Source organism: Dielma fastidiosa (assembly GCF_000313565.1).
In the GTDB taxonomy this organism is placed as follows: Bacteria; Bacillota_I; Bacilli_A; order Erysipelotrichales; family Erysipelotrichaceae; genus Dielma; species Dielma fastidiosa.
In genome coordinates, this window is record NZ_HE578932.1 from 58,516 (window position 1) to 116,186 (window position 57,671).

Annotated in this window: 58 protein-coding genes, 2 riboswitches and 1 other annotated feature (1 of these 61 running past the window's edge); of the genes, 49 read left to right on the forward strand and 9 right to left on the reverse strand. The window is 42.7% G+C overall.

Going from position 1 to position 57,671, the window contains the following annotated elements:
- A partial coding sequence (locus DAHG_RS21475; RefSeq protein WP_034457495.1) for a hypothetical protein occupies positions 1–185 on the forward strand: 185 nt, incomplete at its 5' end.
- 30 nt (positions 186–215) lie between these two features.
- Here DAHG_RS21475 and DAHG_RS16775 read toward each other — a convergent pair.
- A complete protein-coding gene (locus tag DAHG_RS16775) occupies positions 216–1,580 on the reverse strand; it encodes an MATE family efflux transporter (protein ID WP_022939503.1) in 1,365 nt (454 codons plus the stop codon).
- A gap of 241 nt (positions 1,581–1,821) precedes the next feature.
- Between DAHG_RS16775 and DAHG_RS16780 the strand changes: the two genes are divergently transcribed.
- The 24 genes from DAHG_RS16780 (at position 1,822) to leuS (ending at position 26,176) form a co-directional block, all read left to right on the forward strand.
- A complete protein-coding gene (locus DAHG_RS16780) occupies positions 1,822–3,330 on the forward strand; it encodes a DUF1538 domain-containing protein (protein ID WP_022939504.1) in 1,509 nt (502 codons plus the stop codon).
- Positions 3,327–3,989: a hypothetical protein gene (locus DAHG_RS16785; RefSeq protein WP_022939505.1), complete on the forward strand. Its 663-nt coding sequence runs from the start codon at positions 3,327–3,329 to the stop codon at positions 3,987–3,989. The genes DAHG_RS16780 and DAHG_RS16785 overlap by 4 nt, the downstream gene beginning before the upstream one ends.
- Before the next feature lie 33 nt (positions 3,990–4,022).
- Positions 4,023–4,094, forward strand: a riboswitch (Fluoride riboswitch).
- Between the two features lie 42 nt (positions 4,095–4,136).
- Positions 4,137–5,315: a cation:proton antiporter gene (locus DAHG_RS16790; protein ID WP_022939506.1), complete on the forward strand. Its 1,179-nt coding sequence runs from the start codon at positions 4,137–4,139 to the stop codon at positions 5,313–5,315.
- A 66-nt stretch (positions 5,316–5,381) separates the two neighbouring features.
- The gene (locus tag DAHG_RS20140) at positions 5,382–6,251 is read left to right on the forward strand and encodes a Cof-type HAD-IIB family hydrolase (protein ID WP_022939507.1); all 870 of its coding nucleotides are present in this window, start codon (positions 5,382–5,384) and stop codon (positions 6,249–6,251) included.
- 132 nt (positions 6,252–6,383) lie between these two features.
- Entirely contained in the window at positions 6,384–7,001 is a 618-nt protein-coding gene (locus DAHG_RS16800; protein ID WP_022939508.1) for a helix-turn-helix domain-containing protein, read from the forward strand.
- A 225-nt stretch (positions 7,002–7,226) separates the two neighbouring features.
- Positions 7,227–9,125 carry a BglG family transcription antiterminator gene (locus tag DAHG_RS16805; protein WP_161650565.1) on the forward strand — a complete coding sequence of 633 codons (1,899 nt, stop codon included), beginning with the start codon at positions 7,227–7,229 and terminating at the stop codon, positions 9,123–9,125.
- A 3-nt stretch (positions 9,126–9,128) separates the two neighbouring features.
- Positions 9,129–10,265, forward strand: coding sequence for an amidohydrolase/deacetylase family metallohydrolase (locus DAHG_RS16810; RefSeq protein WP_022939510.1), 1,137 nt, complete (start codon positions 9,129–9,131; stop codon positions 10,263–10,265).
- Entirely contained in the window at positions 10,234–10,611 is a 378-nt protein-coding gene (locus DAHG_RS16815) for a PRD domain-containing protein (protein ID WP_161650567.1), read from the forward strand. Before DAHG_RS16810 ends, DAHG_RS16815 begins: the two co-directional genes overlap by 32 nt.
- Complete coding sequence (locus DAHG_RS16820) at positions 10,604–10,969, forward strand: SFCGS family glycine-rich protein (protein WP_022939512.1); 366 nt, start codon at positions 10,604–10,606, stop codon at positions 10,967–10,969. Before DAHG_RS16815 ends, DAHG_RS16820 begins: the two co-directional genes overlap by 8 nt.
- A 2-nt stretch (positions 10,970–10,971) precedes the next feature.
- Entirely contained in the window at positions 10,972–11,271 is a 300-nt protein-coding gene (locus DAHG_RS16825) for a DUF4312 family protein (protein ID WP_022939513.1), read from the forward strand.
- Entirely contained in the window at positions 11,272–11,991 is a 720-nt protein-coding gene (locus tag DAHG_RS16830; RefSeq protein WP_022939514.1) for a DUF4311 domain-containing protein, read from the forward strand.
- A 12-nt stretch (positions 11,992–12,003) separates the two neighbouring features.
- Complete coding sequence (locus tag DAHG_RS16835; protein ID WP_022939515.1) at positions 12,004–12,651, forward strand: DUF4310 family protein; 648 nt, start codon at positions 12,004–12,006, stop codon at positions 12,649–12,651.
- A gap of 11 nt (positions 12,652–12,662) precedes the next feature.
- Entirely contained in the window at positions 12,663–13,769 is a 1,107-nt protein-coding gene (locus tag DAHG_RS16840; protein WP_022939516.1) for a DgaE family pyridoxal phosphate-dependent ammonia lyase, read from the forward strand.
- A 1-nt stretch (position 13,770) separates the two neighbouring features.
- Positions 13,771–14,505 (forward strand): 2-dehydro-3-deoxy-phosphogluconate aldolase, encoded by a 735-nt coding sequence (gene dagF, locus DAHG_RS16845; protein ID WP_022939517.1) that lies wholly within the window; start codon positions 13,771–13,773, stop codon positions 14,503–14,505.
- Positions 14,506–14,559: 54 nt separating this feature from the next.
- Complete coding sequence (locus DAHG_RS16850) at positions 14,560–15,672, forward strand: DgaE family pyridoxal phosphate-dependent ammonia lyase (protein ID WP_022939518.1); 1,113 nt, start codon at positions 14,560–14,562, stop codon at positions 15,670–15,672.
- A gap of 57 nt (positions 15,673–15,729) precedes the next feature.
- Positions 15,730–16,908 (forward strand): iron-containing alcohol dehydrogenase, encoded by a 1,179-nt coding sequence (locus tag DAHG_RS16855; protein WP_022939519.1) that lies wholly within the window; start codon positions 15,730–15,732, stop codon positions 16,906–16,908.
- A 213-nt stretch (positions 16,909–17,121) separates the two neighbouring features.
- Positions 17,122–18,144 (forward strand): aldose epimerase family protein, encoded by a 1,023-nt coding sequence (locus DAHG_RS16860; protein WP_022939520.1) that lies wholly within the window; start codon positions 17,122–17,124, stop codon positions 18,142–18,144.
- Positions 18,145–19,431 (forward strand): galactokinase, encoded by a 1,287-nt coding sequence (locus DAHG_RS16865; RefSeq protein WP_022939521.1) that lies wholly within the window; start codon positions 18,145–18,147, stop codon positions 19,429–19,431.
- Positions 19,432–19,513: 82 nt separating this feature from the next.
- Entirely contained in the window at positions 19,514–20,488 is a 975-nt protein-coding gene (locus DAHG_RS16870; protein WP_022939522.1) for a substrate-binding domain-containing protein, read from the forward strand.
- A 98-nt stretch (positions 20,489–20,586) separates the two neighbouring features.
- Positions 20,587–20,889: a YciI family protein gene (locus tag DAHG_RS16875; RefSeq protein WP_022939523.1), complete on the forward strand. Its 303-nt coding sequence runs from the start codon at positions 20,587–20,589 to the stop codon at positions 20,887–20,889.
- A gap of 229 nt (positions 20,890–21,118) precedes the next feature.
- Positions 21,119–21,712 carry an MFS transporter gene (locus DAHG_RS21925; protein ID WP_022939524.1) on the forward strand — a complete coding sequence of 198 codons (594 nt, stop codon included), beginning with the start codon at positions 21,119–21,121 and terminating at the stop codon, positions 21,710–21,712.
- A complete protein-coding gene (locus DAHG_RS21930) occupies positions 21,675–22,403 on the forward strand; it encodes an MFS transporter (protein ID WP_022939525.1) in 729 nt (242 codons plus the stop codon). Before DAHG_RS21925 ends, DAHG_RS21930 begins: the two co-directional genes overlap by 38 nt.
- Positions 22,404–22,427: 24 nt before the next feature.
- Complete coding sequence (locus DAHG_RS16885; RefSeq protein ID WP_022939526.1) at positions 22,428–23,477, forward strand: GNAT family N-acetyltransferase; 1,050 nt, start codon at positions 22,428–22,430, stop codon at positions 23,475–23,477.
- Between the two features lie 83 nt (positions 23,478–23,560).
- Positions 23,561–23,745: a binding site (T-box leader), on the forward strand.
- A 37-nt stretch (positions 23,746–23,782) separates the two neighbouring features.
- Complete coding sequence (leuS, locus tag DAHG_RS16890; RefSeq protein ID WP_022939527.1) at positions 23,783–26,176, forward strand: leucine--tRNA ligase; 2,394 nt, start codon at positions 23,783–23,785, stop codon at positions 26,174–26,176.
- Between the two features lie 52 nt (positions 26,177–26,228).
- Here leuS and DAHG_RS16895 read toward each other — a convergent pair whose 3' ends face one another.
- Positions 26,229–27,083: a metallophosphoesterase gene (locus tag DAHG_RS16895; RefSeq protein WP_161650569.1), complete on the reverse strand. Its 855-nt coding sequence runs from the start codon at positions 27,081–27,083 to the stop codon at positions 26,229–26,231.
- Positions 27,084–27,191: 108 nt separating this feature from the next.
- Between DAHG_RS16895 and DAHG_RS16900 the strand changes: the two genes are divergently transcribed.
- Both DAHG_RS16900 and DAHG_RS16905 read left to right on the forward strand, forming a co-directional pair.
- Positions 27,192–27,710 carry a transcription repressor NadR gene (locus DAHG_RS16900; RefSeq protein ID WP_022939529.1) on the forward strand — a complete coding sequence of 173 codons (519 nt, stop codon included), beginning with the start codon at positions 27,192–27,194 and terminating at the stop codon, positions 27,708–27,710.
- Between the two features lie 84 nt (positions 27,711–27,794).
- The gene (locus DAHG_RS16905; protein WP_022939530.1) at positions 27,795–28,799 is read left to right on the forward strand and encodes a PTS transporter subunit IIC; all 1,005 of its coding nucleotides are present in this window, start codon (positions 27,795–27,797) and stop codon (positions 28,797–28,799) included.
- Positions 28,800–28,872: 73 nt separating this feature from the next.
- Here the strand turns inward: DAHG_RS16905 and DAHG_RS16910 are convergent, their stop codons facing one another.
- Positions 28,873–29,703 carry a class I SAM-dependent DNA methyltransferase gene (locus DAHG_RS16910; protein ID WP_022939531.1) on the reverse strand — a complete coding sequence of 277 codons (831 nt, stop codon included), beginning with the start codon at positions 29,701–29,703 and terminating at the stop codon, positions 28,873–28,875.
- A 478-nt stretch (positions 29,704–30,181) separates the two neighbouring features.
- Here DAHG_RS16910 and DAHG_RS16915 point away from each other — a divergent pair, with 478 nt between their 5' ends.
- Positions 30,182–34,690, forward strand: coding sequence for a hypothetical protein (locus DAHG_RS16915; protein WP_022939532.1), 4,509 nt, complete (start codon positions 30,182–30,184; stop codon positions 34,688–34,690).
- A gap of 66 nt (positions 34,691–34,756) precedes the next feature.
- Here DAHG_RS16915 and rnjA read toward each other — a convergent pair whose 3' ends face one another.
- Complete coding sequence (rnjA, locus tag DAHG_RS20150; protein ID WP_022939533.1) at positions 34,757–36,589, reverse strand: ribonuclease J1; 1,833 nt, start codon at positions 36,587–36,589, stop codon at positions 34,757–34,759.
- 125 nt (positions 36,590–36,714) lie between these two features.
- Positions 36,715–37,272: a peptide deformylase gene (def, locus tag DAHG_RS16925; RefSeq protein ID WP_022939534.1), complete on the reverse strand. Its 558-nt coding sequence runs from the start codon at positions 37,270–37,272 to the stop codon at positions 36,715–36,717.
- Between the two features lie 196 nt (positions 37,273–37,468).
- Here def and DAHG_RS20155 point away from each other — a divergent pair, with 196 nt between their 5' ends.
- From DAHG_RS20155 to DAHG_RS16945, 4 genes are all read left to right on the forward strand, one after another.
- Entirely contained in the window at positions 37,469–38,653 is a 1,185-nt protein-coding gene (locus DAHG_RS20155; protein ID WP_034457516.1) for an FtsW/RodA/SpoVE family cell cycle protein, read from the forward strand.
- A 73-nt stretch (positions 38,654–38,726) separates the two neighbouring features.
- On the forward strand, positions 38,727–39,287 hold the full coding sequence (gene rsmD / locus DAHG_RS16935) for a 16S rRNA (guanine(966)-N(2))-methyltransferase RsmD (protein WP_022939536.1): 561 nt from the start codon (positions 38,727–38,729) through the stop codon (positions 39,285–39,287).
- Complete coding sequence (gene coaD / locus DAHG_RS16940; protein ID WP_022939537.1) at positions 39,284–39,763, forward strand: pantetheine-phosphate adenylyltransferase; 480 nt, start codon at positions 39,284–39,286, stop codon at positions 39,761–39,763. The genes rsmD and coaD overlap by 4 nt, the downstream gene beginning before the upstream one ends.
- 8 nt (positions 39,764–39,771) lie before the next feature.
- Entirely contained in the window at positions 39,772–40,455 is a 684-nt protein-coding gene (locus tag DAHG_RS16945; RefSeq protein WP_022939538.1) for a YjjG family noncanonical pyrimidine nucleotidase, read from the forward strand.
- 71 nt (positions 40,456–40,526) lie between these two features.
- On the opposite strand, the gene DAHG_RS16950 is transcribed toward DAHG_RS16945, so the two are convergent.
- Positions 40,527–41,027 carry an HD domain-containing protein gene (locus DAHG_RS16950; protein WP_022939539.1) on the reverse strand — a complete coding sequence of 167 codons (501 nt, stop codon included), beginning with the start codon at positions 41,025–41,027 and terminating at the stop codon, positions 40,527–40,529.
- Positions 41,028–41,157: 130 nt separating this feature from the next.
- On the opposite strand from DAHG_RS16950, the gene yfcE reads away from it, so the two are divergent.
- The 5 genes from yfcE to DAHG_RS16975 all read left to right on the forward strand — a co-directional run bounded on the left by yfcE (position 41,158) and on the right by DAHG_RS16975 (position 44,962).
- Positions 41,158–41,703 (forward strand): phosphodiesterase, encoded by a 546-nt coding sequence (yfcE, locus tag DAHG_RS16955; protein ID WP_022939540.1) that lies wholly within the window; start codon positions 41,158–41,160, stop codon positions 41,701–41,703.
- A 53-nt stretch (positions 41,704–41,756) separates the two neighbouring features.
- Entirely contained in the window at positions 41,757–42,122 is a 366-nt protein-coding gene (locus DAHG_RS16960; protein ID WP_022939541.1) for a CvfD/Ygs/GSP13 family RNA-binding post-transcriptional regulator, read from the forward strand.
- The gene (locus tag DAHG_RS16965) at positions 42,122–43,396 is read left to right on the forward strand and encodes a glucose-6-phosphate isomerase (protein ID WP_022939542.1); all 1,275 of its coding nucleotides are present in this window, start codon (positions 42,122–42,124) and stop codon (positions 43,394–43,396) included. Before DAHG_RS16960 ends, DAHG_RS16965 begins: the two co-directional genes overlap by 1 nt.
- Positions 43,397–43,503: 107 nt before the next feature.
- Positions 43,504–44,235, forward strand: a complete 732-nt coding sequence (locus DAHG_RS16970) for a hypothetical protein (protein ID WP_022939543.1) — start codon at positions 43,504–43,506, stop codon at positions 44,233–44,235.
- Between the two features lie 256 nt (positions 44,236–44,491).
- Positions 44,492–44,962 carry a helix-turn-helix domain-containing protein gene (locus DAHG_RS16975; protein ID WP_022939544.1) on the forward strand — a complete coding sequence of 157 codons (471 nt, stop codon included), beginning with the start codon at positions 44,492–44,494 and terminating at the stop codon, positions 44,960–44,962.
- Between the two features lie 97 nt (positions 44,963–45,059).
- On the opposite strand, the gene tatC is transcribed toward DAHG_RS16975, so the two are convergent.
- Together tatC and tatA are read right to left on the reverse strand one after the other, a co-directional pair.
- A complete protein-coding gene (tatC, locus tag DAHG_RS16980; protein ID WP_022939545.1) occupies positions 45,060–45,800 on the reverse strand; it encodes a twin-arginine translocase subunit TatC in 741 nt (246 codons plus the stop codon).
- Between the two features lie 25 nt (positions 45,801–45,825).
- On the reverse strand, positions 45,826–46,014 hold the full coding sequence (gene tatA / locus DAHG_RS16985; protein ID WP_022939546.1) for a twin-arginine translocase TatA/TatE family subunit: 189 nt from the start codon (positions 46,012–46,014) through the stop codon (positions 45,826–45,828).
- A gap of 336 nt (positions 46,015–46,350) precedes the next feature.
- Between tatA and DAHG_RS16990 the strand changes: the two genes are divergently transcribed.
- The 12 genes from DAHG_RS16990 to DAHG_RS17045 all read left to right on the forward strand — a co-directional run bounded on the left by DAHG_RS16990 (position 46,351) and on the right by DAHG_RS17045 (position 57,286).
- Positions 46,351–47,010 carry a ferredoxin-like protein gene (locus DAHG_RS16990; RefSeq protein ID WP_022939547.1) on the forward strand — a complete coding sequence of 220 codons (660 nt, stop codon included), beginning with the start codon at positions 46,351–46,353 and terminating at the stop codon, positions 47,008–47,010.
- A 17-nt stretch (positions 47,011–47,027) separates the two neighbouring features.
- On the forward strand, positions 47,028–49,151 hold the full coding sequence (locus DAHG_RS16995; RefSeq protein WP_022939548.1) for an aldehyde ferredoxin oxidoreductase: 2,124 nt from the start codon (positions 47,028–47,030) through the stop codon (positions 49,149–49,151).
- Positions 49,152–49,175: 24 nt separating this feature from the next.
- Positions 49,176–49,916, forward strand: a complete 741-nt coding sequence (locus DAHG_RS17000; RefSeq protein ID WP_022939549.1) for a hypothetical protein — start codon at positions 49,176–49,178, stop codon at positions 49,914–49,916.
- 9 nt (positions 49,917–49,925) lie between these two features.
- Positions 49,926–50,055: riboswitch (molybdenum cofactor riboswitch) on the forward strand.
- A 122-nt stretch (positions 50,056–50,177) separates the two neighbouring features.
- Positions 50,178–51,194, forward strand: a complete 1,017-nt coding sequence (locus tag DAHG_RS17005; protein ID WP_022939550.1) for a molybdopterin-binding protein — start codon at positions 50,178–50,180, stop codon at positions 51,192–51,194.
- A 1-nt stretch (position 51,195) separates the two neighbouring features.
- The gene (locus DAHG_RS17010; protein ID WP_022939551.1) at positions 51,196–52,404 is read left to right on the forward strand and encodes a molybdopterin molybdotransferase MoeA; all 1,209 of its coding nucleotides are present in this window, start codon (positions 51,196–51,198) and stop codon (positions 52,402–52,404) included.
- Positions 52,397–52,900 carry a cyclic pyranopterin monophosphate synthase MoaC gene (gene moaC, locus DAHG_RS17015; protein WP_022939552.1) on the forward strand — a complete coding sequence of 168 codons (504 nt, stop codon included), beginning with the start codon at positions 52,397–52,399 and terminating at the stop codon, positions 52,898–52,900. Before DAHG_RS17010 ends, moaC begins: the two co-directional genes overlap by 8 nt.
- Entirely contained in the window at positions 52,893–53,870 is a 978-nt protein-coding gene (gene moaA / locus DAHG_RS17020) for a GTP 3',8-cyclase MoaA (protein WP_022939553.1), read from the forward strand. Before moaC ends, moaA begins: the two co-directional genes overlap by 8 nt.
- A gap of 11 nt (positions 53,871–53,881) precedes the next feature.
- Positions 53,882–54,319 carry an MOSC domain-containing protein gene (locus tag DAHG_RS17025; protein WP_022939554.1) on the forward strand — a complete coding sequence of 146 codons (438 nt, stop codon included), beginning with the start codon at positions 53,882–53,884 and terminating at the stop codon, positions 54,317–54,319.
- On the forward strand, positions 54,301–54,795 hold the full coding sequence (locus tag DAHG_RS17030) for a MogA/MoaB family molybdenum cofactor biosynthesis protein (RefSeq protein ID WP_022939555.1): 495 nt from the start codon (positions 54,301–54,303) through the stop codon (positions 54,793–54,795). The genes DAHG_RS17025 and DAHG_RS17030 overlap by 19 nt, the downstream gene beginning before the upstream one ends.
- 3 nt (positions 54,796–54,798) lie before the next feature.
- Complete coding sequence (modA, locus tag DAHG_RS17035) at positions 54,799–55,593, forward strand: molybdate ABC transporter substrate-binding protein (RefSeq protein ID WP_026881051.1); 795 nt, start codon at positions 54,799–54,801, stop codon at positions 55,591–55,593.
- Positions 55,593–56,267 carry a molybdate ABC transporter permease subunit gene (modB, locus tag DAHG_RS17040; protein ID WP_022939557.1) on the forward strand — a complete coding sequence of 225 codons (675 nt, stop codon included), beginning with the start codon at positions 55,593–55,595 and terminating at the stop codon, positions 56,265–56,267. Before modA ends, modB begins: the two co-directional genes overlap by 1 nt.
- Positions 56,264–57,286 carry a sulfate/molybdate ABC transporter ATP-binding protein gene (locus DAHG_RS17045; protein WP_022939558.1) on the forward strand — a complete coding sequence of 341 codons (1,023 nt, stop codon included), beginning with the start codon at positions 56,264–56,266 and terminating at the stop codon, positions 57,284–57,286. Before modB ends, DAHG_RS17045 begins: the two co-directional genes overlap by 4 nt.
- A gap of 65 nt (positions 57,287–57,351) precedes the next feature.
- Here the strand turns inward: DAHG_RS17045 and DAHG_RS17050 are convergent, their stop codons facing one another.
- On the reverse strand, positions 57,352–57,671 hold the end of the coding sequence (locus tag DAHG_RS17050; RefSeq protein WP_022939559.1) for an FAD:protein FMN transferase. Its footprint extends 802 nt past the window's final position; the window shows 320 of its 1,122 coding nt (coding positions 803–1,122); the start codon falls outside the window, past its right edge — the gene reads right to left on this strand; its stop codon occupies positions 57,352–57,354.

Sequence of the window (57,671 nt, forward strand, 5' to 3'; positions counted from 1 at the left end):
CTAACGCTTCCAAGGATGAAGACGTAAAGAAATATGAAGCGTTAAGTCAGGAAGAAAAGGATATGCTTGCCGATGTGACATCTTCTGCGACAATGAGTCTGCAGGATGGTCATGGCGATATCTTAAAAGCGATCCGCAAGAGCTTGGAAAATAAACATGCGATTGATTTAAAGATTGGACAATAGTAAAAGAAGGACCCTTGATGGGTCCTTTGCTTATTCAATGATACCAGCTTTTAATTTACGGCGTTTCAGCCAGCCGCCCTGCAGATAATAGAGGATAAAGAAAATAGAAGTCACGATCCAGGTTATAGGATAACATTGCAGAATCTTATCCAGTAATACGTTTTGCGGCATATAATATGCTATCCAAGCAATTCTTAAGCCGCAGATACCCAAGGCAGTCATCACCATCGGTACAAAGGATTCACCGCAGCCGCGCATGGCGCCTGAAAGCAGCTCAATGCATACATAACAGACATAGAAGGGGCCTAAAATCCATAGTATCTGCATACCGATTTCAATGACCTGAGCATCATTGGTAAAGAGGCGATAGATGAATTGACCGGTACTTAAGAAGAGGCATGAAATCGCGATGGCGGTTATCGAGGCCATAAGTATCGATATTTTTACACTCTTATGCACACGATCAAGCTTGCGGGCGCCAAAGTTTTGACCGACAAAGGTAGTGATAGCTACGCCAAAAGCACCCATTACCATCCAGAATAAGCCGTCAATTTTGCCATAAGCGGTCCAAGCGGCAATCGAATTTGTACCATAAGCATTAATGCTTGACTGTATAATAACATTGGAAATCGCGTACATGACCGACTGCAGACCTGCCGGCAGACCGATAATGATAATTTCTTTTAAAATGGTTGGGTTTAAGCGGATTTCGCGCGGATGCAGCTGATAAAGCGTATCGGAACGGATCAGCGTATAGGAGACAAGGATTGCGCTCACCAGCTGAGAAAGAATGGTCGCGACGGCAACCCCCATGACTTCCCAGCGAAAGATTACAACGAATAATAAATCCAGAACGATATTGACACCGCAGGCAGCAATCAGATAATACAACGGCCGTTTGGCATCACCGACAGCCCGTAAAAGCCCGGAACCCATATTATAGATCATCTGCGGAATGACACCGATAAAATATATCCGCAGATAGGTTAAGGAATAAGCCATGATTTCCTCAGGCGTCTGCATCATCCGCATGGCACTTTCCGCCCCGAAGATGCCGATAACCATCAATATAGCACCGCCCAATATTCCCAACGCGATAGAAGTATGAACAGAGCGATGAATGTTTTCACGATCCTGAGCGCCGAAGTATTGCGCTAAAACAACACCGGCACCCGAGGAGAGACCAACGAAAAAGCCAACCGTTAGGTTAATCAGTGTACCGGTCGTACCGCCCACAGACGCAAGGGCTTCCTTGCCGACAAAGTTACCGACGATAATCGCATCGACCGTATTGTAAAGCTGTTGGAAAAAGGTACCTAAGACGATAGGAAAAAAGAAAATCAGCAGCTGTTTCCAAATGACCCCTTCCGTAATCCCATTAACGGTATTTTTCATAAACATCCCTCCTAAAAATATAAAATGTACCCATAAAACTATGAGTACATGTTCACCCTGAACAAGTAAGATTTATTCTAAAAACCTTCATGCAGATAAGTTTACATGAAGCAGATTTGCCTGTCAATATTTGTTGCTTACTTTATCATTAAGAATGACATTTTTAATCATTATTTACAGAAAGAAATGAAAAATATGTTATAATTAACTTAAACTAACATAGTATGGAAAGAGGTGACGAATGAGAAAGTTAAAACAGAAAATTAATGAAGCATTGGCTTCGGTAATTCCGATTACCCTGATTGTTTTTATATTAAGTATTACCATCGCACCGCTGCCGCTTGGCATGATGCTGATGTTTTTGGCAGGGGCTTTGCTGCTGGTTGCCGGCATGGGCTTCTTTGCGCTGGGCGCAGAGCTGTCAATGATGCCGATTGGTGAAGGGGCAGGCAGTGAACTGGTAAAAAGCCGGCGCTTGCCGATCATGATTCTAGTAACCTTTGCGATGGGTGTGATTATTACGGCGGCGGAACCAGACTTAACGGTATTAGCGCATCAAGTGCCGGCCGTTCCGGATCGTATTTTGATTTGGACTGTGGCCGCAGGTGTAGGCATTTTTCTCATTTTGGCATTGCTGAGAACCATCTTTAAGCTCAAACTGAAATATATGCTGCTGATTTTATATGCGGCAGTCTTCATTTTGGCTTATTTTACGCCTGACAGCTTTTTAGCTGTTGCTTTTGACAGCGGCGGTGTGACTACCGGCCCAATTACCGTACCCTTTATCATGGCGTTGGGTATCGGTCTGGCTCGCTTCAATGATGAAGCCCATTCACAGGAAGAAAGCTTTGGTTTAGTCGCGCTGTGTTCCATCGGTCCTATTTTGGCGGTGCTGATATTAGGCATTCTTTATCATCCTGAGGGGGTCAGCTATACGCCCTTTGAGATGGTTCATGTTGAGACGACACAGGATGTCTTTAAAACCTTTATGGCAGAAATACCGCATACAATTTTTGAGGTAGGTAAAGCGCTGGGGCCGATTTTAATCTTCTTCTGCCTGTTTCAGTGCGTGACCCGCTGTTTCTTAAAACGTCAGTTAATAAAAATTATCATTGGTACAATTTATACATTTATTGGTCTTGTTTTATTTCTATGCGGCGTAAATGTCGGTTTTATGCCGGCGGGCAGTTATCTGGGTGCCCAAATTGTCACGCTGCCTTATGCATGGATTTTAATACCGATTGGTATGATCATCGGCTATTTTATCGTAAAGGCTGAACCGGCGGTTCATGTGCTCAAGGAACAGGTGGCTGAAATTTCAGCGGGAACGATCTCGGCACGGGCGATGGAGCTTTCTCTGTCAATTGGCGTAGCTTTATCCTTAGGCATTGCGATGCTGAGAATTTTAAGCGGGATCAATATCATGTTTTTTCTGCTCCCCGGCTATGCGCTGTCTTTGCTTTTGAGTTTTTATGTACCGGAAATTTTTACGGCTATTGCTTTTGACAGCGGCGGTGTTGCCAGCGGTCCAATGACGGCGACATTTTTGCTGCCTTTTGCGATGGGAGCCTGTGAAGCGATTGGCGGTAATGTTTTAACCGATGCGTTTGGTATCGTTGCCCTTGTAGCGATGACACCGCTGCTGACGATTCAGCTTTTGGGATTGATTATGAAGCTGAAACAGCGTGAGCTTAAGCTTGATTTAGAGGGTGATGATCAGATTATTAATTTTGAGGAGGCTGAACTATGAGCAAAGCGACAGTAAAATGTATGGTACTGATCGTTAATCGTGATCAGGGCAATCGAATCGGCAGTATCTGCCATCAGCATCAGCTGTACTTCTCTTATGCGTGTATGGCATCAGGCACCGCCAGCAGTGAGTATTTGAATTATCTCGGTCTGGGAGAAACGGAAAAAGAGCTGGTATTTACTTTTGCGCCTGCTCATGTTCTTGCATCACTTCAAAAGGCAATCGCGGCGGCAATTCATATTGAAAAACCAAACAGCGGGATTATTTTTACCATGCCGCTGAGCAGTATCAGCAGTTTATTTTTAAAAAATATCATGCTTAATCATGGCGAGGAGACAGTGTCTATGGAAGAAGGTAAATATGCTTTAATTTGTGCAGTTGTAAACAAGGGCTGTCAGGAGTTAGTAATGGCAGAAGCTAGAAAGGCCGGGGCTAAGGGCGGCACCTTGCTGCATGCTCGCTCATTAGACAGTGAAGCCAGTCAGTCATTCATGGGACTGACGGTTCAAGCGGAAAAGGATGTGATTTTGATTCTGAGTACGGCGGATAAGAAGCAGGCTATTATGGAAGCAGTCAATCAGACCTGCGGCTTGAAGAGTGAGGCCGGCGGCTGTTTGTTTGCGCTGCCGGTTGATAGTGTGCTGGGCTGTAACTGCTGATAAGGCTTGCTTGATTTAGCTGCTTATGCTATGATAATAACAGGGAATGAAGTTCTCCCTCGGAATAAACCGAAACCGCGTAAAGCTGATGACTTCTGCAACTTTTTTGTTGTGGATCATCAGCTTTTTTTTGAAAGGGGATTAATTATGTTAACAAGCTTAGCCTTACTATTTATTGTGGGATTATTTGCAGGCTCAGCAGCTGAAAAGCTGCATCTGCCTCCGTTATTTGGCATGCTGCTGGCAGGAATTTTGTTGGGGCCCTTTGGCCTGCGTCTGCTCAGTGATTCACTGCTGTCCATCTCTGCTGATTTAAGACAGCTCGCATTGGTAATCATTTTGCTGAGAGCGGGTCTGTCATTAGATATTAATGATTTAAAAAGGGTGGGCCGGCCGGCGTTTCTGATGTGTTTTCTGCCTGCCTGCTTTGAAATTGCCGCCATGGTGCTGATCGCGCCGCGTATCTTCAATATTACGGTCATTGAAGCAGCCTTGCTGGGCAGTGTTATCGGCGCTGTTTCACCCGCTGTCATTGTGCCTAAAATGCTGAAGCTTATGGAAAGCGGTTATGGCAGTGAGAAGAGTATTCCGCAGCTGATTTTGGCTGGTGCTTCGGTTGATGATGTGTTTGTGATCGTATTGTTTTCCATTTTCACATCCTTAGCGGCTGGCGGTACCGTGACGCTGCTCAGCTTTGCCGATATTCCCGTCTCTATTCTTTTAGGCGCGCTGATCGGCTGTCTGAGCGGCTGGCTGCTGCAGCGGCTTTTAAAATGGGTGAAGTCTGAGCCCTATCAAGTCTTGCTTGTCCTGAGCGCGGCATTGCTGCTGTGTGGATTGGAAAATAGCTTAAAAGGCCGGGTGGCGCTTTCGGGCTTATTAGCGGTGATGAGTATGGGAATCACTCTTCAAAAATGCTCGCCGATTCATGCCAAAACACTGCGGCCCATCTTCTCAACATTATGGAAAGGCGGAGAAATCATGCTGTTTGTCTTAGTCGGTGCTGCTGTAAATATCAATTATGCGGCAGCGGCTGGCTTACCTGCCGTCTTCCTGATATTCTGTGTGCTGGCAATTCGCATGCTGGGCGTGGCCTGCTGTCTGTTTAAGAGTGATCTAAGCGGCCGTGAGCGTCTTTTCTGTATGATTGCCTACACGCCAAAAGCTACTGTTCAGGCAGCGATTGGCTCAATTCCGCTGGCGATGGGTTTGCCATGCGGAGAGCTGATTCTGACTATCGCGGTATTATCGATTCTGATTACAGCTCCTTTAGGCGCCTTTATGATTGATTTAACTTATCCTAAATTGCTTCAGCATACTTCCTGATCTGGATAAATTATTTGCATGTCCCTTTACTTTGCTGATACAATAAGGACTGAAGGGCGTGATTAAATGATTAAATGGATCGTAACCGATATGGATGGAACCTTACTGAACAGTCAGGATCAAATCAGCAGCCGCAATAAAGCGGTATTAATGAAATGTCAGCAGCAGGGAATCAAGCTGATTCTGGCCAGCGGCCGCAGTCAGTACCGGCTTTATCCTTATGCGCAAGCTTTGGATATGAAAAAATATGATGGCTATTTTATTGAGGTCAACGGGATGGCATACCGTCATCTGCAAAGCAATGAACGGGTTTTATTTAAGCGATTAAATCATGAACAGATCGTTGCTGTTTTTAATGAACTGAAAAAATATGGCGGTGAGATTCAGTGTTATCTTGATGATACGATCTATATGGCAATGACGCCTTGGGTCTTTGCGCAAAAGCAGAAGGAACGGAAAGAACTGCAGCTGCCGGATGATTATCCATGGACGGGCGGCGCCTGGGGCTGGCTAGGCGATACCCGTAACGGTTATCCATATATTCATTGGGTTTATTCAGCAGCCCAGCTGCCAAGGGAATTAAATAAAATAACTTTTATGCGTGAGCCAGAATATGTCACTTCTATCATGGCAGAGCTGAGTAAGCGCTTTGCGGATTGTGAATTAGTGCGCCCGGTTCCCAGAGCCATCGAATTTTCACCAAAGGGAATTACGAAAGGCAGCTGTCTTGAAAAACTGATGAAGGATGAAAACATCGGTGTTGATGAAGTGCTGGTAATAGGTGATGGTGAAAATGATATCGATATGTTTTCTAAAGTAAAATATTCAGTAGCCATGGGTAACGCGGAAGCTTATGTTAAAGAGCGGGCGTATGATCTGACCTTAAGCAATGATGAGGATGGTGTAGCGGCAGCTATTGAAAAATACTGCTTTTAAATAGCTGATTTTAACGAAATAAGGCTTTTGGCAGGCATTCGCAACCACTGGTTGACAACTTTCAAGACGCGGTTGGTGTTCATGACAGCAGCATTCTTGATAAGATGAGCTTGTCAGGAAAGGAGTTTTATTATGAATCTATCAGATCGAATTCAGCAGTTAAGAAAGCAGCGGGGCATCTCACAGGAGGGCTTGGCGGATCAGCTCGGCGTTTCAAGGCAGGCAGTATCAAAATGGGAAAGTGAACAGAGCATTCCCGATTTAGATAAGATTATCCTGCTGAGTGAATATTTTGGAGTTACGACAGATTATCTACTCAAGGGTATCGAGGAAGCTGACAATGGTAAGCAGCTGCCCAATGCCAATATCTTTGTGATCACAGCCACAGTTTTTAATTTTATCGGCTTGATTATGTCGGCGGCGGTTTGGTATGAAGAACAGCTTGCGACCTCAATTGTCATTGGTTTAGTTATTATGGCGGTTGGCTGTATGGTTTATGGAATTGGCATGTTTACCGCTTCAGAAGCTACGAAGGCTGGTGCCAGCTGCAATTTCTGGATGATCAATATCTGGCTGCTGACGCTGATTCCATTTTCATTTATCTATAATATACTCTTGGTTGGCTATGCCGCCCCGTATCCGCAACTTGTACAGCCATTGATCGCATATCCGCTTTTTTGGTTTGTCTACATCGCGGTAGGGTTATGTGTCACGATGGTTATGGTAAAAAGACGCCGTGCAAGTAAATGAAAGATCATTGAAAAGCTATGCATTAAATCTATAAATTGCAACGATCAATGATGATCCGACATCTCACTGTCGGATTTTTTCTTTCATCAGATTATTTCTGCAATTTTAAACAATTCAAAATTGCAGTTACTTTACATGTTTTTGCAATTTGTTAGAATTAAAACAAAATAAATCCCTGTTAAAATGAAAATGTAACAGGAGCAATTGAAAGAAGGGATGACTGACGTGAAGCTTCAATTAAATAACCGCCAGATCGAAATATTAAAAAATCTGATTGCTGCTGGCACACCGATGGATATAACGGTATTGATGAATCGCTTTGGCAAAAGTGAGCGAACGATTCGCTATGATTTGAATGAGATTCGTGAAGCACTTGAAAAGCAGGGGATTGATGTACGGACGAAGGCTAAAAAGGGGTTTTATATCCCCGCTGAACAAAAGCCCAAGGCCAGCCGTGTCATTGCTGAGAATGGTCAGCAGGAGGAGCCGTCATTGCTGGATGATTCCGATGAAACAAGGAATAATTCAATGCTGCTTTATCTGATGCTGCAAAGCAAGCCGATCAGCGCTGATGAGATTGCCGATACCTTCTATATCTCACGTTCAACTGCAATCCGTATTCTGAATAACTTAGAAGCGGCTTTCAGCGGTATCCGCGTCAATTCACAAAAGGCCTATGGCTATCAGTTAGAGGCCGAGGAATTCATGCTGCGCAAGATTGTGACACAGCTATTGGTAAGCGCATTTAAAGGCAGCTATACACCGGAAGATTGGTATTTGCTGCTGCCGCGTATCCTTAAGGAAGAGATTTCAATGCTGACCATCAGCGATGTCTCACAGGCAATCAAAAAGGTGAACACACATTATAATGTCTGGCTCTCCAATACGGCTTTTATCAATCTGCTGAGCTATTGTCTGATCCGCGATCTGCGGCTGCGCAAGGGTTTTACACAAAATAACCAAAAGGCAGCGGGCAGTGATTATACAATGGCGCTGCTTCAGGAGCTTGGCAACCGCGGTATCAATACGCTGGAAGTTCAATGGATGAATACGATTTTAAATTCTAACGGTATCTTTGTAAATCAAAGCTGTTTGGATCTGAATGAATTGGATCACGCGCTTGATGAGATGCTTGAGCTGCTGAAAGCAGATAAGCATCATCTGCCTTATGTCTTTGATACGATTACCTTATATGATGATCTGTATGAGCATCTTCAGCATACGATCAATAAAGAATATCTGCATCTTGAAAATGATGAGAATCCTTTAATTGATGAATTGAAAGAAAATTACGCAGATTTTTATTTATTAGCTAATGATTTTGCAGACATCTTTGAAAAGCATTTTCTGATGAAGCTCTCTGAGAATGAAATCAGCTATCTGGCAATTTATCTTTATAAGAATCTGATCAATCAGACAGCAAGCAACAAAAAGGTTTTGGTTGTCTGTGCGACCGGCAAGGGTTTAAGCAATCTGCTGACAACGCGTATCCGCAATGTGTTCCAGAATCTGACAATTGTCGGTTCGGTATCGCCTTATCAGCTTGACAACATCAATTTGTGGAAGGATATCGATTTTGTGATATCAACGATTCCAATCGCGCATTCAGCTTATCCGGTCATTAAGATTTCCCGAATCTTATCGATGGAAGATATTCAGCGGATACAGGAATTTCTGCATTATGGGAAATTCATTGATTCTATTCCGATGGATCACAGTAATTCAGCTTCCTTTAATGCTAAGAATGATCCCTTTGATTTATACAAGGATGAGCTAGATCCCAGCAAGACTGATTTGGCAGCGGCTTCAACCTTATACAGTAAGCTGCAGCTGACCTTGCTTGAATATATCAGCAAGCTGCCGCCTGAGGTTTCAATGGGTCAGGACGCGGTACTCGGTATGCTGATTCATATGAGTATGGCAGTGCCTCGCTGGTTTTCTCAGCAGAATGAAGAAGATGAGGAAGAAATTATTGAGGCTTATTATAAATACCGCGATGAACAGAGTAATGTGTTTGATTTAATGGAAAAATTCTTCGCTCTTGTTGAGGAAAGCTTATTGATTACAATTCCGATTCATGAGCGGTACGCGTTTTTCCTCTATATATTCAACAAGGAGGTTTGACACATGTTGGAACTACTTATTAAGAATGGCAGTCTGCTGAGTCCGGTCAATGGTTATCATCAGGAAGTGATGGATATCCTGCTGAAAAATGGCCGGATTGAAAAAATCGCACCGCACATTGAAGCGGCAAACGCAGAGGTGATTGATGCTTCCGGCTGTTTAGTAACACCGGGTCTGATTGATATTCATGTGCATTGTTTCCCGCAATGTTCACTGGGGATTGAACCGGATGTATTGGGTATCAAACGCGGGGCAACGACGATCTTTGATGCCGGCAGCAGCGGCGCTTTGAATTATGAGACTTTCCGCAGTGAGTATATTGACCAAAGCAAAACAAAGGTCTTCACCTTACTGAATGTCTCTAAGCTGGGGCTGGCAGAACCGCATGAGCTTGATGATCTGAATAAAATTGATCGGCAAGCGCTGAAGGCGGCGGTTGCTAAGTATCCGGATAACATTGTGGGTTTGAAGGCCAGAGCCAGTGCCAGTGTGGTTGGCGCCATGGGGTTTGAACCGATTCGTCTGGCAGCTGAAATCGCTCATGAGGTTAAGCTGCCGCTGATGGTTCATGTCGGCAATTACCCGCCGGCTTTAAAAGATGTGCTGAATGTACTTGAAGCCGGTGATATCGTGACTCATGCTTATCATGGCAAAAAGGGCGGTATCTTAAATGCTGACGGTACTATTATTGAGGAAGCGCTGAACGCGCGCAAACGCGGGGTTCTCTTCGATATTGGACATGGGGTGGCAAGCTTCAGCTTTAAAACCTTTAAACAGGCGATGACGCAGGACTTTGACTGTGATTTGATTTCAACCGATCTGCATGTGGAGAATTATCAAGGCCCGGTATACAATCTGGCGGCGGTACTTTCAAAACTGCTGAATTGCGGTGAATCGCTTGAAGATGTTATCAGTAAGGCAACCAGTGTTCCGGCTAGACATTATCAGCTGAAGGGACTGGGAGAATTGAAAGAAGGCTTTATCGGTGATCTATCCGTGATGAAGCTGAGTGACTGTGATGAAGCGGTTGTGGATTCGATTGGTGATTCATTAACGCTGAAGCAGCGGCTGACTTTAGTCAATACGATTTATAGCAGGGGGGATGAAATTGAAGTATTTAGACACGATACTGAACAATAGTGATGTCAGTGCGGAAGTAAGCGAAGAAATCGTACGCTGCATGAAGCAGGTCGATGAGAAGCTTAAGCAGTTAAAGATTGAATTCAGTGATGAGAATGCGGAAATGGTGTTTACGAATCATTTAGTAGCACTTACGAAACGTATTTTGAGTAAGGAATTTATTCCGGATCTTGATGATTCACTGATGGAAGGAGTTTCTTTACAGGCGATGCAGCTTTCAGAAGAATTGGTAAAGGATTTGTTTGAAAGCCATGGCTGTGAAGTAAATAAATCAGAGTTATTTTTAGTAGCTACTCATATTCAATTATATCTCGAAAACAGAAAGGATGGGAAAAACAATGAGTAAGGAAATTTTAGTAGTAATCGGTCATCGTATGGGTAAAGGTCAGGCGGTAGCCAGAGGTGTTGAAAAGGCAGGCGGTAAGGCAATCGTTATTCCAGGCATGGCAGCGGATATGAAATTAGGCGATGTGATGCATGAAAATAATGCCGATTTAGGGATCAGCTTCTGCGGCAGCGGCGGTGCCGGCGCATTGACAGCTCAAAATAAATATGGCTATAAGGCTAAATCTGAGCTGCGTTCAATTGAAGCAGCCTGTACAGCTGTTGAAGATGGCTGTAAGGTAGTTGGACTGGGCTTCATGGATGTGGAAGACTTAGGTCAAAGACTTGTGGAAACATACCGTAAAGTACACGGAGAGTAGTCATGAGCGAGCAGCTGCTGAAGGAGATGGATCATACTGTTACGGTGACAATGAGCGGTGACGGTATGGTTGATACGGTGGGGAAGATTTTTAATATGATGCGCAAGCAAGTATTCCAGGATATCAACAAGCCGATCATCCAGATGGATACTCAGGAAGTCTATTTTGACAAGGTGGATGTCACAGAAAAGAAGGAAGCTTTCCTGTTTATCTTCATGCCAAGAGTACGCCGTTATTACACGGTAACTGCCCGCATTGTATTAAAGGTTAAATATTTAGATGTCCAAGAGGAGGATAAGTAAATGAATGTCGAGGTTATACTTTATTCAGTAATTATTGGTGTTATCGGCGGCGGCTGTATCGCGGCCGGTGCTGCCAGAATGTTCCATGCACCTGAGATTCAGGCGATGGGCGCATTCAGAACATTGGGAGAATTTAACGCATGTAACGGTGACCCGGTTGCCCATTTCTCATTCGGGTTAGGGTTCTTCTTCTCAGCAGCGGCTTCTGCGTTAGGTGCCGGTGCTTTATCAGGGGATGTATTCCATCGTATTGTACCAAACTGGGCGGCTGCATCATTGTTGGTTAAAAACCGTAATGTTGAAGAAACAATCCAGAATCCGCGCAAAATGATGATGGCTGGTTCAGTAATCGGCGCCTTAATCGTTACCTTCCTTAATACGATGGCGACAATTATTCCAGAAAAGCTTTCTTTGATTGCGAATAACGTATTGACACCAGCTACCGGTTGGATGCTGAATCCGGTCATGCCTGCTATTTTCTGGCTGGCAGCGATTGACGCCGGCCGTTACACAGGTATGTGGGGTACGATTTTAGGCGGTATTTCCGCATTAGTATCAGGCAATGCGGTGCCAGGTATCGTATTAGGTATCCTGATTGGTAAATCAGCTGAAGAAAATGGTTATAAGAGCGGCATCGTTAAGGTTCTGATTGCAATTGTTGTGGTAATGTTCATTGCCATCGCATACTTCAGAGGCTTCTTTGCTAAGCTTGGTCTGTAGGAGGAACAATCAATGGAAAAGAAAACATTTGCACAAAAGGTTGATGCCTTTTTAATGAAAGATGAAACGTTTATTTTATTGATTATGGGAGCTGCGGCGGCAATCTTCGCAGGTACCTTTATGTATATTAAATTCGGCACGGGTGCATTTAATGATATCGCGATTGTACAAATGCTCAGAGATGGTCTTGACGGCGGTGATTTCGCGGCAGCGGCAGGCTTTGCGGCAGGCTTCTTGATTGCCCGTGTACTGGAAGGACCATTAGTAGGTATTCTTGATATCGGCGGTTCTTTGATGACAGGTGTTGGTATCGGTATTCCGGCATTATTATTATCGATGGGTGTTACAATGCCATTTGACAATATTCTGTTCGCATTAGTAACCGGCGCCGTGATCGGCCTTGTCTTAGGTGCGGTAATCATCGGTATTCGTAAGCTGGTTCCGGATGGTGTTGCGGTTGGCGGTACTAGTATCATGATGGGTGCTGGTAATGCGACCGGCCGTTATTTGGGCCCAATGATTATTGTAGCTGCTTGTCAGTATAATGTTTGGGCTGGTATCGGTTCAATTATCGGCGGTGCGATTTTCTACAAATTAGGTAAAGAAATGACCGGCGGCGCGATCCTTGGCGCTATGATTCTCGGCGCATTCTTCCTATAGGATCAATTGCTATGAGCATTTATTCAACGATCGGACTGCCAAGAGTGATTAATGCGGCCGGCCGAATGACAGCACTTGGTGTTTCTACTCTCAGTGATGAGGTTGCCAGGGCGGTTGTCGAAGGCGGTCAGTCTTATGTGGTTATCGATGAATTAATGGATAAAGCCGGCGAAATTATCGCTGCCTATACAAAAGCAGAAGCCAGTCTGGTAACATCCAGTGCTTCAGCGGGAATCTGCATGAGTGTGGCCGGTGTTATTTCTAAAGGCAAGAAATCAATTATTGAACGGCTTCCGGATGCGGGCGGCTTGGCGAATGAGATTTTGCTGATGAAGGGGCATGTCGTTCAGTTCGGCGCGCCGATTACCTCACTGATCCGCCTGGGCGGCGGTCAGCCTGTTGAGGTTGGCATGGCTAATGATGTCAGTGAAACCGATATGATTGAGGCAATCAGCGATAAAACAGCGGCATTGCTTTATGTCAAAAGTCATCACTGTATTCAGAAGGGAATGCTCAGTCTTGAGAAAATGATTGAAATTGCGCATGCTCATAATCTGCCGCTGATTGTTGACGCGGCAGCCGAAGAGGATATGTGCAAATATGTTGCAATGGGTGCTGATCTTGTTATTTACAGCGGTGCTAAAGCACTTGAAGCGCCGACTTCCGGTTTTGTAACCGGCAAAAAGCAGTATATAAATTATGCCAGAAAGCAGTATAATGGTATTGCCAGACCGATGAAAATCGGTAAGGAAGGCATCATGGGACTGTTAAAGGCAATGGAGCTTTATTTTAATAAAGATCATGCTGCCGAGGTTAAGCTGAATCTTGAAAGTGTTGCTTATCTGAATGAGCAGATCAATCAGATCAAAGGCTTAACGGCTATACAGGTTCAGGATGAGGCCGGCCGTGAGATTTATCGTTCTCAGGTCAGTGTTGATGAATCACTGACTCATAAGTCAGCTTTAACCATCGATGCTGAGCTGCGTTCAGGGAATCCGGCGATTCACTGCCGCAAGCATTTGCTGAGTATGGGAATCTTATCCTTTGATACCCGGCCTTTGGGTAAGGGTGATAAGGAAATCATCGCTGCGCGTCTAAAAGAAATTGTGGAGGGTTAATATGTCAAATATCAATTATTATAACGATCGTGTATGTCTGAATGTACTGGCAGGTAATTTGGAAAACGCGAAGGAAATCTATGCGGCTGCCGAAAAGCATGTAGTTGTCGGTGTGCTGTCAGCGAATTATCCTGATGTGCCAAGTGCTGTCGAGGATATGAAGAAATACAATGAAGCTCTGGAAGGCAATCTTTCTGTAGGGCTTGGCGGTGGCAACCCGAATCAGTGGCGGGCCGTTGCTGAAATTGCTAAGGAAATCAAGGCTAATCATTTTAATCAGGTTTTCTCAGCCGTAGGCTGGACACGGGCGAACGTCGGTGACGACGGCTCACATATCAATGCGCTGGTATCACCTACCGGCACACCGGGTTTAGTCAAAATTTCTACCGGGCCGTTAAGCAAAGACGCTGAGCCGGCATTGGTACCGGTTGCTACAGCTATTGCGATGATTAAGGAAATGGGCGGCAATTCCGTGAAATTCTTCCCAATGGGCGGTTTAAAGTGTAAAGATGAGCTGATTGCGGTAGCAAAGGCTTGTGCACAGGCTGACTTCATTCTTGAGCCAACCGGCGGTATCGATTTGGATAACTTTAAGGAAATCCTTCAAATCATTTTAGATGCTGGTGTAAAACAGACCATTCCGCATGTTTATACATCAATTATTGATAAGGAAAGCGGCTGCACCCGGATCGAAGATGTAAAAACTTTAATGAGCATTGTGAAAGAACTTGCTTAAATAAATCAAAGAGGCAATTCTGCCTCTTTCTTACTTTAGAAATGAGGGAAACGAATGAATATCTATACAGAGAATGGTTTACATGGCGTTATCAATGCTTCTGGCAGAATGACTAAGCTAGGTGTTTCAACTGTCAGTGAAGAGGTCGGCAAAACATTGGTTGAGGCGGCTGGCAATTATGTAGTCATTGATGAATTGCTTGAATGGGCTGGCAAACGCATCGGCGAGCTGATCGGCTGTGAAGATGCCTGTGTTACTTCCAGTGCCTCCAGCGGCATTGCTTTGAGTGTGGCCTCGCTGATCTGCGGTGATGATCTGCAGAAGGTGCATCGTTTCAGTGAAACGGTGTTGAATACAAAAAAGCGTGAGGTTATCTTATTAAAGGGACATAATGTTGATTTTGGCGCGCCAATTGATTCTATGATTGAAATCGGCGGCGGCAAGGTTGTGGAAGTCGGTTATGCCAATGGTTCGAAAATTGAAGATATTACGCATGCCGTTAATGAGAATACGTGTGCGATCTTCTTTGTGAAGAGTCATCACTGTGTTCAAAAGGATATGGTTGATGTGCAGACGGTTATTAAAGCTGCCAATCGGCTTAATATTCCATGTATTGTCGACGCGGCGGCAGAAGAGGATCTGTCTAAGTATGTACAGATGGGCGCTGATTTTGTCTGCTATTCAGGTGCTAAAGCATTATCCGGACCGACCAGCGGCTTTGTCGCCTGCGCGCACAGTAAAGATGCGGCGAATATGCGGCTTCAATACAAGGGCATTGGCCGGGTTATGAAAATCGGCAAGGAAAATACGATGGGCTTGGTGAAGGCGATTGAAATCTATCAGCGCAATCACGGTTATGTGCCAACGGTTACTTATGAAGATTTAAAAGCATTCACGGAAAGCTGCAATACCATTAAGGGAATCACAGCTTCGATTATTCAAGATGAAGCAGGACGCGCTATTTATCGCAGTAAGATCAATGTCAGCGAGGCTGAATACGGCATGAATGCCAAAGCGCTGGTGAAACAGCTGCAGGCTCATGATCCGGCAATCTATACCCGCGATTATCAGGCTAATATCGGTTCAATCGCGATTGATCCGCGGCCTTTGAAAAATAAAGGCGAGTTGGATACGATTTTTGAAGTATTAAAGAAATTAGGTAAATAAGTTTGCCCCGGGATATTTCTCGGGGTATACTGTTTCTGTAAGCAAAGGAGGCAATTTATGGATAATTTTGTATTCTATAACCCAGCTAAAATCATTTTTGGCAAGGATCAGGAAAAAACAGCAGGCGAATGGATCAGAAAATATGATGGACATAAGGTATTGCTGCATTACGGCGGCGGTTCAATTAAGAAAAACGGTGTCTATGATACGATTATCGCTTCTTTAAAAGCGAATGATCTGCCTTTTGTTGAGCTTAGCGGTGTGGTGCCGAATCCGCGTTATTCTCTGATTCAGGAAGGCATCGCATTATGCAAACGTGAAGGTGTCGATTTTATTTTAGCTGTCGGCGGCGGCAGTGTCATCGATTCGGCGAAAGGCATTGCGGCAGGTGTATTGCTAAATGAAGATGAAGATTTATGGGAAGATTATTATATGTTTAAACGCGGCCCTGAAAAAGCGCTGCCGCTAGGTACGGTATTAACAATTCCGGCTACCGGTTCAGAAAGCTCGCGCAGCTCGGTAGTAACTAATGAAGCCACTCATTTTAAGCGTTCCATGGCTGCTGACTGCATGATTCCCAAGTTTTCAATCATCAATCCAAAGACGCATTATTCACTGCCGCCTTATCAGATTGCCTGCGGCTGTGCTGATATTCTGGCTCATCTGATGGAACGTTATTTCACACCCACTGAAAATGTTGATTTCACTGATCGGATGCTGGAGGCAAGCATGAAAACCGTGATCAACTACGCGCCGCTGGCTATCAAGTATCCAACTGATTATAATATCCGGGCTGAAATAGCGTGGGTGGGAACCATCGCCCATAATGGCTTATTAAATACCGGCCGCCTTGGTGATTGGGCAAGTCATGATCTGGAACATGAATTAGGTGCCATTTATGACATCTATCATGGTGAGGGATTAGCGATTACTTTCCCGGCATGGATGAAATATGTTTATAAACAGAATCCAAAACGCTTTGTGCAATTTGCGCAGCGGGTATGGGATGTAGAATTTTCAGCGGAACAGGAGGAAAGAATCATTCTTGAAGGCATTCATCGTCTTGAGCGCTTCTTTACTGAATTAGGCTTGCCGATCCGCTGTTCACAGCTGCATATCGATCATTCAAGATTTAGAGAAATGGCTCAGAAAATCATGGTTAACCGCGATCATGAGGGTGAATTCATGAAGCTCTATGAAGAGGACTGCTATCAGATTTACTGTTTGTCTGAATAATTGTTTAGTTTTGATATAAAATCTCATCAACATCATAAATTTAATTAAAAATATGGATAATCTATTCAAAATATAGATTATCTTTATTTATTATATGGAAATTCTATGGTTATCAAAGATTTTTGATAATTGGCTCTCTTTAAAAGCAGGGGCTGTAATGGTATACTTGTACTATATGAAAACGCTTTAATAGTGTTTTAGACGGAGGTGTTTATGAGCGAAATAAAGATTGAAGATTTTAGTTCGCCCCAGCATGAAGCGAAGCTGTTTATTCTGAAAAATGATGAGTTGTGTGTCAAAATCACCAACTACGGCGCTGCTATTACGGCGATCTTAATGAAGGATCGCCAGGGGAAGGTTGATGATATCGTTTTAGGTTTTGATGATCTGGATGGTTATCTGAAGGACAAGGGCAATATTTATTACGGTGCAACCGTTGGCCGCTGTGCAAACCGCATAGCAAAAGGTAAGTTTACAATCAACGGCGTCGATTATCAGACAGCCATTAATAACGGGCCTAATCATCTGCATGGCGGTATTGATAATTTTTCATCGAAGTTTTTTGATGCCGCGATTGAAAATGACAGTCTGTGTTTGACCTATGTTTCCAAAGATATGGAAGAGGGATATCCAGGCAATCTGACGCTGAAGGTAATCTATACATTAAGCGGCAGTCAGCTGAAAATCGTATACCGCGCAATCAGTGATAAGGATACGGTTTGCAACATCACTAATCACACTTATTATAATCTGTGCGGTGAGGGCAGCGGCGATATCGGCGCCCATCTGCTGCAGATTAAGGCAGACCGCTTTGTAGGCTGTGACAGTGATGGCTTGGGCGGTGAAATCCTTGATGTCAGCGGGACCCCCTTTGATTTCAGAATGCCGCATCCAATCGGGGAGCGGATCTATGATGAGGATATTCAGCTGAAAAATGGCTGCGGCTATGACCATCACTTCATATTTAATGATGATCACGATCAGGTCTTGCTTCGGGAAGAGCATTCCGGCCGGCAAATCACTTTTTCTTCAACCCAGAACGGTGCGCAGATTTATACAGCTAACTGGTTTAATGAAGAACACGGCAAGGGCGATTCAATTTATAATTACCGCGGCGGTGTGGCTATTGAATGCCAGCAGATGCCGGATGCAATCAATCGTGAGGGTCAGCCTTCATTGTTAAGAGCGAATGAAGAATATTATCAGGAAACAACATGTACATTTGAGGTGAAATAAATGAAAAAAATCAGCGTATTAAAAAATGAAATTTTAAATGGAATGCATGATGAACGTTTAAGAGAAATTTATCTTTGTGATGAAGCGGGACTCGCTGATCAAAAGCAGCGTTATGTGCAGCTGCTTGATCGTTATGAGACTTTATATGGCGATGAAGAAGCGGCTATCTATTCAGCACCGGGCAGAAGTGAGGTCAGCGGCAATCATACGGATCATCAGTTTGGCAAAGTGCTGGCGGCTTCTATTAATCTGGATGCGATCGCGGTTGTGTCAAAGCGCGATGATGATGTGATTCAAGTTCATTCATCAGGCTTTGAGATTGCTCCGGTGGATCTTAAGGTACTGGCGGTACAGCCAAATGAGGCTGGCCGATCAGAAAGCTTGATCCGCGGCGTGGCAGCTCGTTTAAAAGCGTTGAACTATCAAATCGGCGGTTTTAATGCAGTCATGACTTCCAATGTTTTAAGCGGTTCAGGTTTATCCTCTTCAGCGGCATTTGAGGTATTGATGGGAACCATTCTCTCCTATTTATATAATGAGGGAGCTATTGATCCAGTATTGATTGCTCAGACTGCGCAGTATGCGGAGAATAATTATTTTATGAAACCATGTGGTTTGATGGATCAGTGTGCATGTTCAGTCGGTGGTTTTATCGCCATTGATTTCTTTGATAATCAGCATCCGATCGTAGAAAAACTGGATTTTGATTTTTCTAAGACGGGTTATAATTTGTGTATTACCGATACGCGCGGTGATCATGCGAATCTGACCGATGAATATGCGGCTGTGCCGGCGGAAATGAAGGCTGTGGCAAAAGCGATGGGTCAGGAAGTGTTAAGTCAGTGTTCTGAAGATGAATTTTATGCGGCCCTGCCTGAATTGCGGAAGCAGCTTGGCGACCGGCCAATTCTGAGAGCGATTCACCTGTTTGCGGAAAATAAACGGGTTGATGAACTGAAAAAGGCACTGCATGCGGGTGATATTAATGCCTTTATTGATTTGATTAAGGCAAGCGGCCGCAGCTCAGCGATGTATCTGCAGAATATTTATGCGAATTTTGAGGCTAATAATCAGCCGGTATCCGTGGCGCTTGCGGTTTCTGATCATCTGCTTGAGGGTAAGGGCGCATGGCGTGTTCACGGCGGCGGTTTTGCCGGTACGATTCAGGCCTTTGTTAAGAATGAAGATGTAGAGACCTATTATAATGCGATGGAGCATCTGTTTGGTGAAGGCAGCTGCTATATCTTAAAGGTAAGAAATATCGGCGGCTGTCAGGTACTTGATTAAAGCTAATTGATCCTCATGTCCCAATGACTCAAGAAAATGGTATAATAGTCATGCTGATGCGAGTCATTAAGAGGAGGACATCATGAAAAAGTTAGAAAAAGCACTGTTGGCCTTGCTGCTGCTGGCCGGCATGGGCGGCTGTACCAAGAAGGAAGCGCCAAGTCAAGAAACAGTGAAGAATAAAACTAAGGTATGCGCTTCAATCAATCGTGAGGATGCTAAGGCAGAAACCTTGGTTGAGATTGAACTGAAAGCTGCGTTTGCTGAATTGGCTGACACTTTGCCAACGGAATTGAGCTTCTATAATGTCAGCAAGGATCAGGCGGCTCAGAATACGGCGGTTGATACGATGCTGAAAGAGAGCTGTGCTGCGGTTATCATTGAGCTTGTTGATCTTGCTGCCGCGCAGCCGATTATGGAAAAGATTCAGGCGGCTGGCTTGCCGTTAATTTATATTGAAAACGATCCGGGTGATGAAATACTCAACGCCTATGCGGATAAATCAACGTATATCGGCCCGGATATTCAGAAAAACTATGTGCTGCAGGGTGAGATCGTCGCATCGCTGCCTAATACCGGCAACATCAACGGTGATGATCAGGTTTCAGCGGCCATTCTTTCAGTCAGTGAATTAAGCATTGAGAATCAAAATGCCCTGCTGAGTGCGGTGGCTGCTAAAGGGGTGCGGGCCGAAATCCTTGAAGCTGCGGTGAGTGAAAACGATCGTGAAAAAGGCAAGGAAGCCGCTGCCCGTTTATTGAAGCGTTATGGTGATGGCTTAGATGTGGTTTTTGCTGAAAGTGAAGCATTGGCTTTAGGTGCTGCTGACGCGATTTCAGCGGCCGGCCGTGAAAATGGTGTAAATATTTATTTGATCAGCGGGGAAGACAGTCAGGCTGTCCGCAATTTCATCAATGATACATTGATTGAAGGATCGTTATGGGATGATGTTGAAGCCCGCGCAAAGGCAGCTGCCGAGAGTGTTAAAAAAGCGCTTAAAGGTGAAAGTCTTGGACTTAAAACATTAATAACCAATAAGCTGGCAATGAAAGGGTAAAAGCGCGTTATCGCGCTTTTCTTTTGGGCGCTTTAGTGGCTTGACATATGGTTCTGTGATAAAATGAGAGCATCATGATAGAAGCCGGAGGAATGAAAATGAAATATTTCTTGGTAGAAGGAATCGTAACGCATCCAGAAAAAATGACGGATTCGCTGATGCAGGCACATCAAGCTTATACGGAAACATTAATGAAAGCAGGGCAAGTTCTTTTTTCTTCTTTAAAGAGTGATATGAGCGCTTCAGTAACCGTAGTGAAAGCTGAAACATTACAAGCGGTTCAGACATTTTACCATCAGGAACCCTTTTATATAAATGATGTGCTTACTTATTCAATTACTGAATTAGCTGTTCATTATCATGCATCAGATACAAAGCATTGGTTTCAAGCAGCGGACTAAATCAAAAACAAGGTGTGCGTTTCGCATGCTTTTATTTTGTTTACTTACTAACATACTGCCTGTATAATAAAGCTATCATATAATTTGAGGAAAGGATCATTTTATGAAACTAACTATTGCAGCTGCTCCGTGCATCGCCTAAATGCGGATATCAATGCATGGAGAGTATAAATTAAGTATCCGCTAGGGGCTTTGCACTTTAATCATTATTAAAAAGGAGCAAAGTCAAATGAAAAACTTTAAACAAATTATAAAACAATTACACACATTTCTTTTATTGTGGAGTACGCAGTCATTTTCATCATTAGGCAGTTCAATGACTGGATTTGCGCTTATTTTATGGTCATATGAACAGCATGGCAGTGCCTTGCTGACTTCTTTCTTATCAATCTGTACTTACGCGCCCTATGTGCTGCTTAGTATTTTTGCCGGTACATTAAGCGATAAATGGAATAAAAAGGTTACCATGCTTTTATGTGATGGAATGGCAGCATTAACAACAATTGTTGTCTTATACTTATTAAATACCCATCAGTTACAGCTGTGGCATCTGTATGTTGTCAATTCCGTCAATGGCATCATGAATGCGCTGCAGCAGCCAGCCAGTGATGTGACAATTACCTTGCTGACACCGCGTGAATTGTATCAGCAAGTAAGCAGTCTGCGCAGCTTTTCTGATTCGTTGATTACGGTTCTGGTGCCGGTAATCGCCTCAAGTCTTTATGCGTTTTTAGGATTGCGGGCAGTGATTGCTTTCGATCTGATTACCTTTATGACGGCTCTTTTTGATCCAAATACCAGCCTTAGAATCAACGAAGAATGAAGCGGCTGAAACTTTCTGGCAGAGTACGAAGCAGGGTCTGCTTTTTCTGAAAACGCATCGGGGTATCTTAGATTTGATTTTATTTCTGGCAATGATCAATCTGGCTGCATCGATGTATCAAGCGGCGCTGCCTGCTTTGCTGCTGTCAAGAAAGGGCGGCGGTGAAACTGTTTTGGGTTTGGTGAATGCTTGCTGCGGCTTGGCGAATCTGGCAGGCAGTGTATATCTGTTATTTAGTAAACCGCCGAAAAGCCGGATTGCTGTCATCTGCAATACATTGCTGTTTTCAATGATGAGTGAAAATCTGATTTTGGCGCTGGGAACTGAACCGTGGATGTGGTGTTTGGGAGCAATCTTAGGCTGGATCTGCATTCCAATCATGAACACCAATCTCGATGTTGTTCTGCGCTCATCCATTCCCGCCGCGATACAAGGCCGAGTTTATTCAGCCCGCAATACGCTTCAGTTCTTTACGATACCGTTAGGTTATTTTCTGGGCGGTTATCTGGTAGATTGGGTATTTGAACCATTTATGGCGGCTCAGTCAGAGGGGCTTTTGGTTCAGCTGTTTGGCAGCGGCAAGGGCAGCGGCGCGGCACTTTTGTTTTTGATGATAGCTATTTTAGGCATTGTTACCTGTTTGATTTTCCGTCATGACCGGTATATCTGGCAGCTGGAAAAAACGGAATAAAGCAATCCGATGGGAGGTATAATTTTGATTACAATCAGAATGATGGCAGACGATGAAGTAAAGCCAGCTTTAAAGTTAGCAAGAAAAGCGTTTGCCGGTATTGAGTGTTTATTTATCAGCAAGCCCAAAACGGGAATCGTGGCATTGATTGATAATCAGATCGTCGGCGGTGTTTTTGTGAAACAGATTTCGATTCAAAACGGCAGTCTTGGCTATCTTGATACTGTTTTTGTTGATCCGGCCTGCCAGGGACAGGGCATTGGCCGGCAGCTTGTAGCCGCCGCCAGCGATTATCTCTTACAGCAGGGCTGTCAAGTGCTCAGCGGGATTGTAAAGGATGATAATGTCGGCTCATGGCAGTCTTTTCTGGACAGCGGTTATAAAAGGGTAAGCTTAAAGGAGGCTGCACATCATTTAGGCATGGATGGAATGCTTAAGCAATATTTTGTCACTCCCTTATTTGCCTGCAACGGCATGGAATTATATCTGAATGTGAAAACAGCCCCGCTTGATGCAAAGAAGGTACATTCTCTGCCGCAGATTATCGCTTATTTAAGTCTTAATGCGGTTTTGATGCTGGCTGCTTATTTCAATCATCAGCCCTTTAATCTGTTCTTATGCGTCTATCTGCTTTTACTGGCCGGCGGTGTGCTGTTTGGCTGGCTGGGCAGCTGTCTGACAAAAAGAGAATGGTATTTCCGTCTCAACAGCGGCGGCGCAGTGCTTGTTGCTTTCATTAATTTTGTCGGCGGTTTATATCCGATGATAGGCAGCTGGTACCCAAAACAATATGAAAATACACCGGCTTTCAGAAAAGCTATGGGCATCACAGCGCTGTGTGAATGGTGTTTCTATCTGGCTATTACCCTGCTGGCTTTTCTGATGGCAAACCAAGCTTCAATTTTTAAGCTGACAGCATCTTTAGGAAGTGTTTTCCTGCTATATCGGATAATAGCGGTATATCCCTTTGAATCCTATGGCGGCAAGCGGGTCTATCAGTGGCATAAAGCTGTTTTTCTGCTGATGGCAGGCTTATCGCTTGGTTTAATTCTGATGGTCAACGGGCTGCTTTAAGCATGATTATCAAACATGGATGATTATCCTTAAATTGTCCTTAATCCGTTGACTTAAAGGCTTAAAACTGCTATTATAGTTAAGGAATGGCGATGAATTAGAGTAGTAATGGAAGACAGCATTAAAGAGAGCTGATGGCAGGTGTGAATCAGTATGCGAAATCTGTGAACTCGCTAAGGAGCCTTGGCTGATCCGGCGTTATCGGATAAATGAGGGCATGCCTTTAGGCATGAACTAAGGTGGTACCGCGTAATTTAACGTCCTTAGAACAGGACGTTTTTTTATTGGAAAGGAAGGAAAATAAAATGGGATTTAACCACAAGGAAATTGAAAAGAAGTGGCAGAAGTATTGGCTTGAAAATAAGACTTTTGCCTGTGATACATATGATTTCAGCAAGCCGAAATACTATGTGCTGGATATGTTTCCATATCCAAGCGGCAATGGTCTGCATGTCGGACATCCGGAGGGCTATACAGCTACCGATATCATTGCCCGTATGAAACGAATGCAGGGTTACAATGTTCTGCACCCAATGGGATGGGATGCTTTTGGTCTGCCGGCTGAACAGTTTGCCATCAATACCGGTCATCATCCGGCAGCTTTCACGAAGAAGAATATTGATCATTTCCGTGAACAGATTCAAAGCCTCGGTTTTTCTTATGACTGGGATCGTGAAATTTCAACGACGGATCCTGATTACTACAAATGGACACAGTGGATTTTTACTAAGCTATATGAAAAAGGCTTAGCTTATGTTGATGAAATTCCTGTAAACTGGTGCCCAGAATTAGGAACGGTGCTGGCTAATGAAGAGGTAATCGATGGCAAGAGTGAACGCGGCGGCTTCCCGGTATATCGCCGGCCGATGCGTCAATGGGTATTAAAGATTACGGAATATGCAGAACGTCTGCTTGAGGATCTGGATCTTTGTGATTGGCCGCAGTCAACCAAGGAGATGCAGATCAATTGGATCGGTAAATCAACCGGTGCGAATGTAATCTTTAAAATCAAAGATACCGATAAAGAATTTACCGTCTTTACAACTCGCTGTGATACTTTATTTGGAGCTACTTACTGTGTGCTTTCACCTGAGCATCCTTATGTCGATGAAATTACCAGTGCCAAGCAAAAAGCGGAAATTGACGCTTATAAAAAAGCCTGCGCCACGAAATCAGATTTAGAGCGTACAGAGTTAAATAAAGAAAAAACCGGTGTATTTACCGGTGCTTATGCGATCAATCCGGTTAATGGCAAGGAAGTGCCAATCTGGATTTCGGATTATGTATTGGCAAGCTATGGAACAGGAGCTATCATGGCAGTTCCGGCTCATGATACGCGTGACTATGAATTTGCCAAGAAATTTGGCTTGGATATCATTCCGGTGCTAGAGGGCGGCAATATTGAGGAAGCGGCATGGACAGAAGACGGCCTGCATATCAATTCTGAATTCTTAAATGGCATGAATAAGGAAGATGCGATTAATACAATGCTGAAATGGCTTGAGGAGCATCATTGCGGCAATGCCAAGACGACCTATAAATTACGTGACTGGCTGTTTTCACGTCAGCGTTATTGGGGTGAACCAATTCCAATCATCTTAATGGAAGACGGTACAAAGCGCACGGTTGATATCAGTGAGCTGCCGCTGGAACTGCCGGAAACGACAAACTTTAAACCAAATGAAAGCGGTGAGTCACCATTAAGTCACTGCGAAGATTGGCTGAATGTTGAAATTGACGGTGTAAAAGGCAAACGTGAAACAAATACGATGCCGCAGTGGGCTGGCAGCTGCTGGTACTATCTGCGTTATATCGATCCGAAGAATAATGACGCTTTGGCTGATCCGAAGCTGCTGGAGCATTGGCTGCCGGTAGATTTGTATGTCGGCGGTGCTGAGCATGCGGTTCTGCATCTGCTTTATGCCCGTTTCTGGCACAAGGTGCTTTATGACTGCGGTGTAGTGCCTACTAAGGAACCATTCCAGAAACTGTTCCATCAGGGCATGATTCTTGGTGAAAACAATGAGAAAATGTCTAAATCAAGAGGCAATGTTATCAATCCTGATGAAATTGTCGAAGCATTGGGAGCCGATTCACTGCGTGTTTATGAAATGTTTATGGGACCTTTGGAAGCGGCGCTGCCTTGGAGTACAAAGGGACTTGACGGTGCGCGTAAATGGCTGGATCGTGTTTATCGTCTTTATACTGAATCAAATAAGATTGTGGATACGAATGACGGCAGTCTTGACAAGGTTTATCATGCGACCGTTAAGAAGGTAACGAATGATATTGAAACATTGAATCTGAATACAGCTATCTCTCAGATGATGATCTTTATCAATGAATGTTATAAAGCAGAAACGATTTACCGTGAATATGCTGAAGGCTTTGTGAAAATGCTTGCCTGCTTTGCACCGCATCTTGGTGAAGAATTATGGCAGTATTTAGGACATGAAGGAACCATTGCTTATGTGGCTTGGCCAGTCTATGATGAAAGCAAGCTGATTGAAGATGTGATTGAAATCGTCGTTCAGGTTAATGGTAAAATGCGTGGTAAATTCAGCTGCCCGGCTGATGCTGATGAAGCGTATATCAAAGAGGAAGCATTGAAATTAAAACCGGTGCTTGCTCAGATTGAGGGTAAGGAAGTCAGAAAAATTATTGTAATCAAGGGCAAAGTTGTTAATATTGTAGCTTAAAATAAAAGCGAGAATGCTTTATCATCATGTGATGAAGGTTCTCGCTTTTGCTTTATTTATTTGTCAGTCTGATCATGATACACTGCGGCGGGGCAAATAAACGAATATCAAAATCAGTTGTCCCCAAACCATTGCCGACAATGATGACTGTATTATTCACGGTTGTAGTACCATGCGTATATTTTCTGGCGCCATCCTTGCGGAACAGCGGCCCAAACATCGGCAAAGCTATCTGACCGCCGTGAGAGTGTCCGGCAACCACCAGATCAATGTTGTTTAACGGCAGACTGCCCGCAAGGTCGGGCGCGTGGGTCAGTACAATCGTAAAGTTATTTGTATCAATGTTTTCCATTGCCTTATTGATGTCGGGTTTGCCGCCGATCTGTGAATCAATGCCAATCAGGTTGATTGAATGTGTGGAATCTTTATGTAACAGCACACTGGTATTATTTAATAATTCAAAATCAGCATAATAGAAGATATTCTGCATACCTTCCTCTAATTGCCTTGAAGCATGATCGCTTTCACCTAGCACCGCAAATTTACCATAAGGCGCTTCCAGCGTTTTAAGCAGCTGAATCAATTCTTCACGAACGGCATCATTTACGGGTATCTGATCGGGTTTATCGAATAGATCACCGGCAAATAAAATGATGTCAGGACTGGCTTGATTGATTTTTTCAATCATGGCACTCAGCCGTTCTTTATCCATGAAGGAATTATAATGAATGTCTGAAATCAGCGCGATTTTAAGATTGTTGCATTCATCAGGTATTTTATTGGAAATTACTGTCTGATTGACGATATTCACACGCTTCACGGAAACAAATGTACCGTAGAAGATCATTCCGGCAAAGATACAAGCCGCAATCAGCATAACAGATAAAATTTTTATAATTTTTTTCAAGTTGATCATCCTCATTCCTGTCTATTTTAACATAACCGCATGGATATTAAAAGTTGTAAATCAAGGTGTGAGTATGCTACACTAGTAGATGCGAAAAGAGGGATTTTTATGAATGCGAATGAACGCCGTCAGAAAATAATTGAATGCCTGAAACAAAGCCGTCAGGCTGTCAGCGCGTCTTCTCTTGCCAGTCAGCTTGATGTCAGCCGTCAGATCATTGTCGGAGATATTGCACTGCTTCGAGCTGAGGGAATCAAGATTGAAGCAACACCTAGAGGTTATCGAATGGAAGCTATCGCTGAAAGGCCCCGCCGCTGTTTTGCCTGTGTGCATGAGATTGATGATATGGCAGAGGAGCTGTACTGCATCGTTGATAATGGCGGTTATGTGGTAGATGTGATTGTGGAACATCCGATTTATGGGCAGATAATAGGTTCGCTGAGACTTGCTTCACGTTATGATGTTGATCAATTCATGCAGAAGGTAAGGGAAGCGAATGCAAGTATTCTGTCACAGCTGACAGGCGGAATTCATCTTCATACTGTTGAAGCTGAGGATGCGGCATGCTTTGAAAGAATTGAAGCGGCACTTGCTGAACAGGGATATTTAGTAAGAAAAGAACATTGACTTTCATTTTTGGAAGTGTATAATATTAGTCATGTCATGTGTCAAGACACATTGATGTGACTTTTTTTTGAAAAGGGGATCTATATGAAACAAATGAGGAAATATATTGATCGATATCTGATTCAGGCAATGTCTTCAATGGCGCTTGGTTTATTTAGTTCATTGATTATTGGCTTGATCTTGTCACAGCTTGCGAAAATTAACTTCTTAAGCTTTCTGCAGCCGTTCGCGGATGTTGCGAATGCTTCTTCACCAGTCATCGGTTCAGCGATTGGTGTCGCGATTGCCTATGGGCTGAAAGTAAAGCCGCTGGTTTTATTTTCAATGTGTATAGCCGGTGCTTTTGGTTATACGGCAGGCGGGCCGGTAGGGGCATATGTAGCGGCGGTCATCGGCAGTGAGATCGGTATGCTTGCGGCGGGCAAAACCAGCGTCGATATTATTGTTACACCGATTGTCAGCATTGTATCTGGCTGTCTGGCTGGTCAGCTGATTGGCCCAGCGGTATCGGCATTAATGGCTTCATTAGGAACGATTATTAATAATGCAACGCTGATGTCACCGATTCCAATGGGAATATTGATTGCGGTCGTGGTTGGGATGGTTTTGACAGCACCGATATCCTCCGCTGCTTTATGTATTATGTTAGGCCTTGATGGCTTGGCAGCCGGTGCGGCAGTGGTTGGCTGCAGCGCGCAAATGATTGGCTTCGCGGTGATGAGCTATAAGGAAAACGGCTTCGGCGGATTTATTTCCGTAGGCATCGGAACCAGTATGCTTCAATTTGCCAATATAATTCGTCATCCGCAAATTTGGATTGCGCCAACCTTGGCATCAGCTATTCTTGGCCCGATATCTACAGCGGTTTTGAAAATGAGTAATACAGCGGTGGGCGCAGGAATGGGTACCAGTGGGTTAGTCGGCCAATTTTCAGCCTTTGCGGCAGTGCCTGATGGCGGTGCAACTTTGTTGATTCAAGTCGTGCTGATGCATTTCATCCTGCCGGCGATTCTGACGCTGATCATTCATGAAATTACGATTAAGCTCGGTTGGGTAAAATCAGAATATTTAAAACTTGAAGCCTTATAGCAGCGTCTGTTTAAGCTGTGATTAAAGGTTCAATGAAACTTCGTTTTAGAATTAAGACGAGGTTTTTTTAGTTTTATTTTTTTGCTAATACACAAATTGTATCACAATTATCATTATAACTATCTCCAGCCACACTGCTGAAAAAATTAATATTTCTAAACCCAATACTTTTTAGATTATCATTCAATTCATTCAGTGTAAAAGTATGTTCCCAGATATTATAATAGGAAAATTCATTTTTTGTAGCAACTATATATTGATTTAAAAATGTATTATCTTCTTCATAACGATAAAAAGCATGTAATAATAAATATAAATCTTGATGCCAGAATCCATTCTTACATATTTCCCAATCTTTTCTTTCTTTTTCTTTGGCATATTTTAATGGAGTAAAAACATCAAATAAAAAGATTCCGCCAGGAAGAAGTGAATTATACACATCAACGGTAAGCTTCTTTCTTGCTTCATTGGATAAAACTCCAAAATCGCAAAATATCATAGTGATTAGGTGATATTTATTATTAATGTTAAGCTTAGTGTAATCGCCTTGAATATAATTGATTTTAAGGTGTTTCATATGAGCAGAGTTTCTAGCATATGTGATTGAAAGCTCAGATAAATCAATACCGGTTACGTTATATCCTTTTTCACAAAACAGTTCTGCATAGATACCCGGCCCGCAGCCTAAGTCTAACAGGGCAGGATATTTATTAGGTGGAGTAATTTCACAAATCCAATTAACTGATTTTTCTACAAAACTTAATTTTCGTGTTGCTGAATCAAGGTTTTCATCTAAATGAGCATTAAGCATATTTTTAGATATATAGGGGGTGTTCCAAATATTTTGTGGACTTGCTTCAAATAATCTAGGTTTATTTTCTAATACTTCAAATATTTTTTTCATGTGTTTTGTCCTTTCATTATAAATGACTGTAACTGCTTAAATTAAAAAAAACTGTGGGATTTCCACAGTTAAAATAAAATATATTAACATGGAAATTTAAAATAATCAGTTAAGCATAACAATAACATCTGTATAAGTGACAGATATTTTAGTTCTATGCAATTTTGATTAAATTATTTTTTCCACGTTTCACTTATGTTACTGATTATGCAACATCAAATGCGCCGGACAAAACCAACTCCTTTAAAGTTACCGTAAATAAATTATATAATAAGTAAAAATATAATGCAATGGATGCTTTATCTTTCCTTCGCTTCATAAAGTAAACGAATCATGATTCCATAAATGAAACAATATCTTCATATATTTAAAAGAAATCAAATTTAAAACCTATATAGTAATGAATAATTTTCTATGTTACAATAGGTACAGACTTGGGAGCATTTAATTCTAAAACATAATAAGGAGAGTTCAAAAAATGAAAAGAATTAGGAGAATTATATGTTCTTCATTTTTATGCGCGGCACTTGTAGGTTCAACATGCATTGTCAGCGCAGAAAAAGGATTTGAAGAGTCTATGGCAGTAAAAGAAACAATTAGTTTTGTAGGTTATGAAGCAGATGCAGGTCAGCCTTATCAGATTATTAGATTAAAAGAAAAAATCGCAGAAGCTGAAATTGCATTTCCACAGACACTCACAGTAAACCTAGCAGGAAAAACAGAACCTGAAACATTTGCTGTGAGCTGGCAGACTGCCGAAGACTATGCAAACTCAACGTATGATACATACATTTTTACACCTGTATGGGATACGAGTGAATATGAGTTGGCATTTGAGAATGATATGTCCCCATTTATTGAAGTGCAGATAACACAGGGGATCGAAGAGAATTTGACAAACACAATTAATAATACATATAGTAATGTGATCACTTTAGGGACAGGAGGAACTTATGCTAATTTTAGTGCGCTGTTTGATGAACCCTCTATCCAAGGAGATGTGGTTGTTTCACTGACGAGTGATATTAATGAGACTAAAACTGCTACACCGTTAATCATTCCTAAAAGGTTTACCAGTTTGACAATACAATCTGATAGCAGCGGCACACAAAGAGCGTTTAATATTAATGAAAAAAATGAATTTAGTATTGAGGAAATGAATTCATTATATGCGAATGGCTGCTCATTAATTATTGGTAAGGATATAGTTTTTGGTTCACCAGTTAATGAATGGAAATATAATAATGCGTCGATTTATGGCGGCGGTTACAAGGAAGATGTAACAGGTAATACTAATATTGAATTTAATGGTGTTCTTAAACAAGGTAATATTTTTGGCGGTGGATTTAACAGTAATGTAGATGGTAATACGAAGGTAACTATAAGTGGTGAAGTTTATGGTATTGTTGCTGGTGGTGGATATGCACATGCTGATAATAATATAACTTCCAATATAACAATAAATGCCGATGTGTCTGGCTCGACAGTGGTTAATACCAATGAAGATTCATATGCGGCGTATGTTCGTGGCGGTGGTTTTGCTGATTTAAATCTAACAAGCAATTATAAAGTAATAATGAATGCTAAAGTTGGTGGTAATGTAACTGTCACAATAGATGGACAAGTTTGTGACGATTTATTTTCTGTAATTGCTGGCGGCTATGTTAAATGCAATCCTCAGTTTAATTATGAAGCAGAGCTAAATGCTGATATTAGTGGGAATGTTAATCTTACTTTTAAAAGTAATGCACGAAGTGAATGGGACCCATTTGGGGTATATGGCGGCGGATACGCAGAGAGTGCAGCGGGTAATAATAATTTAAATAACCGTAATGTGAGCGCAAGTGCCAAAGTTTATCAGAATGTGACAATAATTGCAGCAGAGGATAGTATGGCAGGCGATTATGAGGAATACGATGAGCAAGATTATGCACGAGCTTTCCGCTGCCTATATGGGGGTGGATATGCTTCAGGGTTAGGTTCTGATGTGACTGTTAATGGTAATACAATAATTACTACTGCAAGACCTGTTTTCGAAGGAGTTAGTGGTGTTTACGGCGGTGGCTATGCAGTAAAAAGTGGTACTGCTGATGTAAAGGGTACGACGCATATTACGATACAAAAAATTAATGGGCAGTATTATTATGAAAATGCAAATGGTGTCTTTGGCGGCGGACATGCTGAAAGTAGTTATGATCCAGAAAATTTTGGAAATACTTTCAAAATTAGTCAAGCCAATGTAGGCGGTACAGAAATAACAATAAAAACTGGTGCCGTAATGGAAAGCGGAAATTCAAATCCAGGTATCAGTGTATTAGGTGGTGGCTTTGCTGACGGAAGTGTTGGTAAGGCTGATAACTATGATCCCGATTATTTTGAATTTGTTGATTCAGCATATGATAAGTGTCCGGTAATAGCTAAGGTACTGGGGAATGTTAAAATTACTATTGAAGATAACGTAAAACTAGTTAGCGGACTAATTGGCGGCGGTGCAGTAAATTTGCGCGGCGATGCTACTGTGACAGGTTCAGTTGATGTTGTATTGGGTGATAATTGTAAAGTTGTAGCTCCTAATTACGAGGAAGAAATTGGTATGGGAAATTTCATTGGCGGCGGATATGTTTACTATAATGTAGATAAAAACTTGCTACCTCAAGATGAACCAGAAGCAATTGCTGATGTGTTAGGCAATGTCACGGCTGTATTTGGCAATAATAGCAAGTTTGGCAGGTGGTTTGTTGGCGGCGGTTATACAGGGAGTGGCACGATTAACGCGCAGGCTAATATAAAGGGAAATTTTACAAATACATTTAATGGGAATGTCACAGTAACTAATTATTTTATCGGAAAAGGCTATGCAACAGGAGAGTCTGCTTCGGCAGAAGTCGGAACAAAGGGTAACTCTAATGTAATCAGTACGTATTTTAACGGCAATGGCGCAAGCAGTATTTCGACAGGATCAAGTTTAATGTACTGTAGCGGTTATTCTTCAATCTCAAATTCTGCCAATATAAATGGTACTGTGAATTTGGTATTCAATGGCTCAATACCCACGAAAACAGTAGTTGGCGGAGGGTATAGTATAACTGGTGAGTCGAACATCGATGGTAATTTAAATGTAGTTTTTAAAGATTTCACAGCTCCTTTAACAACGAGTATATATAGCGGCGGCGTTGCGAAAACTAGAGGACAAAGCAAGATAAGTGGATCATTACAGGTCGAATATAATAATCTAACTATTAATAACTTTAACTATGGAGCTGTTTTATATAGTGCTGATGCAAATGTCGATATTGATGGAGATGAAATTAAAATATTTAAGGATGTAGTAACAGAAGGAAAATATATTGGTGGCAGTTGGGGAATGGATGCTTCTCATCAGGTAAATGTAAAAGGCAGTTCAATCATAAATTTGCAAGGTGGTAATCAAATAACAGGTGCAATCAATAGTGGTGGATATGCGTTCAGCACAGTTAATAAAGCATTATTCAATATTACTGGCAATCAAAATTCACCCATTCAAATTTTAGGTATAAAAAACAATTGTACTATTACGAATGGGATTGAGGTTAATATAGGTGATGGCACAAATAGTATGCAGTTAGAAAGCTACTATATTTCTGGAGCTGATAAGGTTAATATTGCGAAGAATGCAACTTTGAGCTTGGCTGATGAACCATTATCTTCTGAAGCTGTAAACACCAATCATTTATTCTGGGATGTAAAAAACCTGACAATTCAAGAGGGCGGTAAACTTTCTCTTGTAAACAGCAGCAGTACAATAATGCAGGAAGCTATCTCTAATGAATATATCGGTAACGGTACGCTGGTATTAGAAGCCGGTAAATCATTAAGCATCGGTGGTACTGCTGCTGGTACAACTCAATTGGAAATTCAAGGTAGTCCTGCCAAAGATCAAGTATATGTTACCGTTGCCAACGGCGGCAGTGAAATATTTAATTACACAAGTGACAGTTTGAATTTAAATAAAGAAGAAAGTGGGAATACACATACATGGAAGCTTGTTGAAGCAGAAATTCCAGTAAATTCAATCAGCGGTATAACTGAGGGAAAAGAATATTTCAAAGGAGATACTTTAGCTTTTACAGCCTTGGGCAATGGTATGGAAAATAACACACCGTCTTTGAATAATAAACGCTGGCTGCCTTCAAAATGTCTTATCGATACAACAGAAATAAATTTAGATTCTGCTTATTCAGGTACGATTAACACTACCAATTTATCAACCGGCGCACATAAGCTTTCAATTACCTTTACTGAACAGCGCTATGATGGAAGTAATTGGAGCAATACAGGCCGTGATGATATCAAAGAAGTAACCTTTACATTGAAAGAAAAGAGCAGTACCCCTTCATCAGGCGGCGGCAGTTATGCACCATCAACAAAAAAAGAAGGCTTTGTAGAGAACAGCGGTAAAACTTACTATTATATTAATGGCAAACCTGCTGATAATGGCTTTATTCTCTTGGATAAGGATCAGCAGCTGGTGCAGGCGTTAAGTCCTGATCAATTCATCCAAAAGCCAACTACAGCTGATGCCGTTTATTACATTAAAGAGGATCGCACGATAGCTAAAAATGAATGGGTGGTATTAGATCAAAATGGTAATTTTGTCGATACGATGCCGCTTAATGAATTTAAAGATGCATATGGTGAGGAATACAAGCTTTATGCGGCCCGTGAAGATGGTCAGTTAGTACAGTCATGGCTGGAAGTTAACGGTGTATGGTTTTATTTCTTAGAAGATTATTCTGCCCGATATCAATATTGGCAGGCACATTGGAATGATTGGTATTTGTTTGAACATTATACTTATGTAACAAATCGCTGGCAGCCAACCTCGGAAGGCCGTTGGTATTATTTAGACAGCGAGGGAAGAATGGTCAGAAATCAATGGATTGATGGCTGCTGGATTGATGAATATGGTATTTATTGGAGTCCGATATATACACCAGAAAATGATTAATTAAATGTTTAATTAAAATAAAACGATGGTTAATGAAAGCCATCGTTTTTCTTTAAAAAAGCCAGCCTATTTCTGCGGCTGACTTTCTGTATGTTTAACTTTTTTAATTGGCTGATGCTGAGCCTTAGCGGTACGCATCTGGGCCATTTGCGCCATCGCTTCCTTTGAATTCAGGATAACCGGAATAACAATTGGATTGCGGTGCGTCTTGTTATAGAGGAATGGCTCTAACGATGAGCGAATCGTATTTTTAATTTCACCAAAGGTTGTTTTAGTTGCCATGCGTTCACGCAGTGCCGTATATACAACATTCTCCGCTTCTTTTAATAAAGTCTGCGAATCCTTAATGAAGACAAAACCTCTTGATACAATGACAGGACGGCACATAATCTTATTCACTCTTGAATCAATGCAGACAATGACTGAAACCAATCCATTATCCGCTAAGATTTTACGATCCTTCAATACCGCTGTTGATACGCCTGAAATATCATTGCCGTCAACATAGATGTCATCAGCCTGAATACGAATGCTTGATTGATATACCTGCTCATTTCTAAGCAGTAAAACATCACCGTTGGCACAAGTAAAGATATTTTCTTTTGGAATTCCAGTTTCAATCGCTGTATCCATGTGCTGTTTCAGCATTTTATATTCACCATGCACCGGCATGAAGAATTTTGGCTTAATCAGCTGAAGCATCAGCTTCTGCTCCTCCTGTGAGGCATGCCCAGTCGTATGTAGGTTATTTAAAATCGAATTTGTCAGTACATTTGCACCGGCTCTGAAGAGCTTATTAACAACCTGATTTACACTGGCACCATTGCCGGGAATCGGACTTGATGAGAAAACAACCGTATCACCGGGAATCAACTTAATATAACGATGAGTTCCTTGCGCAATGCGGCTCAAGGCAGCCAATGGCTCACCCTGACTGCCGGTACATACGATACATACCTTATCTGCCGGCATCCGATTTAATTGCTCCGGATTTAAAAAGCTGCTCTCTGAAATATTGATCGTACCAAGCTTGCGTCCGATGGTTACAATATTCTCCATAGAACGGCCAAAGATACAGACCTTACGTCCGCAGGCTACAGCGGATTCAAGAATCTGCTGAACACGATGAACGTTGCTCGCAAATGTAGCAACAATCAAACGTCCCTGAGTTTTACGGGTAATTTCTAAAATAGCCTTTGAAACGACCTTTTCTGAAATAGAGAAATCCTCAACGCCAGAGTTGGTTGAATCACTCATCAGCAGGGTAACATTACTTGCTCCCAGATAAGCCATTTTCTGATAATCGGCGTTAGTACCTACCGGTGTTAAGTCAAACTTAAAGTCACCGGTGGTTACGATACGTCCATTTGGCGTATTAATTACAACTCCCAATGAATCAGGAATTGAGTGAGTCGTATTAAAGAAACCGCAACGGAAATGCTTCGTCACCACTGAGCTGTCCTCATTGATTTCACGAATCTTTACCTGCTTCAGCATTTTTCTTTCTTCAAGCTTACGGTTGATCAATGATACGGCAAAACGGCTTGCATAAATACAATCGATATCTACTGATTTCAGCAAGAACGGAATACCGCCGATATGATCCTCATGTCCGTGTGTAATAATTAACGTTTTTTTCTTTTGCTTATTTCTGACTAAATAATTATAATCAGGGATTACATAATCTACACCCAGAAGATTTTCCTCAGGAAAACGAACACCCGCATCGATAATCACGATGTCATCCTCGTGTTCAATACAATACATATTTTTGCCGACTTCGCCCAAGCCACCTAGCGCATACACTAAGGTGTCATTTTTTTTCGGGGCCAGTTTATTATATGGTGTTGATTGTTTTTCTGGTACTCTTCGAGGTGTCTTTGTTTGCTTCTTATCCATTATAGTTAAACTCCTTTCAAAACAAAAAGACACTCTTTGCTTTTATTATTATAACATAGATTCATGAAAATAAAACTCAATTAACCAAAAAAGACTGCTTAACTTCATAAGCAGTCCTAAATATTCTATTCAATTACTTCTGCGTCTTCAATTTCCTGCCAAGGATTTTCCTGATTGATTCGATCATAGAAGAGAACACCTTCAAAATGATCCATTTCATGCTGAAGCACGATTGCCGCGTAGCCGCTGGCTCTTAATTCAATCTCCTGATCCTGTAAAACATCATAGGCACGAACCTTGATGCGGGCATGACGCGGTACATAGCCTTCATGAACTTCTTCTACTGAAAGACAGCCTTCACCGCCTTTTAAATAAGAATCCTGTACGGAATGAGAAACAATTCTCGGATTGACAAGGCAGAAAACCTCATCCTCATCTTCTTCATAGGGAATGACGATACCTAGTATTCGTTTATGCACACCTACTTGAACAGCGGCAATACCAACAGCCGGCCGCAGTCCTTCTTTTTCACTGATTTCAGGGTCCTGGGACCGTTTTACATATTCAACAAGCGCCAGTGCCAGTTCACGATCTTCATCGCTCAGCGGCAGCTGTACTTTTTCACTTTTTTGTCTGACTGAAGGATCTGTATCCTTCACAATGTCTTTTGCTTCTAATCTCATTTTATCCCTGCTTTCTTCCATAATATTTTACGTTATAATTAAAAATGACGCAAGTATTACCGCTTGTATAATCGGATTTATTCAGCCTGATCATGGTTTTTATGCTTCTTATCCTATAATTTATGATGCTTTTTGCTTGGTTGCTTTATAGGCTTAAATTGTGTAAAATGGATACGGAGGCGATTGCGTGAATTTTATGAGAATGCGTCTTACCTTTAAGATGCCTAAAAAATATGATCTTTTCATTCATATCAGTGTTATCGCCTTAATCGTAATAGGCACGCTGATGATTACATCAACCAGTGTCGGTGAAACATATAATAATGATACAGTCGTTATCAAAACCTTTATCAAACAGTTGGGATTTGTGATTTTAAGCTATCTTGCCATGGTTTTTATGGCAAATAATTTTACGATGTCAAGAGCAAAGTGGTGGTCACAGACAATTGGAGTTTTATTGCTTGGGATGCTGCTTGCTTGTTTGATGTTTGATCCCAGCGGCGGTTCAAGAGCGTGGCTGCGTCTGTCATTGCCGATGATCGGTGAGGTTACGCTGCAGCCTTCAGAATTCTTTAAAGTATTCATGATTGTTTTAATGGCAGTGACCGTGGAAACAACACGGCGTAAGGAAAATTATTCTTGCTGGACAATTATTAAAGTACCGGTAATTTTTATGCTCTTAGGTGTATTTTTTATCGGCTTGCAGAATGATGCCGGTTCAATCATGGTACTGGCGGTAATCTGCGGCGTCTGTTTCTTGATACCGACGCACAAAAGTCTGCGTAAGCTTCAGCATATCCTGATGGTGCTGATTTTAATCGGCGGTATCGCATCCTTGTTTTTGCTGACCCCAGCAGGCTTAAAGGTTGTATCTAAATTGCCTTTTCTGCAGGAACATCAGCTGAGCCGTTTTATCATCGCGGACAATCCATTCAGTGATCCATTTGTGGATGGTTATCAGCTGATCAATTCACTCTATGCTTTCGCGACAGGTAAATGGACAGGTCTTGGTTTGGGTCAGTCAATTCAGAAGATGCTGTATCTGCCGGAAGCAAAAACAGATTATATTCTGGCTATCACCGTTGAAGAATTAGGCATCGGCGGTTTCCTGTATATTTTATTCTTTTATGTAATTATCATGTATCGTTTATTTTATTATGCATTTAAAGCTAAAAGCGAAGGCTATAAAATTTTGCTTGTCGGTACGGCAATTTATATGTTTGTGCATTTCCTGTTTAATGTCGGCGGCGTTACCGGTCTGCTGCCATTAACGGGTGTTCCGCTGCTCTTTATTTCGTCAGGTTCAAGCAGTCTGCTTTCAATCTGCTGTGCGGTGGGTATTTCACAGGCCGTCATAGCAAAAATGCGCAATGGCAATTAAGTTGCTGCGCATTCATGCTGACGGATAAGAAGGAAAGTGAGATAGTATAATTTATGCTGGGAGGGGAGTATTTATGCGTGTAGTTGCAGGAACACTGCGTTCAAGAAAAATAGAGGCGGTGGAGGGAATGGATACCCGGCCAACGGCTGATAAAGTGAAAGAAGCTGTATTTTCACGGATTGGGCCATATTTCCAGGGCGGTGAAATGCTTGATGTTTACAGCGGCAGCGGTAATATCGGAATTGAAGCTATCTCCCGCGGGATGGATCATGCTTGGCTGAATGATATGAGTCCGGCGGCAGCTAAAACGATTAAGCGCAATGTTGTGAATTTAAAAATTGAAGAACAGACGAAGATCACTCAGCTGTCGGCAGAGGCGCTGCTGAAGGCATGCGCGCAGGCTAATAAACAGTTTGATCTGATCTATCTTGATCCGCCTTATGCTAAACAGCAGAATGAAGCGCTGATCAGTCAGATATGTGCTTTATCATTAATTAAACCTGATGGTTTAATCATTATTGAAAGCCGTAAGGAAGATGAATTTGCAGAGCAGATCAGTGACATGCAGCTTGAAAAAATGGCATATTATGGCATAACTAAAATAAGCTATTATCGAAGGGAAACAATAAAATGAATCGAAAAGCAGTTTATCCGGGAACATTTGATCCCATGACGCGCGGCCATTTGAATATTATTGAAAGAGCCAGCGCAATGTATGATGAAGTCATTGTACTGATTATGTATAATGGAGTTAAGAAATGTACATTTACCGAGCTTGAACGCAAGGAAATGATCGAAAGAGAAACTACGCATTTAAACAATGTAAAGGTTCATATCGGTCAGGGACTGACGGTTCATACAGCTTCGGCTTTAGGGGCTGAAGTGATGATCCGCGGCATCCGCGCAACCAGCGATTATGAATATGAATTACAGATTGCGACTGCGAATATGATGCTTGATCCTAAGGTAGAAACAGTCTTTTTAATGAGCCGGCCGGAGTATTCTTTTGTATCCTCTACCACGGTTAAGGAGATTGCGATGTTTCATGGTGAACTCAGCAATTTTGTTACCCCTTATGTCAGACAATGTCTGATGCAGAAATATCAATAGGAGAATCTATGAATTACGATAAATTATTATTTGACGCTGATGCGACGCTTTATGATTTTAAGGCGGCTGAAAAGCAGGCTTTTATGCTGACTATGGAAAATCATGGCTTTGATTGTTCTTTGGGCAGCTATGAGCTTTATTCTAAAATTAATGATGATATGTGGAAACGGCTGGAACGTAAAGAAATCGGGAAGGCTGAATTAAGGGTTGAACGCTTTGCGTCATATGCCGCCGCAACTCATCAGCTGATGGATGCTGAACAGATCAGTATGGAATATACAAATAATCTGGCTGAAATGGGCATCTTATTTGATGACGCGATGGCGGTGATTCAAACGGTTTCCCAAAAGATTGAATGCTCAATTGCCAGCAACGGTATTGGTTATGTACAGCGCCGCCGGTTTGCGAAATCGGGAATTGAACCTTATTTTAAACATTTATTTATCTCAGAGGAGCTGCAGGCCGAAAAGCCGGACCCTAAATTCTTTAAGCGTGTTGAAGAGGTTTTAGAAATTCATGATCCTAAACGAATTTTATTTGTTGGTGATTCCTTGAGCGCGGATATTAAGGGCGGTGTGATGGCCGGCTGGACAACGGTCTGGTACAATCCTGATCACCTAAAGAATCTGAGTGAATATCAGCCGGACTATGAGATTGACAGCCTTTCTCAAGTCATTGATTTATTAAATTAAACCATGGGTTAACAGTTTCAGCACTGTTAGCCTTTTTAAATAAAATCCCTGCAATTGAGTGCAGGGATCGATTAATAATTTCTTAAAAACAGATTATCCAAATATTTTAATCCGGTCTTGGTCTTGAAATAACGTTCACGATGATCGACGATTGTCTCATAGGAATAGCTCTTTTCAAACATGTTGACAAGCAGATCCGCTTCGACAAGAATTTGCAGGTCGATGTCATTGATGCGGTCATATGTATGATGATGAGCGATCAGGTAGCAGACACGGTCGATAAAATCAGCCTCATAGCCACGGTTCTTTAAGATTTTCCGGGCGATTGCCGGACCTTCGATTTCCTGAAAGGTACCCGCTGTACTATTATATTTGTTGATACTTTCCTTAACACCGATATCGTGAAGAACGGCTGCTGCTTCAATGATTTGAAGCGTTTCTGCATTGATGTTTTCATTTTCTGCAATCGCCAGTGCAAAGCTGTATACTTTCATTGCGTGGTTGATCCGCCGCTGACTTTCTCTTTCATAGAGTATCATATCTTCTATCAATAGTCCGATTTTATGTTTCATGAAAATATCCTCCTTTTTCATTACCTTAATTATACCATCTTAAGGATGAAAAGACATCTTTTTGAATGGTCTTTTCAATGACAGTGAAGCGGCTGTCTGATATAATGGTAAAGAAAATGGAGGATTCATTATGAGATTATTAATTGCATCAGATATTCATGGCAGCGCTAAGACGTGTCAGCATCTGCTGGAGCGCTTTGAAGAACTGCAGGCAGATCAGCTGCTTTTGCTGGGTGATATGCTTTATCATGGCCCGCGCAATGAACTGCCTGATGGTTATGATCCCAAATTAACTGCTCAGCTGCTGAATGCATATAAAGATAAAATCATCGCAGTCAGAGGAAATTGTGACGGTGAAGTTGATCAGATGGTGCTGGCTTTTCCTATAACCGCTGATTATAACGTGCTTTTAATGGATGGGTATCGCATTTTTGCCAGTCACGGGCATGTTTATTCACCAGATCATCTGCCGGCATTAAAAGCGGGTGACTGCTTTCTGTTCGGTCATATTCATATTCCAACCATTAAAAGGGATAATGGCATCATGCTTTTAAATCCTGGCTCCATTACGCTGCCTAAAGGCGGCAATCCCGCCACCTATGCGGTTTTGGAAAATGATGTCTTTACGATCTATACGATGAGTGATGAAATTTTTGATCAAGTTACCCTTAAATAAAGGTACAGAAAGTTTGTTTTGTGATATAATTGTTTGGGAAATGAGGTGGATAGATGCATTATTTAGTTGGACAGGTTGTAGAAGGTGTTATCACCGGCATCCAGCCCTATGGTGCTTTTGTTTATCTGGACTCAGATCATAAAGGCCTGATTCATATCTCAGAAATATCGAGGGGATATGTTAAGGATGTGACGAAATTTCTGACGGTGGGCGAAAAAGTCCGGGTTAAAGTCATTGATATTGATACGTCAACAAATCAGTGTAAACTGTCGCTGAAGGCAGTGAACCGCAATATGGCTCGTCAGAAGCAGAAAGTACACCGTGTACAAAAGGTGCCGAAAATGGTGATCGGCTTTCAGGTATTGGCTGATCATTTGGATGAATGGATTGAAAATCAGATCAAGCGGGAGGAAAAATGATGATCAAGTTAGAAACTAAAAACGCATTTTTAAATGAGAATTTCGCAGATTATCAAGACAGCGTAACGCATTGTCATGAGCTGCTGATGACCAAAAAAGGCAAAGGGAACGACTATACCGGTTGGGTAGAATGGCCTTTTGACTATGATAAAGAGGAGTTTGCCCGTATTTTAGATGCGGCTGAGCGAATCCGCAATAACTGTGATGTATTCTTGGTATGCGGTATCGGCGGTTCATATTTAGGGGCACGCGCGGTCATTGAAATGGTGAATGGACTGTATGCTCAGAAAAAACCTGAAATTATCTTTATCGGCAATACCTTCTCATCAACGTATATCGCTCAGGTTTTAGATTATATCAAGAATAAGGAAGTATGCCTGAATGTTATTTCTAAGTCTGGCACAACTACGGAGACAGCGTTGGCTTTCCGTCTGTTTAAACAGGCGTTAGAAGCTAAGTATGGTGTTGAAGAAGCTGCTAAACGTATCTTTGCGACAACTGACCGCAACCGCGGCACACTGAAATCATTAGCTGATAAGGCTGGTTATGAAGAATTTGCGATTCCTGATGATATCGGCGGCCGTTTCTCTGTTATTACGGCTGTAGGTCTATTGCCGATTGCGGTTGCCGGCATTGATATCAACGCGCTGCTTGAAGGCTGCCGCAAGGCTTATAAGGATCTGGATACTGCTGATCTGGATAAGAATCCAGCTTATCGTTATGCTGTTGCACGCCGTATGCTGCAAAATCAAGGCAAGAATGCGGAAATGCTTGTTTCATATGAAACTCAGATGAGTATGGTTGCTGAATGGTGGAAACAGCTGTTTGGTGAATCAGAAGGTAAAAACGGCAAGGGAATTCTGCCTTGCTCAGTTAATTTCTCTACGGATCTGCATTCTATGGGTCAATTCATTCAAGATGGCAATAAAGTATTGTTTGAAACATTGATTAAGGTTGAAAAACCAACTCTGGATCTTACTTTCCCAGCCGATGAAGAAAATTTAGACGGTATGAATTATCTTGCCGGTAAATCTGTGGATTGGGTAAATAAGATGGCTTGTCAGGGTACTTTGGAGGCACATGTTGAAACAGGTCATGTTCCTAATATCGAAATCACAATTCCTGATATGAGTGTTGAAAGCTTTGGTTATATGGCTTATTTCTTCTTCAGAGCGATTGCGATGACAACTTATCTGATTGATGAAAATCCATTTGATCAGCCAGGTGTAGAAGTATATAAAAAGAATATGTTCCGCCTGTTAGGCAAGAATTAAGTTCCGAAAGCTGACGTTTGTCAGCTTTTTATTGTAATTTATGACACGTTTCAATTTTTTTGTGATAAAATAGATTTGTCAATATATACAAGGAGAGATAGGGTAATATGAAATTTAAAGCATTAGGTGTATTAAGCATGGCAGCATTGCTCTGCGCTTGTTCCTCTGGCAGTAAGTTTGAAAGTGTAGATATCGTTTATCTAAATCCAAATCATGATAAAGTAATGTCAGAAGTATTACAGTCAAAGCCAATTGCCAAGACTGAAGCACAGAAGGTATTCAGTGATCCGAATACGACCATCGAGGTTTATTATGATGATCCGGTTAATGATGAGTATAGAATTCAGGTAGTGAATCTGTCCGATTATTATTTCACTGGTCATGTGGATTTCCCTGAATGTGAAAAGAGTATCAATGTTAAGGCATTGCCTCCAATGAGCGGTGATTTCGCAACCATCGTTTGTCCGGCTTTTGACGCGGATGCTGATTTTGAATATGATGGTGATCTGTATGAACGTACAGAAGAAGCTGCATTCAATGTTCCGATGGAAATCTATTATTTTGAGGAAGACGATACAGTTTATGATTATGTACTTGACAGTGACAGCATTGATGCGGAAATGATTCGTTCTTTAGCTGATTATCTGTATACTGAATCAGTATTGGCAAATCTTGAAGGAACATATAATATGTATGTATTTGCTAAATCTGACTATGATGCCAACAATTTTGGCGATGATGCAATCAAAGCGGTTATCTGGCTGGATCAGGTCAATGATATGGCTGAAATCTATGCTAATGACGGTTCATTAGTTGAAAGAATCAACTATCGCGGTTAATCACATATTAGGCCTGCAGCTGCAGGCTTTTTATTTAGATATTTTTGGGTGTAAATCTAATAAAATAGAATCATGACATTTCCGGCTCATCGTTTCAGATTGACGTATATACTATGCATAGTAAGACCCATACTTTTTCCTAGGCTGATAAAGTTTGGCGTATTGATAGCTGAAAGTCTGATTCTACCTATTGTCTACCATAAGTGGATGGCTATTTTCACACTTCTAAGGTAAAATAATTCCATGGAGGTGCTTTATGGAACTGCAGCAAATTGGTAAATATATAGCCGCTAAACGAAAAGCGGAGGGCTTAACGCAGGAAGCGCTGGCACAGCTTTTAGGCGTGACAAATAAAGCGGTATCTAAATGGGAAAACGGCAAATGTCTGCCTGATCTATCTCATTATGAGGCACTTTGTGAAATTTTGCATATCTCTGTTAATGAGCTGATGGCAGGAAAAGATATTGAAGAGACAGACTTGAAAAAAGTCAGCGAGCAGAGCTTAAAAGAGGTATTGAGAAGCAATGCTGATCTGTCAGCGATGAAACATATCTGCATTGGTCTGCTGCTGCTTTTGGTGGGGCGCTGCCTGCCGCTTGTCCAGCTGCAGGATGCTGCCTCAGAAGCTACCCAATTCATCTTTGGTGTTTCAGAAGGAATGTCCATAGGAATTACGTGTATTGGTATCGGCTGGCTGATTATGGGGCTTGTGAAATTCAGTAAATAAATGCTTAAGCGGCGGATGCCGCTTTTTTCTATCATAAATAGTCGTATAAACCGGTTAAAAATGCATAAAAAAAGCACCGCTTTTCATCGGCACTTGATTATAACGCTTTGACAGCATTCATTTTTTTAGTATTAAATTTATCAACCGTCCGACAGATCCACATGCTTATTTCAAGCAGCAGGCACATCGGTATGCCTAAAAGCATCTGCGACATAATATCCGGCGGTGTGATGATTGCGGCAACAATGAAGATCAAAACATAAAGGAAACCACGCTTTTCATTAAAGAACGCTGGTTTTAAGATACCAAGCTTACTTAACAAAAAAGAAAGAATCGGCATTTCGAATACGATTCCAAAGCACAGCAGCATCTGATTGCAGAAAGACATAAATTGTTCAATGGAAATCATTGCGGCAATATCACTGATGGATATTCTGACAAAATAGCTTAAGGTAATTGGTAAGACAACAAAATAACAGAAAATAACACCGATGATAAAAAAAGCGAGTCCCAGTGTCAGCGAAATCAGCATATATACTTTTTCATTGCTGTAAAGCCCTTTAGAAACAAAGGCCCATATCTGATAAAGGGTAATCGGTGAACATAAGACGATGGCACACAGCAGCGATACTTTGATGTACACCATGAACAGTTCTGACGGTCCGACATAGATCAGTTCCATGCCCGGATTCAGATTCAGCAGATATTGAATCAGAATATCGATGTACTGATAACAGATAAACATGGCAATCAAATTGATAACGATTACCAGAGTCAGACGTTTACGGAGTTCATCAAGATGCTCGACAAATGTACCCTGCTTCGAGTTAGAACTCACGGCTGTACATCCTTTCTACTTGTAACTATTTTTCGTCACTTGCTGGATCAGTCAGATCCTTGATTTCTTTTTCTACGGATTGGGTTCCTTTTCTGAATTCTTTAATAGCTTCACCCATTGATTTTCCAATCTGCGGCAATTTGCTGGGACCAAAAATAACCAGAACGATGATCAAAATGATTATTAATTCTCCGGCACCAATTCTTCCAAACATAATTTCACCCCTTTAAAGGATAGTTTTTCATATCCACACACATGAATTATAGTTTATCCTATTAGAAATTGCAAGGTGCAGGGAAGTGAATTGAACAATCTGTGAAAACTTTCTCAATAGATTATTCAGCGAGAAGTATGTGAAAAAATTATTGAAGTGAATTGCATTAAGGGTTATAATACAATTAGTTTTAAGGGGAGCTTTTTAGGGCATGTGGGGTTATACGGGAAAACTTTCACAAACTTGTTAAGCCTTCTTACAAACAGCGGTTACTGCTGCTTTTTTATTGTGAAAATATCGCACAGTGACTTTTGACAAATGAACGGGGTTGAAAAAATGTCAGAAAAAATGTCAGAACAGATTGAGGAGAAAATCTCCAAAGCACTCGACACCGAAATGACAAGAAGACAGTTCATGAAGATTTCAGGAAAAGGGTTAATGGGTTTAACTGTTTCCGCTTCATTGCTTTCTTTGTTCGGGTGCACTCAGCAACAGATCGATAACGGTGAAGTTGCTACATGGGCTATGCCGCAGGGACTGCTGGTTGTCAATGCTGCCAAGTGTGTAGGCTGTCAGCGTTGTGAAATCAACTGTACGCTGGTAAATGATGGTGTGGCTTCTACGTATATTTCTCGTGTTAAGGTTCAGCGCAATATTACATTGAACGGTGAACATGGTCTTTACGGCAATAAAGACTGGGTTTATTTCCCTGATACTTGCCGTCAGTGTAAGGACCCAGCTTGCGGAAATGCTTGTCCGCAGGGGGCTATTTATGCCAATGACAACGGTATCCGTGTTGTAGATCAGGAAAAATGTATTGGCTGCGGTGCATGTGTTCAGGCATGTCCATGGCATATGCCGACTGTGAATCCTGAAACGCACAAGTCAAGCAAGTGTATTGCCTGCGGTGCATGTGTACAAGGCTGTCCTGCCGGTGCGCTGTCAATCATTCCTTGGGATGAGGTAACAGCTGCTGCTCAGGAAGTACACAAATAGAAAGGGAGGATTAATTCATGTCTGCAAACTATGGATGGGCTGGAAAAATCCTGCGTGTCAACCTGACAACGGGTTCGATCACTACGGAGGATACAGCAAAATATCAAGATTATATCGGTGGTATGGGACTTGCATACAAGATCATGTATGATGAAGTACCATTAACTACAAAGGCTTATGATGAAGCCAATAAAATTATTTTTGGCGTCGGACCGTTAACGGCTTCCGGTGTGCCATGCTCAGGACGTATGAATGTTACGACGCTATCTGCATGGACTAAGGGCTATTCAATTCTTGATGGTCATATGGGCGGTCATATCGCGCATAACTTCAAGTATGCCGGTTATGATGCATTGGTCATTGAAGGTAAGGCTGCCGGCCATGTCTATATCAAGATCGATGATGATAAAGTAACCATTGAATCAGCTGAACATACATGGGGTATGGGAACCTTTGATACTAACAGAATCATGATTGAAGAAAATGGTTCTGATTTCGATGTTGTATCGATTGGTCAGGCTGGTGAAAATCTAGTCAATTACTCTTGTATGCTGACTTCTTCCTGTGATTCTGCGGGTGCTGGTACAGCCGCTGTATTAGGCAGTAAGAATGTTAAGTCAGTGGTAGTCAGAGGTACTGGCAATGTGAAGATTGCTAATCCTGCTGAATTTAAAGAATTATGTGATTACATGCTGCGCGAGCTGATCGGCGGCAACAATAACCACAATGTACCGGCAGTTCCGCAAAGCTGGGCAGAATATTCTGCACCAAGCGGCAATAACCGCTGGGCTGGTGCGCCTGGCCGTGTTTGGGGATTAGCTGAAGGCGGCCCGATCGATATGGGTGAGCAGCCTTATGATGATATCAATAAGATTGCATACCGCTGTATGAAGGGTCAGTTTGACTTTGGTGATATCGCCCAGAAATACATGGTTAAGGTTGGCGGCTGTTCTTCATGTCCGGTACGCTGCTATGCTGAATATGAAATGGCGCCGTTGGCTGAATATGAACTGCCGACACGTGTATCCAATACATGTATGCCAATCATCTACAACACTACATGGTATCCTGAGGGTGTCAAAGATTTCGTCGATGAAGGCGATGCTTCCATCATCATCAACGGTGCCGGTGAGCGCGCGTTAGATAACTTTGGTGTTTGGGAAAACTATGGCAACCTGCTTCGTGAATTCAACTGGTGCTATAAGCACGGCGTATTTGAAAGAGTATTGCCGAAGGAAGAATATGATGCTGTACCTTGGGATTTAATGAAGGAAGGCAATCCGAAGTGGATGTGGTGGATCATTGAACAGATCGCTACTAAGAAAGGTGAAATCTCTCACTTAGGTGATGGAACTTACCTGCTTGCGGAAAGATGGAATCTCGGTCAGGAATTCTGGGATGACAACTATATGCAGACGATTTCTTACAATGGTTATCCTCGTCACCATGGTTCTGAAGATGTATACCAGGTTGGTGTGCTTTACAGCATCATGTATAACCGTGACTGCATGATCCATCATATGATCAATATCGTTGGTTCCGGCTGTCCTTATGAAGTTTATAAAAAGACATTAGAAGATGAATTCGGTGAAGGCTGTGTCGATATGCCTAAGAAATATACGCCGATGAACCGTTCAAAAGCAAGACTTGCGAAATGGGCGTTTATCGGTAAGCAATGGCATGATTCAGCAACTGTCTGCAACTGGATGTGGCCGATGACACAATCACCTGCCAAGTCTCGTAATTATAAGGGTGACCATGATTTGGATGCGAAATTCATGAGTGCGGTTACCGGTGAAAAGTGGACACGTGCAGACGTTGATTTAGCAAGTGAGCGTATTTCTAATATGCTGCGTGTTATGACTGCCATTTCATTTAATATTAATGAAGGCAGTACGAATCTGCGTGAAGATCATGATACGATCTGTAACTGGGTATTTGATAAAGAGCCTGAATTTAAGGCATTTGAAGAAGGTACGGTCAAACTGGACCGCGCTGATATGGAACTTGCGAAGGATATGTTCTATGAGGAAATGGGATGGGATGTCAAGACTGGTATTCCAACCAGAGCAACCCTTGAACGTGTAGGTCTTGGCTATATGGCTGATGATCTGGCGGCTCGCGGTCTGCTTCCTGCATAGGCTGAATAGAAAGGTTGGGTAGTTATGTTATTTGGTCGTCGTAAACCTGGATTTGTTAAAGAAGAGGAAAATCCAGAGTTAGTTTCTGAATACAATGAAGATCGCATGATCGCAAAACAGCAGGCAGAGGCTGAAGAGAAACCAGATCTGATGGAATATCTTGAATCATTGCCGGAGGTGGAAGATCCATACGCGGAAGCGATGGCGGCCGCCGCTGCTATGCCGCAGCCTGAGATGAAGGAAAAAACGAAGGCTGAATTACTTGCTGATTTTATCCGTGAACGTTCTGCCGGCGCGATGCTGACCGCATATGCGGCTTTGGCTGCCGAGGAAGAGGCGCTTGAGACGCTGCTTCAGGAAATGCGTGAAACAGAATCATGTGCGGATATTGTATCCATTAAAGGTGATAAAGATGTGTATTATTATTCCAATGCCAATATGAGTGATAACTATGCCCGTATAGCGATGCTCGTAGAGGAAAAGAATCTGCCGAAAACGATTGCCGAGATGGTGCGTTTCAGCTGTAAGACATATCCGTCACCGACACCGCTGGATTACTTTACGCTGCATCCGTATTTCTATACGATGCCGCAGATCAAACGTGCGGTTGAGCAGTTTGAAAAGCATGAGGAATATGCGGATATGGCAACGGTTGTTACCGGAAATAACATTACTTACCTGTATTCCAAAGACATTATGTCTGAAAAATATGCCAAGGCACTTGCGGAAGGTGCTGAATATGGTGAATATGGCTATCGCCGCTAGTTTTAAAATTTAATAATTGATCTCCGAGCCATTCAATCCTAAAGACCCCCACGGATGTCTGGCCTAAGCATCAGCTTAAGGGCTTTGCTGGAAACAGCAAAACCTTCCATCTTTGAAAAGGAGCAGTCATTTTAAAGACGTCTGGTAATCAGATGATGCTTAAGGCTGCTTTGCGCTCAAAATGCGTAAAACAGCCTTTTTTTAAATATAATTGATGAAATCACAGTGCTGACAGCTGTGAACTTTATAGGAGAAGAAAATATGAAATTAATCAAAACGAGTGAGGCGGCTGGTCATGTTTTATGCCATGATATTACCCGAATCGTTAAGGATGTAGAAAAGGGTGCGGCTTTTAGAAAAGGGCACATCGTTACGGAAGAAGATATCCCCGTACTTCTTTCAATTGGTAAGGAACATCTTTATGTCTGGGAAAAGGAAGCTGGTATGCTTCATGAAAATGAGGCGGCAGAGATTCTTTGTAAGCTCTGCATCAATGAGCATATGGAACGCAGTGAAGTAAGAGAAGGCAAAATTGAAATCATTGCTGCCTGTGACGGTTTGTTTCAGGTTGATTCTAAGCGTTTAATGGCAGTGAATAGCGTGGATGAGGTAATGATTGCTGCACGGCATGGCAATACAGCGGTGAAAAAGGGTGATAAACTGGCGGGTACGCGGGTGATTCCTTTAGTCATTGCCCAAAGTCAGATGGCGGACGCGGAAAATGCCGCCGGTGCTGAGCCGCTTTTATCTTTAGTACCTTTTAAGCCGCTCAAGGCTGGTATTATTACTACCGGCAGTGAGGTGTTTAAGGGCAGAATTAAGGATACTTTTACGCCGGTAATTATTGAAAAGCTAAAAGCGTATGGTATTGAAGTCAGTGAGCATTGTATCGTCGATGATGATAAGGAAGCAATTGTAAAGGCGATTGCGGGCATGCGCCCTAAGGTGGATCTGATCTGCTGTACGGGCGGTATGAGTGTGGACCCGGATGATCAGACACCCGGTGCTATCAAGGCAAGCGGTGCGGCGATGGTTACCTATGGTGCGCCGGTGTTGCCGGGTGCGATGTTTGCTTTAGGTTATTTTGATGATGATAAACCAATCATGGGTCTGCCGGGCTGTGTCATGTATGCCAAGGCAACGATTTTTGATTTAGTTCTGCCAAGAATTGCTGCTGGTGTGAAGCTGAATAAAATGGATTTTGTAGCTTATGGCGAGGGCGGCCTGTGTCTGAATTGTCCGGTATGTACATACCCTAACTGCGGCTTTGGTAAATAAGATGGAAAAGAATATTGAATTAGAACACGCTGTTGAATTGATTCGCAAACATGCAAAGCCAGTGTCAAGAATCAAACGCTTGCCGATCACAGAAGCACTTAATTATCGGCTTGCGGAAGATCTTATTGCGCCCATTGACAATCCGCCCTTTAACCGTTCACCGCTTGATGGCTTTACCTTTAACCACGCTGGCAGTGAAGCGGGCAAAAAATTGAAAATCATCGGCTGTGTCTATGCCGGTGAAGCGTTTGAGGGATATGTTAAGGAAGGGGAAGCGGTTCGCATCATGACCGGTGCGCCGATTCCTGAGGGCTGTGACTGTGTAATCCGGCTTGAGGATTGTACATGGGATGACCAGGAGATAATGCTTCCTAAAGCGATGAAAGCTTATGAAAATTTTTGTTTTAAGGGTGAAGATTATACGGCCCAAACGGTAATGATTCATAAGGGTGAGCGGTTGGGACCGGTACATTTAGGCATCATCGCCTCGATGGGTATTGATCAAATCATGGTATATGATGCTGTTCGGGTAGGACTTTTGGTGAGCGGCAGTGAAATTGTTCAGCCGGGCAGTGCGCTTGGACCGGGTAAAATTTATGATACGAATCTGACATTGCTGACAAGTGTGCTTGCCTCACTGGGGATGAAACCGGTGCTTGCGGATTTTGTCTGTGATGAGGCTGAAGCGGTCAGCGCGAAAATCAAAGCGATGATGAAGGAGTGTGACTGTATCATTACAACCGGCGGTGTTTCCGTAGGTGATAAGGATATCTTTCACAAAGTGGTACAGCTGCTTGATGCTGAACAGCTATTTTGGCGGGTTAAGCTAAAACCTGGCACCCCGGCGATGTTTTCGATGGTTGAGGGCTGCCCTTTGTTATCACTGTCCGGCAATCCGTTTGCGGCTTTAGTTACCTTTGATCTGATGGGCCGTGAATTGCTGGCAGTCATGAGCGGCAATGAAGCGCTTGTACCTAAACGTCAAACGGCAATTTTAAAACAGCCGTTTCAAAAGCGCAGCGGCAATCGGCGGTTTATCCGCGCTCAAGCGGTTAAGGGTGAGGTCATGATAAACAGTGATAAACATTCGTCAGGCATGCTGGCGAGTATGCTTGGCTGTAACTGTTTGATTGATATTGCGGCAGGCAGCGAAGGCTTAAAAGCGGGGGAAACCGTGAAGATCGTCATGCTGGAGGAAAATTATGAATGAAAAATTAACGCACTTTGACGGTGCCGGCAATGCCGTCATGGTCGATGTGACAGAAAAGAATATCACACAGCGCTGCGCGGTTGCGCAAGGGTTGATTTATGTCAATGAAGCGGTGATGCAGGCCGTTGTTGAGGGCAGCGCCGCTAAGGGTGATGTGCTGGGGGTTGCCAGAGTGGCAGGAATCATGGCTGTCAAAAAGACTTCTGAGCTGATTCCAATGTGTCATCCGTTAGCGATTACTAAATGCGGGATTGATTTTGAAATCAATCAGGAAGCCGGCTATATCAAGGCTGTCTGCACCGCCCAGCTGGCCGGCAAGACAGGGGTTGAGATGGAGGCGCTGACCGGTGTGAGCGTAGCCCTTTTAACAATCTATGATATGACTAAAGCCATTGATAAAACGATGAAGCTGTCTGAAATCTGTCTGGTTGAAAAAACCGGCGGCAAGAGCGGTCATTTCATCAATACGGCACTGTTGGGTGATGAAGATGCTTGATGAATATTCAAGAACCATTGATTATCTGCGGATTTCAATTACTGACCGCTGTAATCTGCGCTGCATCTACTGCATGCCGGAAGAGGGAGTCTGCCAGCTGTCACATGATGAGATTTTAAGCTATGAACAGATTCTGCATCTTTGTAAATTATTTGCCCAATTGGGTGTACATAAAATCAAGATAACCGGCGGTGAACCGTTAGTGCGCCGTGACTGCACGGCATTGATTAAAGCCATTAATCAGATTGAAGGTATCGATAACATCACGCTGACCACCAATGGCTTATTGCTGAGTGAGAAGCTGGATGAGCTGATTGATGCCGGTATCAGTTCTGTCAATGTGTCATTAGATACGACCAATGAAGAAGCTTATAAAAAAATCACGCGTTTTCAAGGTGCGGATCAAGTGATAGAGGCGCTGCGCAAAGCGGCGGATACTTCATTAAATGTGAAAATCAATGCGGTGCCGCTGGCCGGCAGCAGTGATGAAGACTTTTATTCATTGATTGAGCTGGCCAAGGATAAAAATATTCATGTGCGCTTTATTGAGCTGATGCCAATCGGGTTGGGACAATCGTTAAAGGGTCTCTCTCAGGCGGCGCTGACAGCGCGTATAGAAGCTAAGTATGGTTCTTTGACACCTTATGATAAGCAATTGGGCAATGGGCCGTGTGTGTATTATACATTGGCTGGCTTTAAGGGCAAAATCGGCTTTATTGCCGCTTTGTCACATAAATTCTGTTCACAGTGCAACCGTGTGCGGCTGACAGCTGACGGCATGCTTAAGACATGTCTGCAATATGATGCCGGCTGCAATCTGAAAGCGATGCTTGATGCCGGCTGCAGCGATGAGGAAATGCTTGCGGCGATTCGCCAGACCATTCTTCAAAAACCGCTGAGTCATCATTTTGAAAGCAGTGCGAAGGACAGTAAAAAAGAAACGCGTATGATGTCGCAGATTGGCGGCTAGAAAGGGATAAAATGGGAAAAGTAATTGCAGTTTGTACAAGTGATGTACGAGGTATACAAAAACACAACATTCATGAGGCTAAGCTGGTGGAGGGCTTTGGTATTGAAGCCGATGCCCACGGCGGCAATTGGCACCGCCAGGTAAGCTTGTTATCTTATGACCGAATCAAGGAATTTAACGCCAAGGGAGCCGATGTTAAGGATGGTGCTTTTGGTGAAAATATCGTTGTTGAGGGTTATGATTTTAAATCATTGCCGATCGGTACGCTGTTTCGCTGCAACGATGTGATTCTTGAATTGACTCAGATCGGTAAGGAGTGCCATTCACATTGTGAGATTTTTAAGAAGATGGGTGACTGTATCATGCCAAGAGAGGGTGTCTTTACCCGTGTTCTGCATGGCGGGGTAATCAAAGAGGGGGATGAAATGACATGCTATCTGCCGCAATAATCACTTCCTCCGATTCCGGCTATCGCGGCGAGCGTGAGGATTTAAGCGGACCGGTAATCAGCGAGATGCTGAAAGCGGCGGGGTATGAGGTTAAAACAATGCTGCTGCTTCCAGATGAGCGTCAGATGCTGGCCGATACAATGAAAAAAATCTGTGATGAGCATCAGGCTGATTTGATTTTAACTACCGGCGGTACTGGTTTTTCGATGCGTGACTGCATGCCGGAGGCAACCCGTGATGTAATTGAACGGGAAGTGCCGGGAATTCCGGAAGCGATGCGCGCGTTTAGTATGCAAATCACCAAAAGAGCTATGCTGAGCCGTTCGGCGGCAGGTATTCGTCAGTCGACGCTGATCGTTAATCTGCCCGGCAGTCCTAAAGCGGTGCGGGAGTGTCTTGAGGTCATTCTGCCGGAATTAAAGCATGGTCTTGAAATTCTTAAAGGCGACGCGGTTAACTGCGCGAGAAAGGACTAACTGATGAAGAAGCTATGGATGGGTTTATTAGCTGGTATGTTATGCTTGAGTGCCTGCACGGCCAACCCGGCACCTAATGAGGATGAAAACAATGCTGCAAAACCCACAGAGCTGTTGATTTCAGCGGCTGCCAGCATGACGGATTGTTTAACTGAATTGGCGGAATTATATAAGGCTGCGGCACCCAATGTAACCTTGACGTTTACCTTTGGTTCAAGCGGCTCTCTGCAGAGTCAAATTGAAGAGGGAGCGCCTGCCGATGTGTTTATCAGCGCCGCGCAGAAACAGATGAATGCCCTCGATGAAAAGGATTTGATCGATAAGGATACAAGAAAAGATTTATTAGTGAATGAAGTTGTATTAATTACGCCTAAAGGTAATCCGCTTGGCTTAAGTTCGTTTACTGATGTTACTAAGGATGAGGTTGCCAAGATTGCTTTAGGTGAATTGGGTTCAGTACCGGTAGGCCAGTATTCAGAAGAAATCTTCAAGCATTATGAAATCATGGACGCGGTAAGTGCTAAAGCGGTGTATGGCAGTGATGTGCGCACCGTATTGACATGGATTGAAAATGGTGAAGCCGACTGCGGTGTGGTTTATGCGACCGATGCGGCTATTTCTGATGCGGTTGATGTTGCAGCTGTGGCGCCGGCTGAATCTCACAAGGAAGTTGTTTATCCGATAGCGATGATCAAGGACAGCAAGCAGCCAGAGGCCGCTAAAGCCTTTATCGATTATTGTTTCAGTGAAGAAGCGGCAGCAATATTTACTAAATATGGCTTTGCCCTGGCAAAATAATGGATTTATCACCGTTATTTATATCGATTAAAACAGCGCTGTTCGCAACGGCCTTCGCTTTTGTAATGGGCATTTTGGCGGCTTATTTCGTCTTAAAACGTCAGCGCTTTAAAAGCTTAGCCGACGCTGTTTTTACGCTGCCGATGGTCTTGCCGCCCACTGTAGTAGGCTTCTTTCTGCTGCTGGCTTTTGGTAAGAATTCATGGATTGGTCAGCTGCTTGAAACGATGAATCTCTCCGTGATTTTTTCATGGGGAGGAACTGTCATTGCGTCAACGGTTGTGGCTTTCCCCTTGATGTATCGTACCGCATTAGGTGCTTTTGAACAGGTGGATGAGAATCTATTTGCGGCGGCGCGGACGCTAGGCATCAGTGAAACCGCCATATTTATGAAAATTCTTTTACCTAATAGTCTGCCGGGTATCGTTGCTGGAACGATTTTGTCATTTGCCAGAGCAATGGGCGAATTCGGTGCAACGATCATGGTTGCCGGCAATATTCCGGGCCGTACTCAAACGATGGCGCTGGCGGTTTATTCAGCAACTCAAAGCGGCAATCGGGAACTGGCTTTTAAATGGGTTCTTGTCATTGTTGCCCTCTCATTTACCGCCATTTTATCTGTCAATGCATGGAACAGCTGGCTGAGCCGGAAGAAAGCGGGGAATCTGCAATGAGTTTGTGGGTTGATATTGAAAAACAAGTCGGGAATTTTACTTTAAAGGTTAAATTTCATGATCAGGATCATATTTTGGGTCTGCTGGGAGCCAGCGGCTGCGGGAAAACGATGACTTTGAAATGTATTGCGGGCATTATTAAGCCTGACCGCGGTAAAATTATTCTTAATGACCGTGTACTGTTTGATTCAGAACGTAGAATCAATTTAAAACCGCAGGCGCGCCGTGTCGGTTATCTTTTCCAAAATTATGCGCTGTTTCCGAATATGACAATATATGAAAATCTGAAAATGGCATATCATGGCCCAAAGGAAGCCGCTCAGTCTCGGATTGAGGCCTTGCTTGACAGCTTCTATATCCGTGCATTAGCTGATCACTATCCCCATCAGTGTTCAGGCGGTCAGCAGCAGCGCGCAGCCTTGGCCCGCATGCTGATCAGCGATCCGGAAATTATCTTACTGGATGAGCCCTTTTCCGCATTAGATGAATATTTGAAATGGCAGTGTGAACAGGAACTGATGAGGCTTTTTAAGGTTTTTAAAAGAGATGTGCTTTTAGTTTCACATAATCGTTCAGAGATTTATCGGCTCTGTAATTCAATTGTTGTCATGAATCAGGGCGATGTAGAATCAATGAATACTAAGGATGAATTATTTAAAGATCCCAAAACGCTTTCGGCATGTCTGCTGACAGGCTGTAAGAATATATCAAGAGTGGAGGCGGGAGTTGCTGTGGACTGGCAGCTGCCTTTTACCATGAAACAGCCATGTGCTTATATCGGGGTCAGAGCGCATACGATCCGCATCAGGGAGGCTGAGCATTCAATTCCATGCCGTATTGAAGCAGTCATCGATGATGTTTTTTCAAGGATTTATCTGGTTCATCCGATTCATGTGCATCATGAAAATGAATATACGACGCTGCGTCTTGAATTCAATAAGGGAAAATACAGCCATCAGGTCGGCGATGTGATACCGATTTTGATTGATGAGCAGGAATTAATTTACTTAAAGCAATGATCAGGAGCTTACCATGTGTAGGTTCCTTTTCTATATAAAAAAGCCGGTCAAATTTGACCGGACATTTATTTGGAAACCGTGAAGATGTCTTCAATATCATCACTTGTTACTATGATGTAATCAAGATACTTAAATTCTTTTTTGCCTTCAGGGATTTCATCATCGCTGTTATAAACCCAAACTACACTTAATGAATAACCTAAATCACGGATTTTCTCTATCATTTCATTGGCTTCTTGATAATCCATCGTATAAAGCAATGTCGAACAAATATCGGCAACTCCTGAATTATCCGTGACTACACTTAAAGCGCGTGAATGACGGGCAGGGAAAAGTGTATCAGGATCAATGATGTGATGCATCAATTCACCATTTGATAAATAAT

Excerpts from the sequence above, each read along its gene's own strand:
- DAHG_RS16970 (WP_022939543.1), top strand. The coding sequence starts at position 43,504 with ATGAAATTTAAAGCATTAGGTGTATTAAGCATGGCAGCATTGCTCTGC.
- DAHG_RS16775 (WP_022939503.1), bottom strand. The coding sequence starts at position 1,580 with ATGAAAAATACCGTTAATGGGATTACGGAAGGGGTCATTTGGAAACAG.
- DAHG_RS17010 (WP_022939551.1), top strand. The coding sequence starts at position 51,196 with ATGGAAAAGAATATTGAATTAGAACACGCTGTTGAATTGATTCGCAAA.
- DAHG_RS17045 (WP_022939558.1), top strand. The coding sequence starts at position 56,264 with ATGAGTTTGTGGGTTGATATTGAAAAACAAGTCGGGAATTTTACTTTA.
- rnjA (WP_022939533.1), bottom strand. The coding sequence starts at position 36,589 with ATGGATAAGAAGCAAACAAAGACACCTCGAAGAGTACCAGAAAAACAA.
- DAHG_RS17000 (WP_022939549.1), top strand. The coding sequence starts at position 49,176 with ATGTTATTTGGTCGTCGTAAACCTGGATTTGTTAAAGAAGAGGAAAAT.
- DAHG_RS16945 (WP_022939538.1), top strand. The coding sequence starts at position 39,772 with ATGAATTACGATAAATTATTATTTGACGCTGATGCGACGCTTTATGAT.
- modB (WP_022939557.1), top strand. The coding sequence starts at position 55,593 with ATGGATTTATCACCGTTATTTATATCGATTAAAACAGCGCTGTTCGCA.
- DAHG_RS16910 (WP_022939531.1), bottom strand. The coding sequence starts at position 29,703 with ATGAAAAAAATATTTGAAGTATTAGAAAATAAACCTAGATTATTTGAA.
- DAHG_RS16965 (WP_022939542.1), top strand. The coding sequence starts at position 42,122 with ATGATCAAGTTAGAAACTAAAAACGCATTTTTAAATGAGAATTTCGCA.
- DAHG_RS16995 (WP_022939548.1), top strand. The coding sequence starts at position 47,028 with ATGTCTGCAAACTATGGATGGGCTGGAAAAATCCTGCGTGTCAACCTG.
- DAHG_RS16855 (WP_022939519.1), top strand. The coding sequence starts at position 15,730 with ATGGATAATTTTGTATTCTATAACCCAGCTAAAATCATTTTTGGCAAG.
- DAHG_RS20140 (WP_022939507.1), top strand. The coding sequence starts at position 5,382 with ATGATTAAATGGATCGTAACCGATATGGATGGAACCTTACTGAACAGT.
- coaD (WP_022939537.1), top strand. The coding sequence starts at position 39,284 with ATGAATCGAAAAGCAGTTTATCCGGGAACATTTGATCCCATGACGCGC.
- tatA (WP_022939546.1), bottom strand. The coding sequence starts at position 46,014 with ATGTTTGGAAGAATTGGTGCCGGAGAATTAATAATCATTTTGATCATC.
- DAHG_RS16870 (WP_022939522.1), top strand. The coding sequence starts at position 19,514 with ATGAAAAAGTTAGAAAAAGCACTGTTGGCCTTGCTGCTGCTGGCCGGC.
- DAHG_RS16800 (WP_022939508.1), top strand. The coding sequence starts at position 6,384 with ATGAATCTATCAGATCGAATTCAGCAGTTAAGAAAGCAGCGGGGCATC.
- DAHG_RS16830 (WP_022939514.1), top strand. The coding sequence starts at position 11,272 with ATGAATGTCGAGGTTATACTTTATTCAGTAATTATTGGTGTTATCGGC.
- moaA (WP_022939553.1), top strand. The coding sequence starts at position 52,893 with ATGCTTGATGAATATTCAAGAACCATTGATTATCTGCGGATTTCAATT.
- DAHG_RS16950 (WP_022939539.1), bottom strand. The coding sequence starts at position 41,027 with ATGAAACATAAAATCGGACTATTGATAGAAGATATGATACTCTATGAA.
- yfcE (WP_022939540.1), top strand. The coding sequence starts at position 41,158 with ATGAGATTATTAATTGCATCAGATATTCATGGCAGCGCTAAGACGTGT.
- DAHG_RS16825 (WP_022939513.1), top strand. The coding sequence starts at position 10,972 with ATGAGCGAGCAGCTGCTGAAGGAGATGGATCATACTGTTACGGTGACA.
- moaC (WP_022939552.1), top strand. The coding sequence starts at position 52,397 with ATGAATGAAAAATTAACGCACTTTGACGGTGCCGGCAATGCCGTCATG.
- DAHG_RS16820 (WP_022939512.1), top strand. The coding sequence starts at position 10,604 with ATGAGTAAGGAAATTTTAGTAGTAATCGGTCATCGTATGGGTAAAGGT.
- DAHG_RS21925 (WP_022939524.1), top strand. The coding sequence starts at position 21,119 with ATGAAAAACTTTAAACAAATTATAAAACAATTACACACATTTCTTTTA.
- DAHG_RS16960 (WP_022939541.1), top strand. The coding sequence starts at position 41,757 with ATGCATTATTTAGTTGGACAGGTTGTAGAAGGTGTTATCACCGGCATC.
- DAHG_RS16835 (WP_022939515.1), top strand. The coding sequence starts at position 12,004 with ATGGAAAAGAAAACATTTGCACAAAAGGTTGATGCCTTTTTAATGAAA.
- DAHG_RS16850 (WP_022939518.1), top strand. The coding sequence starts at position 14,560 with ATGAATATCTATACAGAGAATGGTTTACATGGCGTTATCAATGCTTCT.
- DAHG_RS16780 (WP_022939504.1), top strand. The coding sequence starts at position 1,822 with ATGAGAAAGTTAAAACAGAAAATTAATGAAGCATTGGCTTCGGTAATT.
- DAHG_RS17030 (WP_022939555.1), top strand. The coding sequence starts at position 54,301 with ATGCTATCTGCCGCAATAATCACTTCCTCCGATTCCGGCTATCGCGGC.
- DAHG_RS16840 (WP_022939516.1), top strand. The coding sequence starts at position 12,663 with ATGAGCATTTATTCAACGATCGGACTGCCAAGAGTGATTAATGCGGCC.
- def (WP_022939534.1), bottom strand. The coding sequence starts at position 37,272 with ATGAGATTAGAAGCAAAAGACATTGTGAAGGATACAGATCCTTCAGTC.
- DAHG_RS16990 (WP_022939547.1), top strand. The coding sequence starts at position 46,351 with ATGTCAGAAAAAATGTCAGAACAGATTGAGGAGAAAATCTCCAAAGCA.
- dagF (WP_022939517.1), top strand. The coding sequence starts at position 13,771 with ATGTCAAATATCAATTATTATAACGATCGTGTATGTCTGAATGTACTG.
- modA (WP_026881051.1), top strand. The coding sequence starts at position 54,799 with ATGAAGAAGCTATGGATGGGTTTATTAGCTGGTATGTTATGCTTGAGT.
- DAHG_RS16785 (WP_022939505.1), top strand. The coding sequence starts at position 3,327 with ATGAGCAAAGCGACAGTAAAATGTATGGTACTGATCGTTAATCGTGAT.
- DAHG_RS20155 (WP_034457516.1), top strand. The coding sequence starts at position 37,469 with ATGAGAATGCGTCTTACCTTTAAGATGCCTAAAAAATATGATCTTTTC.
- DAHG_RS16905 (WP_022939530.1), top strand. The coding sequence starts at position 27,795 with ATGAAACAAATGAGGAAATATATTGATCGATATCTGATTCAGGCAATG.
- DAHG_RS16975 (WP_022939544.1), top strand. The coding sequence starts at position 44,492 with ATGGAACTGCAGCAAATTGGTAAATATATAGCCGCTAAACGAAAAGCG.
- DAHG_RS16790 (WP_022939506.1), top strand. The coding sequence starts at position 4,137 with ATGTTAACAAGCTTAGCCTTACTATTTATTGTGGGATTATTTGCAGGC.
- rsmD (WP_022939536.1), top strand. The coding sequence starts at position 38,727 with ATGCGTGTAGTTGCAGGAACACTGCGTTCAAGAAAAATAGAGGCGGTG.
- DAHG_RS16915 (WP_022939532.1), top strand. The coding sequence starts at position 30,182 with ATGAAAAGAATTAGGAGAATTATATGTTCTTCATTTTTATGCGCGGCA.
- DAHG_RS16900 (WP_022939529.1), top strand. The coding sequence starts at position 27,192 with ATGAATGCGAATGAACGCCGTCAGAAAATAATTGAATGCCTGAAACAA.
- DAHG_RS16860 (WP_022939520.1), top strand. The coding sequence starts at position 17,122 with ATGAGCGAAATAAAGATTGAAGATTTTAGTTCGCCCCAGCATGAAGCG.
- DAHG_RS16810 (WP_022939510.1), top strand. The coding sequence starts at position 9,129 with ATGTTGGAACTACTTATTAAGAATGGCAGTCTGCTGAGTCCGGTCAAT.
- leuS (WP_022939527.1), top strand. The coding sequence starts at position 23,783 with ATGGGATTTAACCACAAGGAAATTGAAAAGAAGTGGCAGAAGTATTGG.
- DAHG_RS17025 (WP_022939554.1), top strand. The coding sequence starts at position 53,882 with ATGGGAAAAGTAATTGCAGTTTGTACAAGTGATGTACGAGGTATACAA.
- DAHG_RS16865 (WP_022939521.1), top strand. The coding sequence starts at position 18,145 with ATGAAAAAAATCAGCGTATTAAAAAATGAAATTTTAAATGGAATGCAT.
- DAHG_RS16875 (WP_022939523.1), top strand. The coding sequence starts at position 20,587 with ATGAAATATTTCTTGGTAGAAGGAATCGTAACGCATCCAGAAAAAATG.
- DAHG_RS17005 (WP_022939550.1), top strand. The coding sequence starts at position 50,178 with ATGAAATTAATCAAAACGAGTGAGGCGGCTGGTCATGTTTTATGCCAT.